The organism is Actinomadura rubrobrunea NBRC 15275 (genome assembly GCF_001552235.1).
Lineage (GTDB): Bacteria > Actinomycetota > Actinomycetes > Streptosporangiales > Streptosporangiaceae > Spirillospora > Spirillospora viridilutea.
The window spans coordinates 1-56,415 of sequence record NZ_BCQU01000040.1 but is presented as its reverse complement, the minus strand read 5'-3'; the positions used below and the strand labels follow the sequence as shown (position 1 = coordinate 56,415).

Annotated in this window: 52 protein-coding genes and 2 pseudogenes (1 of these 54 only partly in view); 23 read left to right on the top strand and 31 right to left on the bottom strand. The window is 72.3% G+C overall.

Annotated features, from left to right (window positions below; all coding sequences use genetic code 11):
* Positions 1 to 187, top strand: the 3' portion of a protein-coding gene (locus AR3_RS14640; protein WP_217998544.1) for a PGPGW domain-containing protein. Its footprint begins 173 nt before the window's first position; only the last 187 of its 360 coding nucleotides appear in the window; the start codon falls outside the window, past its left edge; its stop codon occupies positions 185 to 187.
* A 24-nt stretch (positions 188 to 211) separates the two neighbouring features.
* On the opposite strand, the gene AR3_RS14635 is transcribed toward AR3_RS14640, so the two are convergent.
* Positions 212 to 877 (bottom strand): response regulator transcription factor, encoded by a 666-nt coding sequence (locus tag AR3_RS14635; protein WP_067914514.1) that lies wholly within the window; start codon positions 875 to 877, stop codon positions 212 to 214.
* A gap of 490 nt (positions 878 to 1,367) precedes the next feature.
* Between AR3_RS14635 and AR3_RS14630 the strand changes: the two genes are divergently transcribed.
* Both AR3_RS14630 and AR3_RS14625 read left to right on the top strand, forming a co-directional pair.
* A complete protein-coding gene (locus AR3_RS14630; RefSeq protein ID WP_067914511.1) occupies positions 1,368 to 2,960 on the top strand; it encodes a sensor histidine kinase in 1,593 nt (530 codons plus the stop codon).
* Between the two features lie 106 nt (positions 2,961 to 3,066).
* Positions 3,067 to 3,741 (top strand): response regulator, encoded by a 675-nt coding sequence (locus AR3_RS14625; RefSeq protein WP_067914533.1) that lies wholly within the window; start codon positions 3,067 to 3,069, stop codon positions 3,739 to 3,741.
* A gap of 119 nt (positions 3,742 to 3,860) precedes the next feature.
* On the opposite strand, the gene AR3_RS14620 is transcribed toward AR3_RS14625, so the two are convergent.
* From AR3_RS14620 to AR3_RS14610, 3 genes are all read right to left on the bottom strand, one after another.
* Positions 3,861 to 4,583 carry a phosphatase PAP2 family protein gene (locus tag AR3_RS14620; protein ID WP_067914508.1) on the bottom strand — a complete coding sequence of 241 codons (723 nt, stop codon included), beginning with the start codon at positions 4,581 to 4,583 and terminating at the stop codon, positions 3,861 to 3,863.
* Positions 4,584 to 4,711: 128 nt separating this feature from the next.
* Entirely contained in the window at positions 4,712 to 5,422 is a 711-nt protein-coding gene (locus AR3_RS14615) for a DedA family protein (RefSeq protein WP_067914505.1), read from the bottom strand.
* A gap of 412 nt (positions 5,423 to 5,834) precedes the next feature.
* A complete protein-coding gene (locus tag AR3_RS14610; protein ID WP_067914503.1) occupies positions 5,835 to 6,911 on the bottom strand; it encodes a tyrosine-type recombinase/integrase in 1,077 nt (358 codons plus the stop codon).
* Between the two features lie 494 nt (positions 6,912 to 7,405).
* On the opposite strand from AR3_RS14610, the gene AR3_RS30580 reads away from it, so the two are divergent.
* The 8 genes and pseudogenes from AR3_RS30580 (at position 7,406) to AR3_RS32785 (ending at position 17,378) form a co-directional block, all read left to right on the top strand.
* Positions 7,406 to 7,573, top strand: a complete 168-nt coding sequence (locus AR3_RS30580; protein ID WP_157406674.1) for a hypothetical protein — start codon at positions 7,406 to 7,408, stop codon at positions 7,571 to 7,573.
* A 456-nt stretch (positions 7,574 to 8,029) separates the two neighbouring features.
* Complete coding sequence (locus AR3_RS14605; RefSeq protein WP_083951511.1) at positions 8,030 to 9,991, top strand: multicopper oxidase family protein; 1,962 nt, start codon at positions 8,030 to 8,032, stop codon at positions 9,989 to 9,991.
* Positions 9,992 to 10,141: 150 nt separating this feature from the next.
* Positions 10,142 to 10,351, top strand: a pseudogene (locus AR3_RS33045) (transposase); the annotation flags it as partial.
* 512 nt (positions 10,352 to 10,863) lie between these two features.
* Positions 10,864 to 12,111 carry a cytochrome ubiquinol oxidase subunit I gene (locus AR3_RS14600; protein WP_227023383.1) on the top strand — a complete coding sequence of 416 codons (1,248 nt, stop codon included), beginning with the start codon at positions 10,864 to 10,866 and terminating at the stop codon, positions 12,109 to 12,111.
* A gap of 139 nt (positions 12,112 to 12,250) precedes the next feature.
* Entirely contained in the window at positions 12,251 to 13,009 is a 759-nt protein-coding gene (locus AR3_RS14595; RefSeq protein WP_067914500.1) for a cytochrome d ubiquinol oxidase subunit II, read from the top strand.
* 29 nt (positions 13,010 to 13,038) lie between these two features.
* Positions 13,039 to 14,736: a thiol reductant ABC exporter subunit CydD gene (cydD, locus tag AR3_RS31520; protein ID WP_281179267.1), complete on the top strand. Its 1,698-nt coding sequence runs from the start codon at positions 13,039 to 13,041 to the stop codon at positions 14,734 to 14,736.
* Entirely contained in the window at positions 14,733 to 16,550 is a 1,818-nt protein-coding gene (gene cydC, locus AR3_RS31515; RefSeq protein ID WP_083951510.1) for a thiol reductant ABC exporter subunit CydC, read from the top strand. The genes cydD and cydC overlap by 4 nt, the downstream gene beginning before the upstream one ends.
* A 234-nt stretch (positions 16,551 to 16,784) precedes the next feature.
* Positions 16,785 to 17,378, top strand: coding sequence for a Rho termination factor N-terminal domain-containing protein (locus AR3_RS32785; protein ID WP_217998542.1), 594 nt, complete (start codon positions 16,785 to 16,787; stop codon positions 17,376 to 17,378).
* Between the two features lie 54 nt (positions 17,379 to 17,432).
* On the opposite strand, the gene AR3_RS14575 is transcribed toward AR3_RS32785, so the two are convergent.
* From AR3_RS14575 to AR3_RS30575, 9 genes are all read right to left on the bottom strand, one after another.
* Positions 17,433 to 17,897, bottom strand: a complete 465-nt coding sequence (locus AR3_RS14575) for a gas vesicle protein K (protein ID WP_227023384.1) — start codon at positions 17,895 to 17,897, stop codon at positions 17,433 to 17,435.
* Positions 17,894 to 18,124 carry a gas vesicle protein gene (locus tag AR3_RS14570; protein WP_067914491.1) on the bottom strand — a complete coding sequence of 77 codons (231 nt, stop codon included), beginning with the start codon at positions 18,122 to 18,124 and terminating at the stop codon, positions 17,894 to 17,896. Before AR3_RS14570 ends, AR3_RS14575 begins: the two co-directional genes overlap by 4 nt.
* Positions 18,121 to 19,032 (bottom strand): GvpL/GvpF family gas vesicle protein, encoded by a 912-nt coding sequence (locus tag AR3_RS14565; protein WP_217998541.1) that lies wholly within the window; start codon positions 19,030 to 19,032, stop codon positions 18,121 to 18,123. Before AR3_RS14565 ends, AR3_RS14570 begins: the two co-directional genes overlap by 4 nt.
* A complete protein-coding gene (locus tag AR3_RS14560; RefSeq protein ID WP_083951505.1) occupies positions 19,029 to 19,547 on the bottom strand; it encodes a gas vesicle protein in 519 nt (172 codons plus the stop codon). Before AR3_RS14560 ends, AR3_RS14565 begins: the two co-directional genes overlap by 4 nt.
* A 33-nt stretch (positions 19,548 to 19,580) precedes the next feature.
* Positions 19,581 to 19,865 carry a gas vesicle protein GvpO gene (gvpO, locus tag AR3_RS14555; RefSeq protein WP_067914488.1) on the bottom strand — a complete coding sequence of 95 codons (285 nt, stop codon included), beginning with the start codon at positions 19,863 to 19,865 and terminating at the stop codon, positions 19,581 to 19,583.
* A 3-nt stretch (positions 19,866 to 19,868) separates the two neighbouring features.
* A complete protein-coding gene (locus AR3_RS29645; protein WP_083951504.1) occupies positions 19,869 to 20,234 on the bottom strand; it encodes a gas vesicle protein GvpG in 366 nt (121 codons plus the stop codon).
* A 12-nt stretch (positions 20,235 to 20,246) separates the two neighbouring features.
* Positions 20,247 to 21,035, bottom strand: a complete 789-nt coding sequence (locus tag AR3_RS14545; RefSeq protein ID WP_067914485.1) for a GvpL/GvpF family gas vesicle protein — start codon at positions 21,033 to 21,035, stop codon at positions 20,247 to 20,249.
* Complete coding sequence (gene gvpJ, locus AR3_RS14540; protein WP_067914482.1) at positions 21,035 to 21,460, bottom strand: gas vesicle protein GvpJ; 426 nt, start codon at positions 21,458 to 21,460, stop codon at positions 21,035 to 21,037. The genes AR3_RS14545 and gvpJ overlap by 1 nt, the downstream gene beginning before the upstream one ends.
* Before the next feature lie 336 nt (positions 21,461 to 21,796).
* Positions 21,797 to 22,228 carry a hypothetical protein gene (locus AR3_RS30575; RefSeq protein ID WP_146150382.1) on the bottom strand — a complete coding sequence of 144 codons (432 nt, stop codon included), beginning with the start codon at positions 22,226 to 22,228 and terminating at the stop codon, positions 21,797 to 21,799.
* Positions 22,229 to 22,468: 240 nt separating this feature from the next.
* On the opposite strand from AR3_RS30575, the gene AR3_RS14530 reads away from it, so the two are divergent.
* Both AR3_RS14530 and AR3_RS14525 read left to right on the top strand, forming a co-directional pair.
* Positions 22,469 to 23,047: a GNAT family N-acetyltransferase gene (locus AR3_RS14530; RefSeq protein WP_227023385.1), complete on the top strand. Its 579-nt coding sequence runs from the start codon at positions 22,469 to 22,471 to the stop codon at positions 23,045 to 23,047.
* Between the two features lie 28 nt (positions 23,048 to 23,075).
* A complete protein-coding gene (locus tag AR3_RS14525; protein WP_067914524.1) occupies positions 23,076 to 23,714 on the top strand; it encodes an alpha-ketoglutarate-dependent dioxygenase AlkB family protein in 639 nt (212 codons plus the stop codon).
* 81 nt (positions 23,715 to 23,795) lie between these two features.
* Here AR3_RS14525 and erm read toward each other — a convergent pair whose 3' ends face one another.
* The 4 genes from erm to AR3_RS14505 form a co-directional block, all read right to left on the bottom strand.
* Entirely contained in the window at positions 23,796 to 24,683 is an 888-nt protein-coding gene (gene erm / locus AR3_RS14520; RefSeq protein WP_067914477.1) for an ErmE/ErmH/ErmO/ErmR family 23S rRNA (adenine(2058)-N(6))-methyltransferase, read from the bottom strand.
* A 614-nt stretch (positions 24,684 to 25,297) separates the two neighbouring features.
* Positions 25,298 to 26,962, bottom strand: coding sequence for a 2-succinyl-5-enolpyruvyl-6-hydroxy-3-cyclohexene-1-carboxylic-acid synthase (gene menD / locus AR3_RS14515; protein WP_067914474.1), 1,665 nt, complete (start codon positions 26,960 to 26,962; stop codon positions 25,298 to 25,300).
* On the bottom strand, positions 26,962 to 27,921 hold the full coding sequence (locus AR3_RS14510; RefSeq protein WP_067914471.1) for an o-succinylbenzoate synthase: 960 nt from the start codon (positions 27,919 to 27,921) through the stop codon (positions 26,962 to 26,964). The genes menD and AR3_RS14510 overlap by 1 nt, the downstream gene beginning before the upstream one ends.
* Before the next feature lie 34 nt (positions 27,922 to 27,955).
* A complete protein-coding gene (locus tag AR3_RS14505; RefSeq protein ID WP_067914468.1) occupies positions 27,956 to 28,870 on the bottom strand; it encodes a 1,4-dihydroxy-2-naphthoyl-CoA synthase in 915 nt (304 codons plus the stop codon).
* 99 nt (positions 28,871 to 28,969) lie between these two features.
* On the opposite strand from AR3_RS14505, the gene AR3_RS14500 reads away from it, so the two are divergent.
* Both AR3_RS14500 and AR3_RS32190 read left to right on the top strand, forming a co-directional pair.
* Positions 28,970 to 30,199, top strand: a complete 1,230-nt coding sequence (locus AR3_RS14500) for an AMP-binding protein (RefSeq protein WP_067914466.1) — start codon at positions 28,970 to 28,972, stop codon at positions 30,197 to 30,199.
* Between the two features lie 325 nt (positions 30,200 to 30,524).
* On the top strand, positions 30,525 to 32,000 hold the full coding sequence (locus tag AR3_RS32190) for an RNA polymerase sigma factor (RefSeq protein WP_067914463.1): 1,476 nt from the start codon (positions 30,525 to 30,527) through the stop codon (positions 31,998 to 32,000).
* Between the two features lie 92 nt (positions 32,001 to 32,092).
* Here AR3_RS32190 and AR3_RS14490 read toward each other — a convergent pair whose 3' ends face one another.
* Positions 32,093 to 32,962: an ABC transporter permease gene (locus AR3_RS14490; protein ID WP_083951503.1), complete on the bottom strand. Its 870-nt coding sequence runs from the start codon at positions 32,960 to 32,962 to the stop codon at positions 32,093 to 32,095.
* 2 nt (positions 32,963 to 32,964) lie between these two features.
* Positions 32,965 to 33,945: an efflux ABC transporter ATPase subunit, DrrA-related gene (locus tag AR3_RS14485; RefSeq protein ID WP_067914457.1), complete on the bottom strand. Its 981-nt coding sequence runs from the start codon at positions 33,943 to 33,945 to the stop codon at positions 32,965 to 32,967.
* Positions 33,946 to 34,042: 97 nt separating this feature from the next.
* On the opposite strand from AR3_RS14485, the gene AR3_RS14480 reads away from it, so the two are divergent.
* From AR3_RS14480 to AR3_RS14455, 6 genes are all read left to right on the top strand, one after another.
* Positions 34,043 to 34,594 carry a MarR family winged helix-turn-helix transcriptional regulator gene (locus tag AR3_RS14480; RefSeq protein WP_067914454.1) on the top strand — a complete coding sequence of 184 codons (552 nt, stop codon included), beginning with the start codon at positions 34,043 to 34,045 and terminating at the stop codon, positions 34,592 to 34,594.
* A gap of 221 nt (positions 34,595 to 34,815) precedes the next feature.
* Positions 34,816 to 35,262, top strand: a complete 447-nt coding sequence (locus AR3_RS14475) for a hypothetical protein (RefSeq protein WP_067914451.1) — start codon at positions 34,816 to 34,818, stop codon at positions 35,260 to 35,262.
* Positions 35,259 to 35,795: a hypothetical protein gene (locus AR3_RS30570; RefSeq protein WP_146150383.1), complete on the top strand. Its 537-nt coding sequence runs from the start codon at positions 35,259 to 35,261 to the stop codon at positions 35,793 to 35,795. Before AR3_RS14475 ends, AR3_RS30570 begins: the two co-directional genes overlap by 4 nt.
* A gap of 77 nt (positions 35,796 to 35,872) precedes the next feature.
* Positions 35,873 to 36,688, top strand: a complete 816-nt coding sequence (locus AR3_RS33040; protein WP_169803837.1) for an SAM-dependent methyltransferase — start codon at positions 35,873 to 35,875, stop codon at positions 36,686 to 36,688.
* Between the two features lie 113 nt (positions 36,689 to 36,801).
* The gene (locus AR3_RS14460; protein ID WP_067914442.1) at positions 36,802 to 37,572 is read left to right on the top strand and encodes a methyltransferase domain-containing protein; all 771 of its coding nucleotides are present in this window, start codon (positions 36,802 to 36,804) and stop codon (positions 37,570 to 37,572) included.
* A 154-nt stretch (positions 37,573 to 37,726) separates the two neighbouring features.
* Entirely contained in the window at positions 37,727 to 38,152 is a 426-nt protein-coding gene (locus AR3_RS14455) for a DUF3592 domain-containing protein (RefSeq protein ID WP_067914439.1), read from the top strand.
* Between the two features lie 419 nt (positions 38,153 to 38,571).
* Here the strand turns inward: AR3_RS14455 and AR3_RS14450 are convergent, their stop codons facing one another.
* From AR3_RS14450 to AR3_RS14410, 9 genes are all read right to left on the bottom strand, one after another.
* Complete coding sequence (locus AR3_RS14450; protein ID WP_169803836.1) at positions 38,572 to 39,807, bottom strand: pentapeptide repeat-containing protein; 1,236 nt, start codon at positions 39,805 to 39,807, stop codon at positions 38,572 to 38,574.
* Positions 39,808 to 40,152: 345 nt separating this feature from the next.
* Positions 40,153 to 41,355 carry a pentapeptide repeat-containing protein gene (locus AR3_RS29635; RefSeq protein ID WP_083951500.1) on the bottom strand — a complete coding sequence of 401 codons (1,203 nt, stop codon included), beginning with the start codon at positions 41,353 to 41,355 and terminating at the stop codon, positions 40,153 to 40,155.
* 353 nt (positions 41,356 to 41,708) lie between these two features.
* Complete coding sequence (locus AR3_RS14440; protein WP_083951499.1) at positions 41,709 to 42,878, bottom strand: rRNA adenine N-6-methyltransferase family protein; 1,170 nt, start codon at positions 42,876 to 42,878, stop codon at positions 41,709 to 41,711.
* An 844-nt stretch (positions 42,879 to 43,722) separates the two neighbouring features.
* Positions 43,723 to 44,433, bottom strand: a complete 711-nt coding sequence (locus AR3_RS14435) for a sirohydrochlorin chelatase (protein ID WP_067914431.1) — start codon at positions 44,431 to 44,433, stop codon at positions 43,723 to 43,725.
* A complete protein-coding gene (locus AR3_RS14430; protein WP_067914428.1) occupies positions 44,433 to 45,608 on the bottom strand; it encodes a uroporphyrinogen-III synthase in 1,176 nt (391 codons plus the stop codon). Before AR3_RS14430 ends, AR3_RS14435 begins: the two co-directional genes overlap by 1 nt.
* Entirely contained in the window at positions 45,592 to 45,987 is a 396-nt protein-coding gene (nirD, locus tag AR3_RS14425) for a nitrite reductase small subunit NirD (protein WP_067914425.1), read from the bottom strand. Before nirD ends, AR3_RS14430 begins: the two co-directional genes overlap by 17 nt.
* Positions 45,984 to 48,539 carry a nitrite reductase large subunit NirB gene (gene nirB / locus AR3_RS14420; RefSeq protein ID WP_067914422.1) on the bottom strand — a complete coding sequence of 852 codons (2,556 nt, stop codon included), beginning with the start codon at positions 48,537 to 48,539 and terminating at the stop codon, positions 45,984 to 45,986. The genes nirD and nirB overlap by 4 nt, the downstream gene beginning before the upstream one ends.
* 227 nt (positions 48,540 to 48,766) lie before the next feature.
* Positions 48,767 to 50,266 (bottom strand): FAD-dependent oxidoreductase, encoded by a 1,500-nt coding sequence (locus AR3_RS14415; RefSeq protein WP_067914419.1) that lies wholly within the window; start codon positions 50,264 to 50,266, stop codon positions 48,767 to 48,769.
* Positions 50,263 to 52,473 (bottom strand): molybdopterin oxidoreductase family protein, encoded by a 2,211-nt coding sequence (locus AR3_RS14410; RefSeq protein WP_083951498.1) that lies wholly within the window; start codon positions 52,471 to 52,473, stop codon positions 50,263 to 50,265. The genes AR3_RS14415 and AR3_RS14410 overlap by 4 nt, the downstream gene beginning before the upstream one ends.
* A gap of 297 nt (positions 52,474 to 52,770) precedes the next feature.
* Here AR3_RS14410 and AR3_RS14405 point away from each other — a divergent pair, with 297 nt between their 5' ends.
* Positions 52,771 to 53,292: an NUDIX domain-containing protein gene (locus tag AR3_RS14405; RefSeq protein WP_067914416.1), complete on the top strand. Its 522-nt coding sequence runs from the start codon at positions 52,771 to 52,773 to the stop codon at positions 53,290 to 53,292.
* A 57-nt stretch (positions 53,293 to 53,349) separates the two neighbouring features.
* Positions 53,350 to 53,592 (top strand): metallothionein, encoded by a 243-nt coding sequence (locus AR3_RS14400; RefSeq protein WP_067914414.1) that lies wholly within the window; start codon positions 53,350 to 53,352, stop codon positions 53,590 to 53,592.
* A gap of 117 nt (positions 53,593 to 53,709) precedes the next feature.
* On the opposite strand, the gene AR3_RS14395 is transcribed toward AR3_RS14400, so the two are convergent.
* The 3 genes and pseudogenes from AR3_RS14395 to AR3_RS31110 form a co-directional block, all read right to left on the bottom strand.
* Positions 53,710 to 55,101: an MFS transporter gene (locus AR3_RS14395; RefSeq protein ID WP_067914411.1), complete on the bottom strand. Its 1,392-nt coding sequence runs from the start codon at positions 55,099 to 55,101 to the stop codon at positions 53,710 to 53,712.
* Positions 55,102 to 55,292: 191 nt separating this feature from the next.
* The gene (locus AR3_RS14390) at positions 55,293 to 55,922 is read right to left on the bottom strand and encodes a maleylpyruvate isomerase N-terminal domain-containing protein (RefSeq protein WP_067914408.1); all 630 of its coding nucleotides are present in this window, start codon (positions 55,920 to 55,922) and stop codon (positions 55,293 to 55,295) included.
* A gap of 249 nt (positions 55,923 to 56,171) precedes the next feature.
* Positions 56,172 to 56,415 (bottom strand): annotated as a pseudogene (locus AR3_RS31110) (plectin); the annotation flags it as partial.

Sequence of the window (56,415 nt, the reverse complement as noted above, 5' to 3'; positions counted from 1 at the left end):
CGCCGGGGTGGCGCTGATCGTGGCCGGTGTGGCGATGCTGGTGCTGCCGGGCCCGGGGGTGGTGGCGATCCTCGCCGGACTGGGCCTGCTGGGCACCGAGTTCCCGGCGGCGCGCCGCGTCAGCCAACGCGTCCACGGCCGCCTTCGCGCCGCCTGGCACACGATCCGCCGCCGCAAGAACGCCTGACCCGCCGACCGGCGCCCGTCCGCGTCAGCTGAGCCAGCCGGGGCGGATCAGACCGCTCTCGTAGGCCAGCACGACCAGCTGCGCCCGGTCGCGGGCGCCCAGCTTGGCCAGGATGCGGCTGACATGGGTCTTGGCGGTGGCGGGGCTGAGCACCAGCCGCTCGGCGATCTCCTCGTTCGACAGCCCCGCGGCGACCAGCTCCAGCACCTCGCGCTCACGGTCGGTGAGCAGGTTCAGCTCGACGGCGGGCGGAGGCTCGGTGATCCGGGCGGCGAACTCGGCGATCAACCGGCGGGTCACCGCGGGCGCCAGCAGCGCGTCCCCCCGCGCCACCACCCGCACACCGTGGATCAGCTCGGGCGGCTCGGTGTCCTTGACCAGAAAACCGCTCGCCCCCGCCTTGATCGCGCCGTAGACGTAGTCGTCCAGGTCGAACGTCGTCAAGATCACCACTTTGACGTCCGACAGGTTCGGGTCGGACACGATCCGCTTGGTGGCCTCCAGACCGTCCAGGACGGGCATGCGGATGTCCATCAGCACCACGCGGGGACGCAGCCGGGCGGCCAGGTCGACGGCGGTCCGCCCGTCCCCGGCCTCCCCGACGATCTCGATGTCGTCCTCGCCTTCCAGGATCGAACGGAACCCGGCCCGCACCAGCGTCTGGTCGTCGGCCAGCAGCACGCGAATCACGTGAACTCCTTCACATCACCGCCCGAAGACGGAGTCGGCACGGCGGGCGCCGCCGGCCGCGCCGGGGCGATCACGGCGACGGCAGCGCACAGACACGCCCACGTTGCCGGCGCCTCCCCGCACCCAGCCGGGGGAATGCACGGCACAACCGTAGTTCAGCACCGCCCCCAGCGTGATCGTTCCGCACCGCGCACGCCCCCGGGGCGCGCGCAACGCCGGGGGAGAGGGCAAGACGGTTGACTTTCGTCAGTATCCCCGCACATCACCGGCTTGTAGCGTGAAGGGGATGAACGACCCGACGTCCCCGGCCATGCCACGGCCCGGCCCCGTCGCCCCCACCGCATCCCCGACGCCGGCGCCCAAGACCGACACGGCAGGGGAGACGCGGCACCGACCCCGCCCCGCACGACCCACACGACCGGCGTGGCGGCAGACGGCGGCCCGACTCCTGGCGCGGCCGTCGCGACGCGCGGCATGGCTGGACGCCCTCATGGGAGCGGCCCTCGCATACCCGGTGATCGTCGGCAACCTCGTCCCCCCGAGCGTCGACCACCCCCATTGGTGGTCGGAGGCCGCCGGGCTGGCCGCCCTGGCCGCCGCCGTCGCGATCAGCCGCGCCCTGCCGCTGACGGCACTGGTCACCGCGCTCGCGCTCACCGCCGTCCACGGCAACTTCGCCTTCGCCGTCCCCGTCCTGGCCTACCTGACCGGGCTGCGCCGCGCCCACGCCCGCCCGGTCCTCTGGGGATTCGCCGGCATCGCCGCCGCCGGCGCCGCCCTCAACCTGGCCCGCGGCATCGACGTCACCGTCTGGTTCCCGCTGACGATCTGGCTGGTCCTGCTGGGCGTCCTGCCGTGGCTTGTCGGCCGCTACTGGCGCCAATACCGCCAACTCGTGCACGCCGGATGGGAACGCGCCGAACAACTGGAACGCGAGCAACGCATCGTCGCCGAACGCGAACGGCTCCGCGAACGCGCCCGCATCGCCCAGGACATGCACGACTCCCTCGGCCACGAACTGGCCCTGCTGGCGCTGCGCGCCGGCGCCCTGCAGGTCGCGCCCGGCCTCGACGAACGCCACCGCGCCGCCGCCGCCGAACTGCGCGCCGGCGCGGCCGAGGCCACCGAACGCCTCCGCCAGATCATCGGCGTCCTCCGCGAGGACACCACGCCCGGCGCCGCACCGGGAGACGACCCGCCCGTCCCCGACGCACCGATCGACCGCGCCGCGGCGGAACTGGCCGACCGCGCCCGCGCCTCAGGCATGTCCGTCGATCTCGTCCACGACCCGCCCCCGACCGCCGACACGGCAGGGAAGACCGCCGAGGATCTGCCGCCGATGGTGCGCCTGGCCGCATACCGCGTGGTGCAGGAAGCCCTCACCAACGCCGCCAAACACGCCCCCGGCGCACCGGTGCGCATCCAGGTGCGCCACCACCCGGCGGGCGTCACCGTCACCGTGACCAACCAGGCACCGCCCACCGACACGCCGCACCCCCTGCCGACAGGCGGCGGGCACGGACTGACCGGCCTGACCGAACGGGTCCGCCTCGCCGGCGGCGTCCTGCACGCCGGCCCCACCCCCGACGGCGGATTCAAGGTGACCGCCGACCTGCCCGCCACCCCCACACCCCCGACGCACACCGCGACCGACCCGACGACCGCCACCGAGACCGAGTCGGCGCGCCGCCTGGCCGGCCAGCGTCGGCGCCTGCGGCAGAGCCTCGTCCACGCCATCGCCGTGCCGTCCGCGCTCCTGGCGGCCCTGTCGACCGTGATGGTCGGCTACTACGTCTACCGCACCCTCAACTCGGTCCTGCCGCCCTCCGACTTCGCCGCCCTGCGCATCGGCGACGACCAAGCCCGCACAGCGCGGAAACTGCCCGGCGAAGAACTCCTCAACGCCGGCGCCTACCTCGCCCGCTACCCCGAGCCGCCAGGCGCGGACTGCCGCTACTACCGGCCCGACGCCAACCTCCTCGGCCTGCACACCGTGTACCGCCTGTGCTTCACCGACGGACGCCTGTCGTCCAAGAACATCCTGCACACCCCCGCCCGCCCCGACCCGCCCGACCAACCCTGACCGCACCAGCACGGCAGACCGCACGATGCCACGCGACCACCGCACCACCGACGCCACGACGACCGGCGCCCCGCGACACCAGCCCACCGCCCGGGAAGGACACCAGGTGATCCGCGTACTGCTCGCCGACGACGAGGTGATGATCCGCGCCGGGGTGCGGGCCATCCTCACCGCCGACCCCGCCACCGACCCCGCCATCGAGGTCGTCGCCGAAGCCGGCGACGGACGCGAAGCGATCGAACTGACCCGCAGCCACCGCCCCGACGTCGCCCTCCTGGACATCCGCATGCCCCGCCTCGACGGCCTCGCCGCGGCCGCCGAGCTGCGCCGCGCCGCACCCGACACCGCCGTGGTGATCCTCACGACGTTCGGGGAGGACGAGTACATCGCCCGCGCCCTGGCCGACGGAGCCAACGGCTTCCTCCTCAAATCCGGCGACCCGCACGAACTGATCGCCGGGGTGCGGGCCGTCGCCGCCGGAGCCGCCTACCTGTCACCGCAGGTCGCCCACCGCGTCATCACCGAAATGCGCAGCAACCGCATCGGCCACGGCGCCCACGCCCGCCGCCGCGTCGACACCCTCACCCCCCGGGAACGGCAAGTGCTGACACTGGTCGGCGCAGGCCTGTCCAACGCCGAAATCGCCTCCCGCCTCAACGTCGTGGAAGGCACCGTCAAGGCGTACGTCAGCGCCATCCTGACCCGCCTGCAGGTCCGCAACCGCGTCCAGGCCGCCATCCTCGCCTACGAAGCCGGACTCCTCGACGGCACCACCCCCTGACCCCGCCCCAGCCCCCCGCACAGCACAAGGGCCGTCCCCGCCCGTCGCGAGAACGGCCCCGCACACCTCAAAGATCACCTGCCGTGCACCGCCCCACCCCGCGGACGGCGCGGCGGCCGTCAGCGCGGCGGCTCGACGCGGCGACCGCCCGCCGCCATCACGTCCGGCAGCGTCGGCGCCGCACCCGGATCACCGACCGGACCGCCCGGCGTCCCCGCCGCCTGCCCGGCCGCCCGCGTAGGGACCCCGGCGCCCAACAGCACCGCACCCGCCGCCACGCCCCGCAGCGCCGTCACCACCGGCGCCACCAGCCGCACCAACAGCAACGCCACCAGCGGCGCCACCACGACCCCCAGCACGAACCCCGCGGCCACGTCATGCGGGTAGTGCACCCCCACGAACACCCGCGAGAACGCCATCAGCGCCGCCAACGGCAGCACCACACCCGCCATCGACCGCCACGCCACCACGATCACCGCGGCCGACGCCGCCGCGATCGTGGCGTGATTGCTGGGGAACGACCAGTCGCCCGGCGCCGGGCACGCCACGATGTTCATCGCCCCCGCCACCGCCCGGCAGGGCCGCTCCTCCCGCAGCGCGCTCTTGGACACCTCGCTGACCAGATAGGCCGCCACCACCGCCACCGGCGCCAGCAGCGCCAGACCCATCGCCCGGGCGTCGCCGGCACGGGCCCGCCACCAGCCCACCACGAACAACACGGCGAACACCAACAGGCCCGCGTCCGTGCCGATCTCGGCGAACGTGTGCACCCACGACGGCGTCCCATGGGCGAATTCCGTGATCTCGCGGTACAGGTCGGCGCTGAACTCAGGCGCGCGCATGTTCTCCCTCACGCTTGGAAGCGGCTTGTGTGACACCCCACGTCGAATGACGATCCTGCACCACTCTGCGGAAGTTCACCCGACGTTCATGATTATGTCGAAACATCCACCCGAAGCAGCCTTGTCGATCAAGGATGTGCTTCGCGCCTCGCGGCCCCCTCCGGCACCTCCGCAGCCCGGGCCGCCACGCCGCCGGCGGCATCCTCGACCGGCCCGACGGCGGCCTCGCGGAGACCGCGACGCCTCCGCAGGCACCGCGCCGCCTCCGCCACGACGGTGACCGCCACCGCCAACCCCAGCCCCATCGCCACACCGCGCACCGGGTCGTCCTCGAACACCGCGCCGCCCACCAACCCCAGCAGCGTGCCGTACACCGCCCAGCTCACCGCCGCCACCCCCGCGAACAGCGAAAACAACCGCGCCGGAAAACGCACCGACCCCATCGTCATCGTCACCGCCGTGCGCCCGCCCGGCACGTACCGCGCCACCACGAGGATCAACCCGCCCCGCTCCGCCAACACCCCACGCGCCCACCCCAGCGCCCTGCGCCGCCGCGACCTCGCCGGCATCCGCCCCACCAACCGCCCGCCCCACACCCGCCCCACCAGGTACGACACGTGGTCACCCGCGAACGCGCCCAGCGCCGCCGCCAGCATGACCGCCGCCGGGTCCACCTCGCCCGACGCCGCGAACACCCCCGCCGTGATCACCATGCTTTCGCTCGGCACCGCCGGGAAGAACCCGTCGATCATCGCCACCGCGAGCAGCGCCGCATAGAACCACGGCGACGTCACCGCAGCGTGCAGCACCTGCTCCACCAGGTCCGTCACACCGTCCATGCGGCCCGACGCTATGAAGCGATCAGCTGCGGCGACATTGGACGAACGCCCGCCATCACCCCCACCTTCGTCAAGGGGAGTCCCCACCCCGCAGACAGTGGCCGACGGGATCTCCACCGCACAGGACGGTGGCGCCACCGCACTCACCGGCGACGCCCCGTGAGCGCCCCTCGAACGATCAGCAGGACCGACGAATGGGGCCACCGCGCCGCACCAGGGGAGTGGAAGACCCGTCCGCTCACACGACGGGCCGTCACGCTGACCGGCCACTGCCCGAGACCCCGCCTCACTGTCCCCGGGCACCCGAGCATCACGCCGTCAGGTCGTGACCGCCGCCTCGTCGTCGACTCGGATCTTCAGCCGTCCTGTCCTACGCCTGCCTTGACGCCTCAGGCAGGCGGGGGAGGGGGGATCACCGCTCCTGGTCGACGGGACGCCGATCGAGCCGGGCCAGCAGCGGATGCACCCGCATCGCCGCCTCCAGCTCCCCGGGCAGCTCGTCACGGTAACGCCCCAGCGTCGACAGGTCCGCATGGCCCAGCACACGCCGCACCGCGTCCATGTCGGTCGCGGCCGCCAGCAGATGCGTCGCCGTGGTGTGCCGCAACCCGTGCGGCGTGACGGCACGGCGCCGCTCCGGATCCACCCGCGCCGCCACCCGGTCGATCACGGCCTGCACGTCGCCCCGCGCCAGACGCCGCCCCCGCCACGACAACAGCAGCGCCTTGGGCTCGCGACCGCGGTCCAGCAGCGGACGCCCCTCGGTCAGATACGCGTCCAAGACCTCGGCCACCGGACGCGGCAACGGCACGTCCCGGGTGCGGCCGCCCTTGCCGAACACCCGCCAGTACCGCACCCCGTCGTTGACGAAGAAGTCGTCCACATCCGCGCGGACCAGCTCCGACACCCGCGGCCCCACCGCCGCCAGCAGCAGCACGATCAGCCCGTCCCGCAACTGCACCCGCTGGTCACGGCGCCGCCCCGGCTCGGCGGGCTCCTCGGCCAGCCGCCGCGCCGCCCCCAGCAGCCCTTCGGCCTGCTCGGCGGTGAGCGCGCGCCGCTCGGCGCGCAGCCCGCCCCGCTGCCGCGGACGCACCGTCGCCGCCGACATCGGGTCCAGATGCACCCACCCGGCGAGCACGGCGTGACGGAACAACGCCGCCACCGACCGGCGGAACCGCGCCTGCGACGCCGCGCTCTGCGTCGGGGCCGCACCCGCCCGGCGGCCCTCGTCGGGGGAGGGGGAGGAGCGGCGGCGCCCATCGGGCTTGCGCGCGAACGCAAGGAGCACCTGATCGATGTCCTCGCCGGTCAGGTCGTCCAGCACCCGCTCCGGCCCGGCCAGCTCGGCGAAAGTGTGCACGTCGCGCACGTACACCTCGGCGCTGCCGGGCGCCAACGCGCCGGTGACCGCCTTGGCGCGGACCATCTCGGCGTACCGGTCGACGGCCTCGGCGACGGTGACACGCTCGACATCACGGGGACGCACATCCCGGCACGGTACCGCCCGCCACGGACAGAACCCCACCACCCGCAAACACGACAAAACGCCACAAACAACACAGAAGTAGGATTCTGTTCGGTTTGATCATCCTGTCGGACCCGGATGCCATCATGGACGCCCGCGCCGCGGCCCACCGCCCGGTGGCGCCGCTCACGGACCCGGGGGAGGTGCGGCGTGATGACCGATTCGATGCTGTTCGACCAGGTCGCCGAGGTGATCAGGGGATCGGCGCCCAGGCCGGCCGGCCCTGGGGCCGGCGAGCTGCGCGTGCGCGTGCGGCCAGGCGGCGTCAAAGTCTGGTACGGCGACGCCGCGCCGCCCAGGGAGCACTACGAGGCGCAGATCATCGCCGCGGACATCGTCCCCGACGCCCGCGTGAGGGCTCTGGAGATCGGCTGGCACGCCGAGCATCCGCGCGAGGCCGACAACCAGGCGCTGCTGGACGGCCTGCGCGCCCGGGAATCGTGTGGCGGCCCGTCTTGGGCGACGAGGCCGTCGCCGGGGTGTTCCTGGGCCGCACTGCATGGCGGCGCATCTCGGAGACCTGGCTGGACCCTGACCTGGACGGGCCGGACGTGCCGTTCGACATCGGCGTGCGGCTGGTCGACTACATCCGCGCCCTGCAACCGATCCGCAGCGACGCCTGACACCCGCTCGCACGCACAGCCGCGCCCGGGGCGCTCGATCCGCCAACAGCCGACGAACCGCGCGTTCCGCCCGATGCGCACCCCTCCCCAGTCGCCTCGCCACATGGTCGATAATGGACATTATGTTAAGTAGAACCTTCTCGAGCCGCCCCTGAGGCCGCAGGCGCCCCTCCCCGACGAGCGTGAGGCACCGTCCATGCACGCCCTCGCGTCGACGCTGATGGACTACGGCGCCGCCGAAGCCGGGCCGCCGCCTTTCCGAATTTCTTCCGCCGACCGGCTTGGCTTCGGCCCCCGAGCACGGCAGGTGCCGCAACAACACTCCCCCTGACGGCTCTGGTGCCGCTGACGGCCTGGAGCCTTATGAGCTCGGGATCGGCTGTCGGCGGAGTGGTGCAGCATCCTCTGGCCACAGGCGGGTACGCGGTCTGCTCACGCAGGTTTCTTGGGGGCCGCATGAGTGAGAAGCCGATCAGCAGGCGACGCATGCTGCAGGCCGGCGCGGTGGGAGGGATCAGCGTGTTGCTGCCCTCCCGCACGGCTCCGCGGAGCGGGATGAGGGCCGGCAGCGGCGGCCGGCTTGATCCTGCTGCGATCAGGAAGTACGCGGCCAGGCTGCCGATACCGCCGGTGATGCCGCAGGACCCACGGGACGCGCACACCGACCTGGACTTCTACACGATCGGCGTCCGGCAGTTCAGACAGCAGGTGCTCCCCCCTGGCAGTCCGGCCACGACCGTGTGGGGGTACGGGTCTGCGCGCCATCCGGGCACCTTCCACTACCCCGCCTTCACCATCGAGGCGAAGGTCGATCGGCCTGTCCGGGTGAGATGGGTCAACGAACTGCTGGACGCCGAAGGCAGGTACCTTCCGCACCTGCTGCCGGTGGACCCCACGCTGCACTGGGCGAACCCGCCGGGAGGACGCTTGGGGCGGGACTCACGTCCCGAGTTCACCTCGACGCCCGGGCCGTACACGGGGCCGGTGCCGATCGTGACCCACCTGCACGGAGGGCTGAACACTGAGGAAAGCGACGGCTACCCCGAGGCGTGGTACCTGCCCGACGCCCGCGACGTCCCCGCCTCCTACGCGCGGACCGGTTCCTTCTACGACAAGTTCAGAATCAAAGCGGAAGCGCTGTCGGATGCGCGCTGGGGCCCCGGGGACGCGGTATTCCAGTACGCCAATGAAGGCCGGGCCTCCACGCTGTGGTACCACGACCACTGCCTGGGCATCACGCGCCTCAACGTGTACGCCGGTCTCGCGGGCTTCTACCTCATGCGCGGTGGGCCGTCGGACGTGGAGGGGGACGCGCTTCCCGGGCCTGCCCCCAGAATGGGAGACCCGCCCGGTGCCCGGTACTACGAGATCCCCGTGGTGATCCAGGACCGGTCGTTCCATGCCGACGGCAGCCTGTTGTATCCGGCGAGCCGGGCACGTTTCGACGGATTCAAGGGGCCATACATCCCCGCCAGCGACATACCGCCGATCTGGAACCCGGAGTTCTTCGGCGACACCATGCTGGCCAACGGCCGCACCTGGCCGGTGCTGCCGGTCGAGCCGCGCCGCTACCGGTTCCGGTTCCTCAACGGCTGCAATTCACGCACCTTGATCCTGAAGGTCGTCGCCGACCCGCTGGCGCGCAGGCCTGCGTCCCCCGCGCTGACACTGTGGCAGATCGGCAGCGATGGGGGCTTCTTGCAGGCCCCCGTCGAGCTCGGTCAACTGCTTGTCGCTCCGGCGGAACGCGTCGACGTCGTCGTCGACTTCACGGGGCTGCCGACCGGTGCCGAGCTGTATCTGATCAACGAGGGGCCCGACGATCCGTTCCAGGGCGGCAGGGTGGGCGCCGATTTCTCGCCGGCGGATCCGAAGACCACTGGTCAGGTCATGAAATTCGTGGTGAGGCCGTTGACCGCGCCAGACCGGTCCACTCCCCCGTCCCAGCTCACGCTGCCCTCGTTCAAGCCCTTGGGCGGGGCGTTCCGCGCGCGGCGGTTGTCCCTCAACGAGGCGGACTCCCTCCGCCTGCCGGGTGTCGGCCCTCGCGTCACGCTCCTGGGCACCGTGGAGTCCGTCGGCAGGCCGGATCCGTTGGGATGGGACGCGCCCGTCACGGAAAATCCCACGCTCGAATCGACCGAGATATGGGAGCTGTGGAACTTCACGGTGGACGCCCATCCGATTCACGTCCACGAGGTCCAGTTCCAGGTCGTCGACCGCAGGCGTTTCGGGGAGTTGCCTCGTCCGCCGGAGGTGTGGGAGCGCGGCTTCAAGGACACGGTGCTGGTGTATCCGAAGGCGATCACTCGTGTGAAGGTGCGATTCAGTCATGCGGGCCAGTACGTGTGGCACTGCCACATGTTGGAACACGAGGACAACGAGATGATGCGGCCGTTCACTGTCAGTCCGCGGTGAATCAGCAGGCCGATGGCCCCAGCAGCCGCAGGCGGATCCGCACACCTGTGAACGTGCCGGCTGGGGTATGACTCGCCGTTGCCGCTCGGCCGTTGACTTGCGTCTCCGTGGGCTCACCCGCAATCCGACGACGGGCCGGGACGTCCCCGAATCGCCGCGGCCCGGTCGCGGTTGGAGGAGTTCGCCGCTGAGGTGTTCGCGGGTGTGCCGCGGTCGGACGAGCACGCTACGGGCGAGCTGTAGGTGCGGGGGCTGCTGCTGGACGGGCGGCGCACGTCGATGCAGCCGATGGCCGAGCGGCTGGGCATCGATCACCGCGGGTTGCAGCGGTTCATGACGTCCTCGCCTTGGGATGTGGCGGCGGCCTCGGCTGGCGCAGATGGTCGATCAGCCGGCCGTCCGGGCGCGGCGCGTGGGAGCGCCGCTGCGGCTTCGACGGCGGCCGGCACTCCCCCGGCATTCGGCGAGTCGGTCGTTCGCACTGCTTGTTGCCCTCGAGCGGGGCCGTGGCTGTCTTGATCGGTGCTGGTCGAGGTGACCCTGAGGTGTGCTCAGGGTTCCCCTGAGGGGCTGGCGGTCTGGGCGGCGGGTGCCGTCGGCCTGCGGTGATGGCGTGTGGAGCTGGGGTGTTGCGCTTCGGGCGCGCGCCTTGGCGTCTGTTGATGCGGCGGTGGGGTCGGGGTGGAGCGCCGTCCGCGGGTCGTGCGTGGTGGGGAGGGCGGGGCGCTGGTCGTACATCTCCGGATGTATGCCGCTGTAGGCGGATGCGCGAAAGGTGCAGGCAGGGTGTCGGCTCTGGCCGGATTCGCCGGGTGGGCCAGGCCGTCGATCATCTGGGGCGTGTTGTTCGGGTGTGCGGTGGAGGGCCTGCGGTGGACGATCCGTTGATGCTGGCGCGCGTGCAGTTCGCGTTGACGGCCGGCACGCATTTCCTGTTCGTGGCGTTGACGTTGGGGCTGGCGACGCTGGTGGCGTTGACGCAGACGCGGGCGACGCTGTCGGGCAGCGCGGTGGCCGAGCGGATGACGCGGTTCTGGGGCCAGCTGTATGTGATCAACTACGCGGTGGGGATCGTCACGGGGCTGGTGATGGAGTTCCAGTTCGGGTTGAACTGGAGCGGCATGTCGCGGGTCGTCGGCGAGGTGATCGGGGCGCCGCTGGCGATGGAGACCGTGGTGGCGTTCTTCGTCGAGTCGACGTTCCTGGGTCTGTGGATCTTCGGGTGGGACCGGTTGAACCGGTGGGTCCACCTGGGGTTGATCTGGGTGGTGGCGGCCACGGCGTACTTCTCGGCGTACTTCATCTTGGTGGCCAACGGGTTCCTGCAGCGGCCGGTGGGCTTCACGATGGTGGACGGGCAGGCGCGGCTGACGGACCTGGGGGCGTTGCTGACGAATCCGACGGCGCTGCTGGCGTTCGGGCATGTGGTGTTCGGCGGGCTGCTGACGGCGGGGTTCTTCATGGCGGCGGTCAGCGGCTATCACCTGTTCCGCCGGACGGCGGAGGCGGACCTGTTCCGCCGGTCGATGCGCACCGGGCTTGTGGCGGTGGTCGTGTCGGTGATGCCGGTGGCGGCGTTCGGGGGGATGCAGTACGCCTACATTCAGCCGACCAAGCATCCGGGGGCGCAGGAGTCGGCGGCGCAGGTGGCGCAGTTCGAGGCGCGGTTCGGTCCGGGTGATTACACGCCGCCGGGGCTGGCGACGGCGGGCGAGGTCCTGATGGAGGTGGCGTGGTCGCTGATGTTCTTCCTGGCGTTCGCGATGTTGGTGAAGCTGCCGTTCGGTCGGTGGTTGGAGCGGGGCCGGGTGTTCCACGTGCTGATGATGGCGGCGTTGCCGCTCCCCTACGTGGCGATGATCTCGGGGTGGGTGTTCCGCGAGGTCGGCCGGCAGCCGTGGATGGTGTACGGGGTGCTGAAGACCGAGGACGCGTTGTCGGATGTGGGCGCGGGCGCGGTGGCGGTGTCGTTCACGGTGTTCACGGTGCTGTTCGCGGCCCTGGTGGTGGTGAACGTGTGGCTGTTGGCGCGGTTCGCGCGGCGGGGGCCGGAGGCGGTGCGGCTGGGGGCGCCGGGCGCGCCTGAGCCGGAGCGGCCGGCGCTGACGCCGACGTTTTGAGCCCGGCGTCTGCGGTGCGGCTGGGATCGGGTGGGGTGCGGCGCAGTCGGCTGCTGGAGGGGCGGCGCCGTTCGGGTGGTGGCCGGTGCCGGATGAGCGAGGTTCCCCGGTCGGTGGGCCGGTGGGGTGAGGAGTGCGAATGCAGACGTTGGCGTTGGTGGTGCTGGCGGTGTTGACCGCCGGTTATCTGGTGTTGGCGGGGGCGGACATCGGCATGGGGATGCTGCTGCCGGTGCTGGGGCGTGACGGGCGGGAGCGGCGCCTGGTGATCGCGGCGTTCGCGCCGTTCTTCCTGGCGAACGAGGTGTGGCTGGTGGCGGTCGCCGGTGTGGTGGCGGGTGCGTTTCCGGGGTTGGAGCATGCGCTGCTGAGCGGTTTGTTCCCGGTGTTCGTGGCGTTGGTGGCCGGGTGGGTCGTGCGGGACGCCGGGTTGTGGCTGCGGGGCCGTGTGGACGCGGCGGCGTGGCGTGCGGTGTGTGACGGCGCGATCGTGGCGGGCAGTTGGGCGCTGGCGTTGTCGTGGGGGGCGGTGCTCGGCACGGTGCTGGTCGGCGGGAGCCGGGTGGAGGACGGGGTGAACGCCGGGACGGTGCTGGGGCTGCCGTTGGCGTTGGTGTTCGCGGCGCATGGGGCCGGGTTCGCGCGGTGGCGGCTGGCGAGCGGCTTGGCGGAGCGGGCGCGGCGGGTGCCGGGACGGTACTGGGTGTCGGGTGCGGCGCTGGCGGCGCTGCCGGTGGCGGCGGGGGCGCGGTTGCCGTGGTCGCAGGTCGTGTCGTCGCCGGAGGCGTTGGCGGTGACGGCGGTGATGTGCGTGCTGATGGTGCCGCTGCTGGCGGCGGCGCAGGCGCTGGTGTGGTGGACGTTCCGGGGCCGGGCCGAGTCCCCCGGCTACCTGTGACGCCGGTCGGGGGTGCCGGGGTGAAGGCGGTGGAGCGGCGTCTGGTGCGGTGGTTGCCGCGGCGGGTGCTGGTGCTGCTGGTCGCGGTGGCGTTGGCGCAGGCGGTGCTGGTGGTGGTGCAGGCGGATGCGTTGGCGCGTGCGGTGGCGGGGTTGGATGCGCGGCTGCTGCCGGTGGTGGCGGCGGCCGTTGCGGGGCGTGCGGTGCTGGCGTGGGCGGGGTCGGGTGTGGCGGGGCGGGCCGCGGCAGGGGTGAAGGCGCGGCTGCGGGAGGCGGTGCTGGCTCGGGCCGGCGCTCCCGGGGCCGCTGGTGGCGGGTCGGCCGGTGGGTCCGGTGGAGGCCGCGTGACGCTGCTGACCCGGGGTTTGGACGCGGTCGATCCGTTCTTCGCCGGATATGTGCCGCAGTTGGTGGCGGCGTGCGTGGTTCCTCCGGTGGTGTTGGCGGGGCTGGTGGCGGCCGATTGGGCGTCGGCCGTGGTGGTGGCGGTGACGGTGCCGCTGGTGCCGGTGTTCGGGGCGCTGGTCGGGTTGCGCACCGCGGAGTGGACGGGCCGGCAGTGGGAGCTGTTGCGCCGGTTGGGCGGGCATTTCCGCGACGTGGTGGCGGGGCTGGCGACGTTGCGGGCGTTCGGGCGGACGGGCCACCAGTCGGCGGTGGTGCGGCGGCTGGCCGACGAGCATCGGCGGGCGACGGTGGGCGCGTTGCGGGTGGCGTTCCTGTCGTCGCTGGTGGTGGAGCTGGTGTGCGCGCTGTCGGTCGCGTTGGTGGCGGTGCCGGTGGGGTTGCGGCTGCTGGACGGCCGGATGGAGTTGGCGGCGGGGCTGCTGGTGCTGCTGCTCGCGCCGGAGGTGTACGCGCCGTTGCGGGCGTTGGGGTCGCGGTTCCACGCCAGTGCGGAGGGCGTCGCGGTGGCCGGCGAGGTGTTCGCGGTGCTGGACTCCCCCGCCGCGCCGACGGGCGGCGGCCGGGTCGTCGCCGCCGAGGGGCCTCCGGAGATCGTGCTGGAGGACGTGACGGTGCGGTATCCGGGGGCGGACCGTCCGGCGCTGGAGAAGGTGTCGTTGCGGGTGGCGCCGGGTGAGCGGGTCGCGGTGACGGGACCGTCGGGTGCGGGCAAGTCCACGCTGCTGCTGGTGCTGGCCGGGCTGGTGACGCCGGAGTCGGGTCGCGTCCTGGTGGACGGTGTGGAGCTGGGCGAGCTGGACATGGCCGCGTGGCGGGCGCGGCTGGGGTGGGTGCCGCAGCGTCCGCACCTGTTCGCCGCGTCGGTGGCCGACAACATCCGCCTGGGCGCGCCGGACGCCGGGGACGAGCGGGTCCGGCAGGCGGCGCGCGCGGCGGCGGCCGAGGAGTTCATCGAGGAGCTGCCGGACGGGTACGCAACGGTGCTGGGTGACGGCGGTGCGGGGCTGTCGGCGGGGCAGCGGCAGCGGCTGGCGATCGCGCGGGCGTATGCGACGGATGCGCCGGTGATGCTGCTGGACGAGCCGACGGCCCGGTTGGACGTGCGCAGTGAACGGCTGCTGGTGGATGCGGCGCGGCGGCTGCTGGAGGGGCGGTCGGCCGTGGTGGTGGCGCACCGTCCGGCGTTGCTGTCGGTGGCGGACCGGGTGGTGCGGCTGGTGGACGGCCGTCTGGTCCCCGGCGACGGGACGGGCGCCCGTCCGAGCGGAAGCTTTGACGAGAGCCCTGGAGGCCGGTGCGGCGGCGGGGTGGCGGCATGACCGTCCTGGCGCGGCGGGGCCCGACAGTGCTGGGCGGGTTGTGGGGCGCGGTGCGCCCCCACGCGGTCCGGCTCGTGCTGGCGGGCACGGCCGGGGTTGCGGCGGAGCTGTGCGGGCTGGGGCTGGTCGCGGCGGCGGCCTGGCTGATCGCGCGGGCGGCGCAGCAGCCGACGATGGCGGCGCTGTCCCTGGCGATCGTGGCGGTGCGGGGGTTCGCGCTGGCCAAGGGGGTGCTGCGGTATCTGGAGCGGCTGGCCGGTCATGACGTGGCGCTGCGGGCGTTGGCGGAACTGCGCGGCAGGGTGTTCGACGCGTTGGCCGCGCGCGGCCCGGCGGCCCGCGGCCGGACCGGGGGCGCGGCCGGGTTGCGCGGCGGGGACGCGTTGACGCGGCTGGTCGCCGATGTGGAGGCGGTGCAGGACCTGCTGCTGCGGTGCGTGCTGCCCGCGGTGGCCGCCGTGGTCTGCGCGGTCGCCGGCGTGGCGGTGTGCGCGGCGGCGGTGCCGTCGTCGGCGCCGGTGCTGGCGGCGGGTCTGGCCGTGGCGGGCGGGGTGTTGCCGTGGGTTGCGTGGACGGCGGGCGCGCGTGCGGCCGCGGCGGTGGCGGCGCAGCGGCGTGAGCTGGCGGTGCGGGCTTTGGACGTGCTGGACGGCGCCGGGGAGCTGGCGGTGTTCGGGGCCGCGGACCGTTTCGGTGCGCGGGCGGTGCGGGCGGCGCGGCGCCTGGAGCGGGCCGAGCGCGCCGGCACGCGCGTGGCGGGGGCGGTGGCCGCGGCGGGGCTGGCGGTGCAGGGGGCGACGGCCGTCGGGGTGGCCTGGCAGGCGACGCGTTCGGGCGCCGACCAGGTGCAGGTGGCGGTGGTGGCGCTCACGGCGCTGGTGGCGGTGGAGGCGGTGCTGCCGTTGCCCACGGCGGCACAGCGGTTGCGCGAGGTGCTGGCCGCGGCGCGTCGGGTGGCGGCGGTGCTGGCCGCTCCCCCGCCGTCCCCGCGCGCGACCGCGGCGGCGAAGGTGCCGCCGGGGCCGTTGAGCGTGGAGCTGCTGGGGGTGACGGTGGCGTTCGATCCCCTGGCCGGCGCGCCGGACACCGAGCCGGCGGGTGCCGCGGGCCTGGACGGCGCGGCCGGTGGCGGGGTGGCGCTGGACGGCGTGGACGTGCGGGTGGAGCGAGGCCGTCGCGTCGCGATCGTGGGGGCCAGCGGAGCGGGCAAGAGCACGCTGCTGGCGGCGGTGACCGGGGACGTGACACCGGTGGCCGGGACCGTGCAGCTGGCAGGCCGCGACCTCGCCGCCCACGCCGAGCAGGACGTGCGGGCGGCGGTGCGAGGCCTCACCCAGGACGCGCACGTGTTCGCCGGGACGGTGCGCGCCAACCTGCTGATGGCGCGTCCGGACGCCACGATGCGGCAGCTGGAGGCGGCCGCGCGGCGCGCCCGGTTTCTGGAGGTGGTGCGGGAGCTGCCGGACGGGTGGGACACGCGGGTCGGTGAGGGCGGCGTCGGCTTGTCGGGCGGGCAGCGGCAGCGGCTGCTGCTGGCGCGGGCGCTGCTGGCCGACCCGCCGGTGCTGGTGCTCGACGAGCCGACCGAAGGCCTCGACCCGGTGACCGCCGACGCGATCACCCGGGACCTGCTGACCTGGCCGGGCGGCGGGACCTTGCTGCTGGTGACGCACCGGCTGGCGGCGCTGGGCGACGCCGACGAGGTGCTCGTTCTGGACCGTGGGCGGGTGGTGCAGCGCGGCCGTCACGACGACCTGCTGACGCGCCCGGGCCCGTACCGGGACATGTGGGACGCCGAACGTCTCACGACCTGACTCCCAAGCCGTCCGCGCGTCCTCTCTACGCATCAGGCCGTTCCACCGGCCGCCGCGGCCGTTTCGTCGCGTCACCGCCGTTGCCCGCCACGAGAACGCCGCCCCGGCGGCGCCGACACCTGGGGGGGCTGTTGCTTGGACCGGCCCGGCCGCCGTGTCGCGCGGCCAGGCGCATGGACGGCGGTGCGCAGGGTAGAGGGGGCATCAGTCGATCTCGAGAGGGGGCGGACTGTGATGCCCGGGATTCCGGGACTGCGGGAGGTGCGTTCGGCCGTGTCGCACACGCCCGAGGCGGCCCGTGACATGTGGTCGCGGGCGCGCGCGTCGGCCCGGCGCCGTCACGGCGGCCAGGCCGGGCCGCATCAGGTGGCGTGGACGCTCGTGGTCCAGCAGGTCGGCCGGGTGGGGCGGCTGCTGCAGGGAGTCGGCGGCCGTACCGACAACGCACCCGTGCGCTCGCCTCGCCGCGCACGCGCCGCCAAGCCCGCGACCAGGCCCGCGGGCAGGACCGTCAGGTCGCGCGCGGGTTCCAGGCGCGGCGGGACGCTCGGAGCGGCCGACGTGGGGCGCCAGGAGCTGTATGCGATGGCTCGGGACCTGGGAATTCCCGGGCGGTCGAGGATGAGCAAGCGCGAGCTGGCCGAGGCGGTGCGCCGCGCGACCGGCGGCGCCGTCAGGGGAACCGCGTCCGCCCGCTCCCGCCCGTCGCGGTCCGCGGCATCTCGCAGATCGTCCTCTCGGTCCTCCCGCGGATCGTCGGGCGCCGTGTCCAAGGCCTCGTCGCGGCGGTCGTCCGGCGGTTCGGGTTCTGGACGCGGGCGGCGGTAGGGCCGCTTGGCCGCGGGGCGGCGCTGCCCCGACCCGCCCGGGCAGCAGTCCGCCTCAGTCCCAGTCGTCGGGAAGCAGGGGCCCGAGGGGGCCGAGGTCGAGGTTGAGGTCCTTGTCCTCCAGGTCGAAGTGGTCCTTGAGGCGCTCCATGGCCTCTTCCAGGCGCATGAGGGCCAGTCCGAGCCGTTCGATCTGGTCGTCGGTGAGGGTGCCGGAGTCGACGCGACGCAGCGCCTGGCGCTCCATGAGCTGGCGGATGAGTTCCACCAGGGTGAGCACGAGCTTGACCAGGTCGCGTTCCACCTGTTCGGCGTCGGTTTCCAGGCGCTGCCGCACACGGGACGACGCGGGCGTGGACCGTATCGGCGTCGCCCGCATCGGTGAGGCGTTCGCGCGGGTGTCCCGGCGGGCGGCCGTGTCGCGGCGGCCGGCGGATTTCTCGCGGGTGTCGGGGAACAGGCCGCCGGGGGCGGGGTCGTGGACGTGGACGTCCCCGGTGAACGGTTCGCGGCGGGTCACGGCTGCTCCTCCCCCGCGGCGACGCCCGCGCCGTGCGGGGCGAGCTCGTCGCGGACGGTGGTGATCAAAGCGCGCAGGGACACCTCGACCAGGTCGATCTCGGCGATGGAGATGACCAGGTCGCCGGTGAGGACGACCCCGCCGGCCAGCAGCCGGTCCAGCAGGTCGACCAAGGAGACGCGTTCCATCGGCGGCCCGGACGGCCCGGTGTCGACGGCGACGGTCATCTCCCCTCCCCCTCGCGGCGCCCGCCGCCCGTCCCGCCGGTGGTGTCGGTGGTGTCGATGAAGGAGTAGGGCGGCCAGGGACCGGTGACCTCGACGTCGACGCCCGTCAGCTCGGCGTCGGCGCGGCGCGCGGTGTCGAGGAACTCCTTGGTGTGCTCGTCGTCGAGCAGGTAGGCCATGTTCAGCACGGGCACACCGGTGTGGCCGGACAGCCGCTGGTCCTGCGGGGGGTGCCGGCGTGAGGCACGGGCGTACCGGGTGAGCCGTTCATGGACCGACTGGGCGTAGTCGCTGATGCGGCGGTCGGCCTCCTGGCGGCTGCGCCGCTGGGCCTGCCGCCGGCGCAGGTAGGAGGCGCCCGGCCCGCCGCTGCCGCGCGCGGCCGCGGGCTGCGGCTCGGGCAAGGCCGCGCCGGCGTCGAACGCCTCGGGGTGCACGTAGATCTTCACGCCCCATTCGGTGCGGCCGCTGATCAGGTCGAGGACGCGGGTGAACTCGCCATGCTGGTCCGCCAGCACCTGCCGGACCCGGTCGTCGTCGCGGTAGAGGGTGGCGATGCGGACCGGGGCGGTGGGGGCGGCCTGCGCGGCGCGGTCGACGACCTCGTGGTGGGCGCGCGCGGCGGCCTCCAGCCACGCCAGGTCTTCCAGGTGGTCGCGCAGGGCGTCCTCACCGAAGTCGGCCAGGTCCACGGTGCTGACCAGGGCGATCAGATCCCCTTCCGGGACGGCGCGCACGGGCGCCGAGGTCACGCCGGTGACGCCGCCGAGCACGGCGGTGTCCAGGCCGCGCGCCACGCCGTACAGGTAGACGGCGGTGCCCGCCTGCGATCCGGGTGTCTGCTCGCCGCGTACGGGCGGCTGCCGGGTCTGCGGCTGACGGTCGCGGTCGCTCATGGGATGGTTCATCGCCCCTCCTCCCCGTCGTGGTCTGCGGCGCCGGCGGCGTCGTCGGAGTGTCGGGTGTCGGGGTTGGACCCCGTGGAGGCGTCCATGCGTGCGGCGGGGCGTCCGGCGGCCTCGGGGTGGGCTTGGGAGGCGATCTGGTGGGCGGGCGGCGAGACCGCGGCTTCCAGCGCCGCCAGACGTTCGCGCAGCATGCGGTTCTCTTCGGCGAGCCGGTCCTGTTCCTCGCGGTCGGACTGCTCGGCGGCGGCGACCTCGGCGCGGGCGCGCGAGGACAGCGACGGGTCGTGCTCCCACCAGTCGATGCCCATCTCCTTGGCGCGGTCCACGGACGCGACCAGCAGCCGCAGCTTGATGGTGAGCAGCTCGATGTCCAGCAGGTTGACCTGGATGTCCCCGACGATCACGATGCCCTTGTCGAGGATCCGCTCCAGCAGGTCGGCCAGGCTGGTGCCGGACCGCTCCCCCGTCGCGCGGGCGGGCGCGCGGGCCGTGCCGGTGTAGGGAATCTCAGTCAACGGATCGTCCTTCGTGGCGGTCGAGTTCGCGGGTCATGGCCGGTCGACGTGGCCGCGGGTGTAGCGGCGGGTGCGGTGGAACGCCACCAACTGCCCGTCGGCGTCCAGATCGGCCTGGTAGGCGGCGAGGATGTCGGCCGAATCGGGGATGCGGTGGATCTCCACGACCTCCACGGTGACGCTCCAGCCCCCGTCCTCGCGGCGCTGCACGCCGACCACGCCTTCGGCGTCGCGGCCGGTCATGTCGGCGACATGGCCGACCGCGCTGCGTGCGGCCCGGCGCGCGGCCGTGCAGTCGGCGGGCGACCGGCGCGTCATCGCTCACCCCCGCGACGCCTCATCCGGCGGCCCGCCGGACGCCGCCCCACCGCTCGCTCCGTCGTCGTACGGGCCGACCGGATCGTCGACCACGGGCCCCGCCGCGGCATCGGCGGACGGGCCGGCCTGGGGCTCCGCCGACGGGCCGGTGCGCGGCAGCCGGTCCAGCAGCTCCTCCTCGCGGGCGGCGGCCTCGTCCTCGTCGATCTCCCCGGCGGCCAGCCGGTCGGCGATCTCCTGCATCTCGGCGGCGATGCGCGCCGGATCGTACAGCTGCGCCTCGGCGTGTTCGGTGAGGACCTCGGCGACCCAGATGACGCCGCGCACCGGCGCCAGCGGCAGCGTCACCAGTCCGCTGAACAAACCCATCACGTCCCCCTGTCAGCTGTCCGGAACGAAGTCGTAGGGCGGCAGCGGTCCGACCAGCCGCAGGCGGATGCGGTCGGCGTATTCGGCGCCGAGGCGTTCCACCGCCTCCTCGAAGTCGCCGCGCCGGTCGCGGCCGACCAGGAACGCCGCGTCGACGACGTCCTCGTCACGTGCGGGCGTCTTCGGCACGACGCGTTCGGCGGCCGGCGCCACGCGCTCCAGCAGGACGCGGGCGTCGTGCTCGCGGCGGCGCTGCAACGCCTGCGAGATCAGCTCGCCGAGGCGGACGCGGTCGTAGTACAGGGCGTCGGCGGCGTCGGCGGGAGCCTGGCGCAACCGTTGCGCCAGGGCGGCCACCTCAGGGTCGTCCGACATGACCTCGCGCAGCACCGTGTCCTCCACGTAGGTGCCCTTCAGCCGCAGCTCCAGGCGCCCGTCCACGCCGTCCAGCGCCCGGGCGAACCGATCGGCGTTGGCGGCCAGCAGTTCCTTGGCCACCGCCTCCTGCCCGGTCATGGCGGCGCCGAACCGGAACGGCAGCACGGCCAGATCCGCTTCGACCAGCGCGGTCAGCACCCGCTGGTGCCTCATCAAGTCGGCGCGTCGCCCCAGCGGCCGGTCCTGCGGCAGCGGGCTGACGGCCGCGGCGCAGCCGCCGTCGGTGACCAGGGTCACCGGATGGTCGTCCAACCCGAGCAGCCCCTGCGGCAGGGTCGCGTCGCGGCGCGTGACACCGTAGATGTACAGCGGGGTGCCGGTCGCGGCGGTGCCGGTGTCGGCGGCGAGGTCGGGTCGGGTCATCACTCCTCCTTCCCGGAGGCGCGGCCGCGGACGGGTTCGGGTTCGGCGGCCTCGTCCTGCGACGCGGTGTCGCCGGCCCCCAAGCTCTCGCGGAGCCGTTCCTGGGCGCCCTGCAGGGCGCCCTTGGTCTTCTTCTTGGCGCCGGACTGCTGCATGTCGCCGACCATCTGCGGGATGCCCTTGGCGGTGCCGTCGTGGGCGATGTCCAGACGGTTGACGGCCTCGGCGAACCGCAGATAGGTGTCGACGCTGGCGACGACGATCCGCACGTCCACGGTGAGGATCTCGATGCCGACCAGCGACACGCGCGCGTAGACGTCGATGACCAGTCCCTTTTCCAGAATCAGGTCGACGACGTCGGCGAGGCCGCTGGAGCCGCCGCGCTGGACGGTGCCCGCAGTCTGCTGGGCGATCGGCCCAGTCATATCATCCACTCCTCGCGGGGATGTCAGAAGGTGCAAAACACGTACCTACCCGCGCTTATCGGGCTAAACGGGCGTTTTTGATTGCGTTGCGCCACGGTTTCGCGCCCACCCCGACCGCAAGGTCAAACCCACGACCGCACCGCAAAATCATTTCTCTTCCAGCCGCGCTTCACCGCGTCCACGAGAACCCCCGCGCCCGATCACTCGACGATCAGGCCGCCACCACACCCGGATGACCACGTGTCGTCCGCACCGTGCCCACTGCGGGCGACCGCACGGAGAGACAGCACAAGAAGCGGTCCCCCGACGAAGGGGCCGCGCAGCAGCGCCGCAGAGTCAGCGTTTACGGATCAGACGGCGTCCGATCACGATCGCGACACCGGCCGCGATCACGACGGGCGCGGCGCGCAGCAAGCGCTGCAGCGACACCAGCTTGGCCAGCCTGCCCGGCAGCGCCGCCACATCGTGGGCGGCGCGTTCGGTGGCGCGCGCGACCTGCCTGCCCGCCCGACGTGCGGTGCCCGCCGCGGTGCCGGCCGCACCGGCCGCGACCCTGGCGGTGGTCCGCGCGCTGTCCCGCACCGTCCCATGTGCGGACTCTTGGACGGTCGTTTGCGTCGCCGTGGTGGTTTCGCGTGCGGTGCCGGCCGCCTGCCCTGTAGGGGCCGCAGTGTCCCGGGCGGTGCCCTTGATCTTGTCCGCCGCCTTCCCGGCCGTGCCTCCGACAGGGGCGCCAGGGCCGCCGCCGGGAGTCGAGGGGGTGTTCATGAAAGCGCTCCTCATCGAGTCGCCGGACGACGATCGTGTCGACCCAGTTGTCGACCGAGTTCGCCGACCGGATTCTTGTCCGGAGATTGGTGACCGGATGGCATCGGCACTACCCGCCAGCGGACATGCCATGCCTCTCATCTGCCGCGATCCACCGTGCTGGGCGCCGGCAGCCCGTTCAGGCCACGCTCCGGCGGCAACGCCCTCCCCTCCCCCGCCGCGCAGGTAGGCTCCACCCGCGTGAGCAGCGCACCGGAACTGACCACCCCACGGCTGCGGCTGCGACGCTGGCGCGACAGCGACCGCCCCGCCTTCGCGGACCTCAACGCCGATCCGCAGGTCATGCGGTACTTCCCCGCCGCTCTGACCCGAGCCGAGAGCGACGCCCTCATCGACCGCATCGAAACCCACTTCGACCGGCACGGCTTCGGCCTGTGGGCGATCGAGCACACCGCCACCGGCGCGTTCCTCGGCTTCACCGGCCTGTCGACGGCCGACTTCCACGCCCACTTCACCCCAGCCGTCGAGATCGGCTGGCGGCTGGCCCGCCACGCCTGGGGCCGCGGCTACGCCACCGAGGCCGCCCGGAGCGCCCTCGCCCACGGCTTCACCGCCGCCGGCCTGAGCGAGATCGTGTCGTTCACCGCCGTCCCCAACCAGCGCTCCCAAGCCGTCATGCGCCGCCTCGGCATGACCCGCGACCCCCGCGACGACTTCGACCACCCCGCCCTGCCCGCCGGGCACCCGCTGCGCCGCCACGTCCTGTACCGCCTCACCGCCCGCCAATGGGCGACCTGCGCAGGCACCCAAGGCATATGACCTGCCCCAGCCGCGTACGGTGAAGGCCATGGACGCGTTGATCCCGCGCCCTCGGACCGAACCCGCCCCCGGCGTGGTGCACCTGCCCGGCTGGCTCGACACCGCGCAGCAGCGGGAACTGGTCGAGGCCTGCCGCCAGTGGGCGCGTCCCCCGGCCGGGATGCGGCGCATCCGCATGCCCGGCGGCGGCGTCATGTCGGTGCGGACGGTGTGCCTGGGATGGCACTGGGAGCCGTACCGCTACGTGCGCCATGTCGACGGCGAACGGGTCAAGCCGTTCCCCGACTGGCTGGCCGACCTCGGCCGCCGCGCCGTCGCCGACGCCTACGGCGACCACGGCGGGTACCGGCCCGACGTGGCGCTGGTCAACTTCTACGACGCGGCGGCCTCGATGGGGCTGCACCAGGACCGCGACGAACGCAGCCCCGCCCCCGTGGTCTCGCTGAGCCTGGGCGACACCGGAATCTTCCGCCTCGGCAACACCCGCGGCCGCGGCCGCCCCTGGCAGGACCTGCCGTTGGAATCCGGTGACCTGCTGGTGTTCGGCGGACCCTCCCGCATGGTCTACCACGGCATCACCAAGATCCTCCCCGGGACGGGGCCGAGCGACATAGGTCTCACCCACGGTCGCCTCAACATCACACTCCGCGAAAGCGGCCTGCCCTAGCGGCTGTGTTGTTGGTGTAGTGGTCGGTAGGAGGTGTTTGAGTGTGGGTGCCTCTTACCCCGCACCTTGACAATGTAAGGTTCAGGTGGAGCGGGTAGCGGCGGAAGCGCCGTCCCCGTCGCGGACGGGCGGCAGCCCGTGCAGCACGCGGAACAGGCGGACCCACTGGTCCGGGTGCACGAACGCCACCACCGTGTGCCGCTCCACCCCTGCAGCGCGCAACGCCGCGTCCACCCTCCCCCGCGGATGCTCGCGCTGCAGCGAGGCCCGCAGCGTGCCGCCCACCCCCGAGAAGCCGAGTGCCACGCACCGCCGGTAGTCGGCTAGCGCCGACGCCGGCAGCAGCGGCCGCGCGCGGCGCTCCAACCGCAGGATCGCCGAGTCGACCCGCGGCACCGGGCGGAACAGCTCGCGGCCGAACCGCTCCCCCAGCCGCCACTCGAACAGCGGCCACGACTGCACGGTCACCAGGCTCCAGCGGCCGTAGTCACCCGTGCGCTTGCGCGCGTACTCCAGCTGGGTCAGCAGCGTCGCCGATGTCAGGCCCGGTGCGCGCAGACACCACCGGACGATCGGAGATGTCACCGAATACGGGATGTTGCCCGCCACGGCGAACGGGCCGCGCGGTGGACGCGCCCGCAGGAAGTCGCCGCGCACGCACCGCACGTTGGGCAGGTCGGCGCACCGTTCACGCAGCCGTCCGGCCAGCACCGGGTCGATCTCGTAGGCGATGACATGGGTCCCGCACGCGGCCAGCGCGGCGGTCAGCCGCCCGTCCCCCGCGCCGACCTCGACCACCAGGTCACGGGGACGGGCGCCCACGGCTCGCACAAGCCGGTCGATGGCGTGCGGGTGGGCCAGGAAGTTCTGGCCCAGAATGCGGCGGGCGCGGTCGCGTGCGGTCCGCGGTCCCTGGCGGCGCGGACCCGCCGAGTCGGCAGAGGCGCGTGGCGTGGAGTCTCGGTTCATCGTGGATGTCCTCCGCGGCCGGACACGCCGCAGCCAGGCCGCGCAGGACGCCGTCACCGACGGCGCGAACGCGAGGGCGGGGCGCGACCGGCCAGACGGGACGGGCGCACAGGCCCGTCCGGATGGGTCGACAACAGGCCGGTCCCGGCCCTGGACATCCGGACACCACGAAGAAACGCGCAGGCGCGGAGACACCACGGTGCGGCACCGCACGTAGAGCCAGTCGCGCGGCACGCGACGGCATCAGAACACACGGTGCGGCGCGCCGCCGAGAACGCGGATCGGCGCGCGGAAGAGAATCAGGTGTCAGATCAAGCGGCGGCGCGACGGCCCGGCAGGTCCAGAGCCGGACGCCCCTCACGCGGCCGCCAGTACATGACGGCGCCGCGGACAAGGGCGCCGTCGAAGCAGGTCATAGCTGCCATGCCGGCGATCCTAGGGGACACGGCGCCACCCGCCCAACAGAATTTCCGCCCGGGTACTTCTCTCCCGAAGCAAAGAAAGCTGCAGGTCACACGCTGATCCCCGCGGCGCACGGAGGATTCGAGACACGGTGAGAGAGCTCCACGTCATCTGGAGAAGGAGCGCCTTGTTGGTGGCGCGCCGGCCGGGCCTTACAGCAGGTCGAGGACCGCCTTGTGCGCGGCCTTGCGCATCGCGGCGTGCAACGCGGCGTTGGCGTCCCGGTCGGTGCGGGCCTCCACGATCCGCAGCCCGTCGCCCGCGATCGCCTTCGGCAGGTCGGCCGCCGCCTCCAGCAGCCGGTACGGAACCCCGTGCGCCGCCGCAACATGCTCCAGGTCCACGCCGTGCGGGGTGCCGAACACCCGCTCGAACGGCCCGTCCAGCGACGCCTGCGGAAGCAGCGAGAAGATGCCCCCGCCGCGGTTGTTCACCACCACGATCGCCAGGTCGGGACGACGCTCGTCCGGCCCCAGGATCAGCCCGTTCTGGTCGTGCAGGAACGCCAGATCCCCCAGCAGCGCGTACGAGCGGCCGCTGTGCGCCAACGCCGCGCCCATCGCCGTCGACACCAGTCCGTCGATGCCGCTGGCGCCCCGGTTGGACAGCACGCGGACGCCGCGGCGCGGCCGCATCACCTGGTCCAGATCCCGGATCGGCATGCTCGCCGAGCTGAACAGCAGCGACCCGCTCGGCAGCGCCGCCACCAGGTCCCGCGCCAGCCGCGGCTCGGTCACCTGCGGCGAGTCGTCCAGCACCGCGTCCACGGCCGCCGCGGCCGCCCGGTCGGCCCGCCGCCACGACCGCAGCCACCCGTCGTCCCCCGACAGCACCGGGATCTCCACGTCCTGCGCCACCTGCGTGGCCGACCGCACCGGGTCCGGCCACCGCGACAGGTCCGGCGCCAGCACGATGTGCTCCTCGGCGCGGCGCAGCAGCGACAGCAGCGGACGCGACAGGCTCGGCTTGCCCAGCGTCACCACCACGTCCGGGCGGTGCCGCTCCACGAACTCCGGCACCCCGAGCAGGAAGTGGTGCGCCGACATCGCGTTGTCACCGTAGCGGGCGTTGCCGCTGGGCTCCGACAGCACCGGCCACCCCGCCATGGACGCGGCCGCCACGTACCGTTTGACGTTCACCGCGCCGTCGCCGACCACCAGCACGCCGCGCCGCGTCGGCGGCACGTGCAGCACCGAGCCCGGCGTGGACGCGCGCACCTTCGTCCACGCCCCGGTGGCGTCGCCGTCCAGCGGCTCGCACCACGAGTCGTCGCCGTCGGGGATCAGCGGCTCGCGGAACGCCACGTTCACGTGCACCGGGCCCGGGTGCGGCGCCTGCGCCAGGCCCCACGCCCGGCTGGTCACCGACCGCCAGTACGCCACCATCCCGGGGCGGTTCTCCGGCACGCCCAGCTCGAAGCTCCACCGGGCGGCCGTCCCGTACAGCTTGATCTGGTCGATGGTCTGGTTGGCGCCGGTGTCGCGCAGCTCCGGCGGACGGTCGGCGGTCAGCACGATCATCGGCACGCCCGCCTGGTGCGCCTCGATGACCGCCGGGTGGAAGTTGGCCGCGGCCGTCCCGGACGTGCACACCACGGCCGCCGGACGCCCCGATCTTTTGGCCAGTCCCAGCGCCAGGAACGACGCCGACCGCTCGTCGATCCGCACGTGCAGCCGCAGGCGGCCCGCCACCGCCGCCTCGTGCAACGCCAGCGCCAGCGGCGCCGACCGCGACCCCGGCGCCAGCACCGCGTCGGTCATGCCGCACCGCACCAGCTCGTCGACCAGCACCGTGGCCAGCGCGGTCGCCGGATTCATCAGCGCACCACCCCGATCGCCGGGTCCCCGCCCAGCACCTCCTGCGCCTCGGCGGCCCGCGCACGCCAGCGGTCCGCCGTCGCGGCGTCGGCCTCGTAGCGTGCCAGCGCCGCCTCCCGCACGCGCGGACGCCGCACGTCGATCGCGCCGTCCACCGGCGTCAACGGCTCGTCCACCACATCGCCTTCCAGCAGCGACAGCGTCGCCAGCCCGCACGCGTACGGAAGCTCCGGCAGCGCCGCCGCCAACGCCACGCCCGCGGCCAGGCCGACCGACGTCTCCACCGCGCTGGACACCACCACCGGCAGGCCGCACGCCTCCGCCACCCGCAGCGCCGCGCGGACCCCGCCCAGCGGCTGCACCTTCAGCACCGCCACGTCCGCCGCCTCGGCGGCGCGGACCTTGAGCGGGTCCTCGGCCCGGCGGATCGACTCGTCGGCCGCCACCGGCACGTCCACCAATCGCCGTACTCGCGCCAGCTCCTCCAGCGTCGCGCACGGCTGCTCGACGTACTCCAGGTCGAACCGGTCCAGCCGCCGGATCATCCGCGCCGCGGTGTCGACGTCCCACGCGCCGTTGACGTCCACCCGCACCCGTCCGGACGGGCCCAGCGCGTCGCGCACCGCCTCCACACGGGCCAGGTCGTCGTCTTCGCTCTGGCCCGGCTCGGCCACCTTCACCTTCGCCGTCCGGCACCCGGACGCGCGGACGATCTCATGCGCCCGCCCCGGCTCCACCGCGGGAACCGTCACGTTCACCGGGATCCGGTCGCGCACCGGCGCCGGCCATCCTTCGAACGCCGCCTCCCGCGCCGCCGCGAGCCAACGGGCGCACTCGGTCGGACCGTACTCGGCGAACGGTGAGAACTCGCCCCACCCGGCCGGACCCTCGACGAGCACGCCCTCCCGCCGCGTAATGCCGCGAAACCGCGTGCGCATCGGGATGGCATACACTCGCACCGAAATCCGACCCCCTGCCCTACAGCTGGAGCCTTTAGTAGTACCACGGGAAACGCGACCAATCGGGGGTGCGCTTCTCAAGGAACGCGTCGCGGCCCTCGACCGCCTCCTCGGTACCGTAGGCCAGGCGCGTCGCCTCCCCGGCGAACAGCTGCTGCCCCACCAGCCCGTCGTCGATCAGGTTGAAGGCGTACTTGAGCATCCGCTGAGCCGTCGGGCTCTTGCCGTTGACCTTCCGCGCCCACTCCAGCGCCGTCTTCTCCAGCTCGGCGTGCGGCACCACCGCGTTCACCATGCCCATCCGGTGCGCGGTCTCGGCGTCGTAGGTCTCGCCCAGGAAGAAGATCTCGCGGGCGAACTTCTGCCCCACCTGCCGCGCCAGGTACGCCGATCCGAAGCCGCCGTCGAAGCTGGCGACATCGGCGTCGGTCTGCTTGAACCGGGCGTGCTCGCGGCTGGCCAGGGTCAGGTCGCACACCACGTGCAGGCTGTGCCCGCCGCCGGCCGCCCAGCCCGGCACCACGCAGATCACCACCTTGGGCATGAACCGGATCAGCCGCTGGCATTCGAGGATGTGCAGCCGCCCGGCGCGGGCCGGGTCGATCGTGTCGGCGGTCTCCCCCGACGCGTACCGGTAGCCGTCGCGGCCGCGGATGCGCTGGTCGCCGCCGGAGCAGAACGCCCAGCCGCCGTCGCGCGGCGACGGGCCGTTGCCGGTCAGCAGCACGCACCCCACGTCGCTGGACATGCGGGCGTGGTCCAGCGCCCGGTACAGCTCGTCGACGGTGTGCGGGCGGAACGCGTTGCGCACCTCGGGACGGTTGAACGCGATCCGCACCGTCCCCTGGTCGACGGCCCGGTGGTAGGTGATGTCGGTGAAATCGAAGCCCTCCACCGGCTTCCAGGCGTCCGGGTCGAACAGCTCGGATACCTTGCCAGCCTCTGGCATGTGCCCTCTTCCTCATCGGCGTGCGGATGCGTTGCGCCCCCATTCAACCGCCCCGCCGATTCGAACGTGTTCAGCGGGGTGCTCTAGGCTGGCCGCGTCATGGACAGCACACCGCCCGCCCCGCCCGTCCCCGCAGGTGACCGCGCCGGTGAGCGGCCGGTGCACGCGGTGCTGCTCCCGCCGGGCGAGCGGCTGTTCCAGGCGTTGGCCGCGGCGCTGGACGGCACCGGCCCGGCGATCTGCCCGCTGTCGCCCGACCTTCCGGCCCCCGCGCTGCGCACACTGCTGGACGCGCTGGCCCCGCACGCCGTCGAGACCGCCGACGGGCTGCGTCCGCGCCGCGGCGAGCACCCGGCGCCGGTCCCGGTCGCCGACGGCACCGCCGTGCTGATCGCCACGTCGGGGTCCACGGGCACCCCCAAGATCGTCGAATTGTCCGCGGCGGCGCTGCGGCACTCGGCCGCCGCCTCCCTGGCCCGCATCGGCGCCCGCCCCGGCGACCGCTGGCTGTGCTGCCTGCCCACCAGCCACATCGCCGGCGTCCAAGTGCTGGTGCGGTCCCTGGTCGCCGGAACCGAACCGGTCATCCTGCCGGGCTTCGACACGGCCGCGTTCGACGCCGCCCTGGCCGGCGGACGGGCGCGACACACCGCGCTGGTCCCCACCCAGCTGCGGCGCCTGCTGGACGCCGGGGTCGACCTGGCGCGGCTCGGCGTGATCGTGCTGGGCGGCGCGGCCGCCTCCCCCGCCCTGCTCGACGAGGCCCGCGCGCACGGCGCGCGGATCGTCACCACCTACGGGATGAGCGAGACCTGCGGCGGGTGCGTCTACGACGGCGTTCCCCTCGACGGCGTCCGCGTCGCGGTCGGCGACGACGGGCGCATCCGCCTGGCCGGGCCGGTGCTGTTCACCGGTTACCGGCTGCGCCCCGACCTGACCGCGGCGGCCCGCGACGGCGAGTGGTTCGTCGCGCCCGACCTGGGCGTCGTGGAGCCGGACGGGCGGCTGCGCGTGCGCGGCCGCGCCGACGACGTGATCAACACCGGCGGGGAGAAGGTCGTGGCCGGCGAGGTCGCCGCCGTGCTGGCCCGCCACCCGGCCGTGCGCGACGTGGTCGTGGTGGGCCGTCCCGACCCGGAGTGGGGCGAGCGCGTCACCGCGGTCGTGGTGCCCGCCGGGCCGCCGCCCACCCTGGACGACCTGCGCGCCTGGGTCCGCGCCGCGATGCCCGCCCCCGCCGCGCCGCGCGAGCTGGAGCTGGTGGAGGCGATCCCGCTGCTGCCGTCCGGCAAGCCCGACCGCCAGGCCCTCCGCGGCGCCGTCTCCTGACCCGCGAGGCGGCCGCGGGGGCGATGCCCGTCGGTGCGTCTCGGTGGTCGGTGGTGGGTGAACTGGCTGGTGAGAGGAGTGTCACAACCCGGCGCCTTTACGTTGTAAGGTTCGGCTTGGCGGCGAGGGGCGGTCCGGGGCCGGACCCGCCTGCGACGTGGGCGTCCGCGGCCGCGCCGCACCGGTGCCCGCGGCCGCGGCGGGACGCCTGATCTCGGCCGACGGGAACAGACGGCGCCCCCGCGGCGTTCCGTCTATTGCGCGCGTGCAGCCGCAAGTGCATCTGAGCGTCGCACCACACCACGGAAGGGAGGGGGGTGTCCCCATGCCACGAACCGCCGCAGAGACCCCGCTCGTGGAGTCGGCGAGCCCAGCGCTCGACGACCTGATCGAGCGCGGCCGCGCTCACGGGCGCCTCTCGCTGGACGAGGTGCGCCGTGCCTTCGCGGCGGCGGGCATCAGCCCCGCACAGGGCCGTTCCATCCTGCGCGAGCTGTCCGAGGAGGGCATCGGCCTGGCCACCGACGACGATGCCGCCCCGGCCAAGGCCCGCGCCCGCGCGCCGCGCGCGCGCCGCGCCGACACCCCGCCGTCCCGGGCCGCGGGCACCGCGCACGCCGCCCCCGGCGACGCCGACACCGCGGCCTCCGACGCCGGCAGCGCCGAGACCGCAAAGGCCAAGGCCGCCAAGCCCGCGAAGAAGGCGCGCAAGCGCGCCTCGACCGCGGCGGCCGACCCCGTCGACCCGGCCGCCCCCGTCGATCCGGTCGACGCCCTGGCGGTCGCGGCCGACGCCGCCGACAACGACGACGCCGACGACGAGGCGTTCGAGGTCACCGAGGTCGAGGTGGACGGCGAGGACACCGCCGCCGACCTGGACGACCAGTCCACCTCCATGGGCGACTCGGTGCACACCTACCTCAAGGCGATCGGACGGCGCCAGCTGCTGACCGCCGAGCAGGAGGTGGAGCTGGCCAAGCGCATCGAGGCCGGGCTGTACGCCGAGCACAAGCTGGCCACCGAGACCATCGACGACCCGCAGCTGCGCGCCGACCTGGAGTGGATCGCCGAGGACGGACGGCGCGCCAAGGCCCACATGCTCGAGGCCAACCTGCGGCTGGTGGTGTCGGTCGCCAAGAAGTACACCGACCGCGGCCTGTCGCTGCTGGACGTGGTGCAGGAGGGCAACCTCGGCCTGATCCGCGCCGTGGAGAAGTTCGACTACACCAAGGGCTACAAGTTCTCCACCTACGCCATGTGGTGGATCCGGCAGGCCATCCAGCGCGGCTTCGCCGACTCGGCCCGCACCATCCGCCTGCCGGTGCACGTGCTGGAGATGCTCAGCAAGCTCAGCCGCGTGGAACGCGACATGCACCAGCGGCTCGGCCGCGAGCCCACCCCCGAGGAACTGGCGGTGGAGCTGGACAAGAGCCCCGAGCAGGTGCTGGAGCTGCTGCGCACCAGCCGCCAGCCGATCAGCCTGGACTCCACCATCGGCGAGGACGGCGAGACCCGCATCGGCGACCTGATCGAGGACGCCGACACGCCCGAGGCGTCCGAGCTGGTCGACCGGCAGCTCATGGCCGACCAGCTGCGCCGCACCCTGGACGTGCTGTCCCCCCGCGAAGCCAAGATCATGGCGATGCGGTTCGGGCTGTACGACGGCACGCCCCGCACCCTCGACGAGATCGGCAAGGCGCTCGGGCTGACCCGCGAGCGGATCCGGCAGCTGGAGAAGGAGTCGCTGTCGAAACTGCGGCACCCCAGCAACGCCTACCCGCTGCTGGACTTCGCCAGCTGACCCGCGCCGCTCCCTTCGGACGCGCCTTCCCGGCACGACGGGGCCCGCCGGACCGCTCACGAGTCCGGCGGGCCCCGCTTCGCGTCCGCAGGTCAGTCGCCCCGGCGGAACTGGACGATCGCCCCGGTCATCAGGACCACGCCGATCAGCACGATCAGCACGACCTCCAACCACACCGGCACCAGCCACCCGTTCCAGGTGACCCCGGGATCGAACACCCGCCGCAGCTCCGGCGACACGTCCAGGTGGGAGAACACCGCGTGGCGCAGCGGGTCCACCGCATAGGTCAGCGGGTTGAACCGGGTCAGCACGCTCAGCCACGCCGGCAGGCCGTTCAGCGGGTACAGCGCGCCCGACAGGAACATCAGCGGCATGATGCCCACCTGCATGATCCCGAAGAAGGAGTGCACGCTGGTGATCCGCGCCGCCAGCAGCAGTCCGAACGCCGTCAAGGAGAACGCCGTCAGGAACATCAGCCCCAGCAGCTCGGCCAGCAGGACCGGGTCGTAGGGCACCCCCACCAACCCGGCCAGCGCCAGGATCAGCACGCTCTGCACGGTGGCGACCACGGAGCCGCCCAGGCACTTGCCGACCACGATGGCGGTCCGGCTGACCGGTGCGACCAGCATCTCCCGCAGGAACCCGAACTCGCGGTCCCACACGATCGACCCGGCCGAGAACATCGCGGTGAACATCACCGAGGTGGCGCACACGCCGGGGAAGATGAACGTCTTCAGGTCCACCTCGCCCGCCGGGCCCGGCCCGGACGTCATCAGCGTGGACAGGCCCGTGCCCATGACCAGCAGCCACAGCAGCGGCTGCAGCAGATTGGCCACCAACCGCATCCGGTCCCGCCAGAACCAGATGAGCTCCCGGTGCAGGACGATCTTCACCGCCCGCAGGTCGTGCCGGACGCTGCGTTCGGGCACCCGCACCGCCTGAGGCGCCAGCGCGACGTCCATCGTCATCTCCTCCCCCGCGCGACCAAGCGCATCCAGTCGGCCCCGGACGCCTCGGCGTCGCGGATCGTCTTCCCGGTGAACGACATGAACACATCGTCCAGCGACGGCCGCGACACGCTCACCGAGCGGATCGGCACGCCCAGCTCGGCGAACAGCCGCGGCACGAACTCCTCCCCCGCCGCCACCGCGAACGTCACCGCGCCTTCGGCGACCACCGCCTCCACGTCGAACCGCTCCTTCAGCGCCGTGATCGCCGCCCCGTCGTCGTCGGTGTGGATCTGCACCCGGTCCTTGCCCACGCCCGCTTTGAGCGCTTCGGGCGTGTCCAGCGCCACGATCCGCCCCGCATCCATGATCGCGATGCGGTCGCAGTACTCCGCCTCGTCCATGTAGTGGGTCGTCAAGAAGATCGTGATCTGCTCGGCGTCGCGCAGCCGGCGGATGTAGTCCCAGATCGACGAGCGGGTCTGCGGATCCAGTCCGACCGTCGGCTCGTCGAGGAACAGCACCCGCGGCGAGTGCAGCAGTCCGCGGGCGATCTCCAGGCGGCGTTTCATGCCGCCCGAGTACGTCTGCGCCAGGTCGCCGCGCCGGTCCCACAGCCCGACCATCTCCAGCACCTGCCGCATCCGCTCGCGCGCCGCCGCGCGCGGCACCCCGTACAGCTCGGCGTGGAAGCGCAGGTTCTGCTCGCCGCTCAGATATCCGTCCAGGGTCGGGTCCTGGAAGACCAGCCCGATGTTGCGGCGCACCTGGTCGCGCTCGGCCACCACGTCGAACCCGGCGACCCGCGCCGTGCCCGCGGTGGGACGCAGGAGGGTGCACAGCATGTTGATCGTCGTGGACTTGCCGGCGCCGTTCGGGCCGAGGAACCCGAAGATCTCGCCGGGCCGGACGGCGAACTCGATCCCCCGTACGGCCTCGACGTCACCGAACCGCTTGACCAAGCCGTCGACCTCGACGGCCGACTCCCCGCTCGGCATGCGGGCCTCCCTTGACTCAATCGATGGGACTGCCCAACCATAGGGATGTCCCATTTTTCCGTCAAGAGATTATCGGACACGCCGAAGGAGCCTTGCCGTGGCGCATCCACGACCAGCGGAGCGACGGAACTGCGCGTACGTCGGCCCCGCGCCCACGCCGCCCGAGCCCCTGCTGCGCAACCCCGCCTATCTGGTCACCGAGCTGATGAAGCTGATCCGCCGCGAATCGGCCAACGCTCCGTCCGCCGGGGAGCCCGCCGAGCGCCTGCCCGTCCCGGCCGCCCTGGTGCTGGCGTGCGTGGCCTCCGACGGTCCCCTGTCGCAGCGGCAGGTCAGCGAGCGCCTGCGCATGGACCCCGCCGACGTGGTCGGCCTCGTCGACACGCTGGAAGAACGCGGATACGTCGAACGCCGCCGCGACCCCGAGGACCGCCGCCGCTACGCCTTGGACGTCACCGAGGACGGACGGCTGTTCCTGGGCCGCTGCTGCGAGGCCGGGCTGCGCCTCAACCAGCGGCTGTTCGCCCCGCTCTCGGCGGAGGAACTGCACCAGTTCACCGACATGATCGTGCGGGTCCTCGCCCACCACGACCCCCGATTCGCCGATCTCGGCGGCGCGGCCCGCTCTCCCCGCCCTGACCCCGTCTGAGCACGAGAAGCCGGCTACGTCCCCGAGCACCCGCCGACGACGACCGCCCCAGGTTGCCGACCGCCGGAGTCCAGGAAGCCGATGAGCACCTTCAGGTGGGCGCAGGCCCCCGATAACTTCGGAGTGCCTGCTCCTGCCAGAGGTGACGCCCTCGTGCCTGACACCCTCGTCTCGGCAACGCCCCGGCACCCCTTCATGCGGATCTTCATGCGGACATCGCCATGGTCGGCGCGGTCGTCGACGCCCCGGACTCCTGGATCGACCGGACCGCCGACCCCGACCGCTGGTGGCAGGCCGTCAACGACGACCGGGCGATCGTCGCCCGGCTCCATGACGGTGCGGTCGATCTGGCCGACGAGACCGGCGCCGACCCGGCTGCCCTGCCCGCGTGCTCCTGCTCAGCCCCCGGCCTCGTCCACCACATGCTGGAACCGCTGCAGGCACACAGCAAGCACAAGGTGCTGGAGTTCGACGCCGGATGGACCGACGAGCCGCTGACCGCCCTCGGAACCAACGTCGTCACTATCGAGATCGACGCCGCCTGGCCGCCCAGGCACGCGCCGACCTCGCCTCCGCCGAACTGTCGCCGACAGTGCGCGTTGGAGACCGCGCCGACGACTGGAAGCCCACCGCCCCCTACGACCGGGGGCGCATCACCTGCGGCGTGACCGCCTTCCCCGACACCTGGGCGGAGCAGACCCGCGCCAGCGGCGTCATCGCCGCCGGGACCGCGTCCGGCCCGACCGGCGACCGGCGCGCCTTGATGCCGATGCGCGACCAGGCCCCGGCAGCAGCGCAGCCCACCGCACAGCCACGCGAAACGCGGACCTCCCTCGAGCCGCGCAAGCTCGCGGCGGGGCAGGACGGCCTGGCCGTGGCGATCGCTGAGCTGCTGCGGCGCGTCTCAGGCGGCTCCACCAACACAGACGGCATCTACCGGCTGGAGGCGCACAAGGACGCCTCATATGCCCCCAGCGTCGCCCGGCCGCCCCCCGGAGGGGCGAAGGTCAGCCGGAGCGGACCACACAACCTGCGGCACGAAAACACAACGGCCCACCACCGATGGATGGGCGTGAAGAGACCCGAACAAAGCCCACTTCGGCCTGTCGGTGACCCGCGCGGCACGCATGTGCGGTCCGACCGTCCCATCCATCGCTGGTCTCTGCGGCGTCACACCTCCCGGTGCATCACCCGAGCTTGAGAGAAGGGACCAAGATGAGCAGCCCCACCTCTGCCGACAGTTTCGTCAGCGTCCCTGAACCCGCGAGCGTCGCCCGCATGTACGACTACTACCTGGGCGGCAAGGACAACTACGAGGTCGACCGCGAAGCCGCTGAACGGATCCTGGCCAAAGCTTCCTGGCTCCGGCCGATCGCCCGGCACAACCGTTGGTTTCTGGCACGGGCCGTCCGCCACTGTCTGAAGTCGGGGATCCGGCAGGTCGTCGATATCGGCACCGGATTCCCCACCTCCCCCAGCCCGTGGGAGGTCGCACGGGACATCGCCCCGGAGACCCGCGTCATCGGCGTCGACAACGACGAGACGGTCCTCGCCCACGCCCGCACCCGCCAGGTCGAGATCATCAAAGGGGACCTGCGCGACCCGAACGCCATCCTTGACCGCCTCGACGGACTGGTCGACTGGTCCCGGCCCGTCGCGCTCACCTTGGCCGCCGTCCTGCACTTTCTCACCGAGGACGACGACCCCGCCGGGTGCGTGCGCGCGTTCCGCAACACGATGGCCCCGGGAAGCCGATTGGTGATCTCCCATATCAGCCGGGACGGCACCCCCGGCCGACGTCATCGAAGCGATCGAACAGGAGTACAGCGCCAACGCCGCCGCCCCGCTCGTGTTCCGCACCAACCAGGAAATCCTGAACTTGTTCGACGGGTTCACCCTGGAGGAACCCGGCCTGGTACCAGTCGAGGACTGGCGTCCCGATCCCCGGTTCGCCCCGGACTTGTCCACCATCGGCGGCGACACTGCGACGCTGGTGCAGGGCGTGGGAGCAGTAGGCGTACTGCAGGCGGCATCGGAGACGGGGTGATCTCCGACCTGCTCACCGAGAACGGGGCCATCATCGATTCGACGTAGCGACAGTTGGTCGAGGCCGTCCCGAGGCACGATTGCGCGCCTCGGGACGCCGCCCCGCTTGGAGCTCACCGCTCATCACCCCCGCCGACTGGAACTGGCCTGTCCACGACGGCATGAACGTGCTGGAGATCGGCACCGGCACCGGGTACACCGCCGCGCCGCTGTGCGAACGGCTCGGCTCGCAGCACGTCAGCACCGTCGACATCGACCCGGAGCTGACCGAGGCCGCCCGGCGCCGCCTCGCCGACGCCGGCTACCGGCCCGCCGTCATCACCGGCGACGGGCTGCTCGGGGACCCCGCCCACGCCCCGTTCGACCGGGTTCTGGCGACCGTGGCGACCGAACGCGTGCCGTATGCGTGGGTGGAGCAGACCCGCGTGGGCGGGGTGATCCTGGCCGACGTCCGGCCCCGCGGCATGACCTGGGCCGGGGCGCTCGCCCGCCTCACCGTCACCGGGGACGGGACCGCCGGCGGGCCGTTGATCCCGGCGACGTGGGGGTTCATGTCGACGCGCCGGGAGGTGGACCGGCCCGGCATTCCCGAGGCCGCGCCCATCGACACGTCGGTCGTGCGCACCCGCACCAGCCCGGTCGGCGGCGCCGCCCTGCGCACCCCCGGCCTGTCCCTGCTGATCTGGCAGCGCCTGCCCGGCATCACCGTGTTCCCCCGCCCGGACGGCGCCCAGATCGTCACCCCGGACGCCTCCTGGGCCACCGTCACCACCACAGCCCCCGCCACGGTCGAGCACGGCGGCCCGACCGACCTCTGGCAGCAGGTCGAAGAAGCCCACGCATGGTGGACTGCACACAACGCCCCAGGCGGAGAGGCCTTGCCTGCGCTGACCCAGCGACTTCACCACCAGACACCAGACGGGAAGCCCTGAGCTGGATGCCGCGGCCCAACACACGAAGCGAAAGGGAGAACCCGAAAGAATCCCGTGAAGGCCATGCATGATCGTGGGGACGCTCGCGCGTCTGCTGCTGGTCTGAGCCTGCGTCAGTGGGAAGGGGCGATCGACCGTCGGGCATTCTGGTGGCGTGTCTGTGTCGCTGGTCCCCTGGGTCGTCTCGCTCGGGCTGCTGCTGGTGGGTGTGTTGACGGCCACATGGGCCGTGCGAGAGCTGGGACAGATCCTCCGCGATCTGCGCCGTTTCCATCGCGCGGAGGGCGAGGTCGTGGACGTGCGCCAGGACTGGTACGGCGACGGGAGCAGCTACCACCCCGTCGTCCGGTTCCGCACGTCGAACGGCACGAGCGTGCAGGCACCCAGCCGTCATGGCGACAGATCTCCCGGTGCGCACCCCGGACAACGCGTCACCGTCTGCTACAACCCCGCGAACCCGCAGGATGTCTTCCTGGCGGGCTGGTGGCGCAGCGGCATGGGAGCGTGGACGCTGTGCTTCGTGGCCGGCACAGCATTCGCCGCCTTCGCAACATACGGGCTGACCGTACTACTCAGATGAGGCATCTCACTATAGACGCATTCGCGCCGCCATGCTGGACATGCAAGCTGGACGGAGCCAATCGACACAGACAGTACACCAATGACCGGAACCTTACGGAACCTCACCACGATCGCGGAGTGGCACGGCGAAGTGTAGGGGGAACAGACCGACACTGCGCTACGAGCACGAAAGTTCTCTGGAGGATTTTTCTGCGGTGAAATAATTTCACCATACCGCAACCGAGAAGTTGGCACAATCGATGAAGCCAGAGAAACCGATTGTCACCTTGTCGCGTCATCTCGACCGGTCACGGATACCCATTCTTGCGGAGACTGCAGCTCAGGTCTCGGACTAGTACAAGCCAGCACTGCGGAACCCAAACTTCCGCTGACCTGCTCCACGTTGAGCATTCGTCCATACCGCTATGGACATTGCGATTATTGTTCACCCTCTACCTGTTTGATACGTTCGACTACCCGAGGGTCAGACGCAACTTCTGATGGCAACTTGGTTGTCACACCTGGCCGCGCCGCTACTACTTGCTTTACCGTAAGCCAACGCACTCGACTCAGGTCCGCATCCTTGAGGTTTGCGCCTGTCAGGTCCGTATCTTCCAGCGAGGAACTGCGCAAGTTCGCACCTTTCAGGTTGGCGTGGCGCAGACATGCGCTCTCCAGCCAGGATTCACGCAAGTCTACGTTTTGGAGATTGGCATTACTCAAGTCCGCAAATTCCATAAAGGCGTTACTCAGGTCCGCACCACGCAGATTAGCGCCACACAGCTTGGCACGTGCCAGCATGGCGCCACCCAGGATTGCGTTCATTAGTTTGGCGTTACGCAGGTCTGCACTTATCAGCCTGGCCTCAATCAGGATCGCTTCCACCAGTACGGCGTTACTCAGATTCACCCCTAGCAGAACAGCGTCAATCAGGTTCGCGCCTTCCAAATCGGCACCACTCAGGTCCGCGTCGTCCAGAGTGGCGTCACGGAGGTCTGCATACCACAGACTTGCGCCACTCAGCTTGGCGCCTTCCAAAACGGCGTCACGCATGTCAGCGTTGTCAAGTCTGGCGCCGGCCAGATACCTATAGCTCAGGTCTAGGGGCGCCGCAATGCGGTCGACGTGTCGACGCGAGGCGGTTCGGGTGAGTGCGGTGAGCGCAGCCTGCACGTCGGCTTCCGGCTCGTCTGACAGAGACTGGCGACGTTCACGGGAGGCCTCGTCAGAACTGCGGCAATCCGGGGCGCGATCCCGGACGAACGCGACGAGAACTTGGGTGGCGTGGGTGGCCTGGTCGGGCGCATCCTGCACAATCTGCTCAAGGGCTAGGACCCCACCATAGCGAACATACATCTCCGACGATCCCAAGCGCTCCAGGGCTTTGATAAACCGGTCCGTAACCTGACCTCGACGGGAGAGCCGATAGTTGCGCCAGGTGAACCAGAGCGCGACCACGCCACCCAACCCGAGCAGGAGCTGGGTGACGGCATGGCGAAAACTGGCGATCAGCGGCCCAACCGTCGACTGGTTGTCGACCCCCTTGAGATACTTGCCGTCAAACCACCAGGGGCCCCGCCATAGCAGCAGAACCACCCCGGTGCCAACGAGTAGCACGAGAACCACAAACGTCATGTTCGACAGCCATCCCCGCAGGGAACGGCCAGACTTCATGTTCGGCATATTCGCTTCACAACGCAGTCCGCGACATTACACGCAGCCTGCTGCGCGACCGGGGCCGGCATATCGGACCAACCACCGTGAGCGTGTGGGGTTGTCGAATGCAGGCCATGCGACAGGTGGACAGGCTGGTACGCGCCCCCGACCAAATCCCTCTAGGCGATACACAATTGGAAAGACATACAAGTACAATAAAGCGATACGGGACAGTCCTTACGTCCCACAGCTTGGTTGGCAGTCGACAGAAGCTGGACCAATACGGGAAGGCTCTGCGGAGCCCAAACTTCCGCTTGACTACTCCACGTTGAGTATTCGTCAATGCCGTCATCGCTATTGCGCTTATTTTTCACCTTCTACCTGTTTTATACGTTCGACCACCCGAGGGTCAGACGCAACTTCTGATGGCAACTTGGTCGTCACCCCTGGCCGTGCCGCTACTACTTGTTCTACCGTGAGCCAACGCACCCGACTCAAGTCCGCATCCTTGATTTTCGCGCCAGCCAGATTCGCATCTTTCAGATTGGCGTCACGCAAATCTGCGCACATCAGATTGGCGTCACGCAAATCTGCGCACATCAGGTCAGCGCCATACAAGTCCGCGTGTATCAAATTGGCACCCGACAGCCTTGCACCACGCAGCTTGGCACCACCCACTGCAGCCATGACCATAATCGCGTCTACTAGGACGGCTTTACGCAGATCTGCGCCTATCAGACTGGCCTCAATCAGGACCGCTTCTGGGAGTGCAGCGTTACTCAGGTTTGCACATCGCAAATTTCCCTTATACAAGAGCGCACCATTTAGACGAGCGTAACTCAGGTCCGCGTCTTTCAGAATAGCCTCACGCAAGTCTGCGTACCATAGAGTGGCGCCACTGAGGTTTGCGCCTTCCAAAATGGCGTCACGCACGTCGGCGCCACGCAGACTAGCGCCCGCCAGATGCCTATAGCTGAGATCTAGGGGCGCCGCAGTGCGGTCGACGTGTCGACGCGAGGCGGTTCGGGTGAGTGCGGTGAGCGCAGCCTGCACGTCGGCTTCCGGCTCGTACGGCAGGGGCGGGCGGCGCTCAAGAGAGGGCTCCTGGTCGGGGCGGCGGCAATTGGGGGCGCGGTCCCGGACGAACACGACGAGGACCTGGGTGGCGTGGGTGGCCTGGTCGGGCGCATCCTGCACAATCTGCTCAAGGGCTAGGACCCCACCATAGCGAACATACATCTCCGACGATCCCAAGCGCTCCAGGGCTTTGATAAACCGGTCCGTAACCTGACCTCGACGGGAGAGCCGATAGTTGCGCCAGGTGAACCAGAGCGCGACCACGCCACCCAACCCGAGCAGGAGCTGAGTTACAGAGGCGCGGAAGCTGCTGATCATATGCCCGGCCGCAGACTTGTAGTCAGCTCCTTCGAGGTATTTGCCGTCAAACCACCATGGCCCCCGCCATAGCAGCAGAACCACCCCGCTGCCAACCAGCAGCATGAGAACCGCGAACACCATGTTCGGCAGCCACCGCCGGGAGGGCTGGTTCGACTTCGGTTTCCGCATGTTTGCATCACAGCGCAATCCGCTACGTTGCGGTACTGATGGGCGCAGTGTGCATGTCCGGAACTGGCATATCGGATCGACCGCGTGGGGGCAGCTCGGTAGGTGCGGACAGGTCTCTACAATTCCCGCCCACAATCCGGTTGGCGGTCAACGGTGTATCTCTGCAGGCCAGAGGCGAGTTGCCTGGCTGCAGAACTGGACGGCCAACTGCACGATCGGGCGGATCAGCCTTGCTTACGTTGTTGGCGGTGCGAGGCGGACACACACCCGGTGGGCAACTGTTGGACAAACGTGTAAGGTGACGGTACCGATCGTGACAACAAATGGCTCGGTTGCGGGCGGTAGAAGAAGGGTCAGGCGGGCAGCGGTCGGCACGGTCCTGAGGGCGTGTCCAGCCACACGGTGTGCCGCCCGTCCGCATGGACGGTGACCCCGTGACGGGTGAAGGCGGGGCGGCCCAGACGTGTCCACTCCTCGTACGCGGCTGCGACCTCGTCGAACAGGCGCCGCGGCCCGAACTGTTCGACATGGTGGACGGTGCCGCCCTCATAGTCGACCGACGCCCACGATCGTTCCGCGGCGTCGGCGTCGACGTGCACGAGCCAGACGGTGAACTCCTCTGACCCGTCGGGTGCGTCGAAACGGTGCCAGGACACTCCCGGCACCCGTATGGCGACCGCGAAGTCGACGTCCGGCTGCCCGAACATGTCGCGCGGGTCGACGCGGGTGGTGGACGTGTCGGGGATGTCGCCGGTATGGACGTAGTCGCGCAGCGTGCCGAGCAGCACCCGGTCGTGACGGAGCCACATGAACGGGGCGCGGCCAGTGAACGGTCCTGTGGCGGTTCCGTCGCCGTTCACCGTGAGGCGCAGCAGGGCGTCGTTGTGGTAGGCGTTGCCCCAAGGCGTGAGGATGACGCCGCCCGGCCGGGTCTGCTCGATCCAGGCGCGGGGGATCCGTCGCGTGGCCGCGGTGGCGATGATCCGGTCGTAGGGGGCGTGCGGCGGGTACCCGGCGGTGCCGTCGCCGGTGATGACCGGCACCGGACGTCCCACGCGAACCAGCGCCTCACGAGCGCGGCCCGCGAGCTGCGGGTCGACCTCTACGGTGGTGACGTTGTCGACACCGAGCCGCGCCGCGAGGAGCGCGGCGTTGTAGCCGGTTCCGGTGCCGATCTCCAGCACGCGCATGCCGGGTTCGACCTGCAGTTGGTCGAGCATGGCCAGCACGAGGCTGGGTTGGCTGGCGCTGCTGGTGGAGTATTCGCCGTGGTCCGGGTCAGCGGGGTGACCGTCATCGACCTGCGTCACGACGTATCCGTCGGCGTTGACGAGCCGTGACCAGGTGTCGGGGTCGGCGGTCCGGGACAGGCGCCGCCAGCCGCCGGCGGTCTCCACCCAGATGTCGTCGGGGATGAACGCGTGCCGCGGCGTGTCGTGGAACGCGTCCCGCCACGCCGGAGGCAGCGCACCGGCCGCGTCGAGTCGGGCGAACAGGTCGCCGAGGGCCGGTTGGACGGTCACGCTTCACTTCTCCTTGCCGGATCCGTGTTGGGAGCCGGACGTGCCGTCCGACTGCTGCTTGGTCAACTTCCCGTCCTTCGGGTTGGCCGAGTCGCCGTGCTTCCCCATATCTCACCTCCGTGCACGGAAAGCTACCCACGGTTGAAGATCGTTGGTGTGCGGTGCGGTGAATGAGGGGGTTGCGGGCAGGGCAGCCCGACCTCACAGTTGCGTCGCCGTCTCTCCTGCCCGAGACGACTTTCGAACGCCGATGTGCATCGGCGTACCGGCCCCGCGGTTCCACATGGCTTCCGTGCCGACAACCGTGACGATGACGGCCCTTCAAGGTCTCTCTCGGACTTCAGTCCGTCGTCAGCTGCAGGCGTCGGGCAGCCAAGTCGATGACCTGCAGCAGTCGGCAAGGCGGGTGAGCGCGACGTCGGCCAGCACCCGGAGCACGGCCAGGCAGGCGGCGCATGTCGATGGTTTCCCTGGGAAAGGAGTTCGACCAGTTCGCCGTTCTCTGTGCGTCCGAATGGACGCCTGTGTTCTACGTGCTCCTTCAAGCCACTGGACCGCCCGCATGCTTTGAACGCCATCGAGGCGGACGGCTGTTGCACGTCGATGCCGCGAGGCCGACGGGCGGCCTCTAATCAACCGGTATCGGCTCCACTACCGCTCGACTGCGTAGGTACACCGCGGCTTCGGCGCCGGACCCTCTTGGGGCGCCGGTCCGGCGTCGCGCTGCGGCCCCGCGTCGGCACGGTCCCCGATCGCGTGCCGCGAAGATGGGCCTTGAGAACGGGACGACGGCACGCTTGGGGGAGCGTAGCCCGGTGGGCGGGCGTGGACGTTGGTGGGCGGGTCAGGCTACGGGGACGGCTCCGGAGAGGCGTAGGCGGGCCTCGTCGTAGCGGCGGAGGACCAGGCGTGCCACGGCGTCGTGGGCGCCGAGTGGCGGGGACACCTGGTCGGCGCCTGAGGCCGTCATGCGGTCGTAGAAGAACCCTGGTGCCAGGAGGTATGACGCCACCGTTACGCGAGCGGCGCCCTGGGCGCGTTGCTCGGCCACCACGTCGGCTAGGACGGGGCCGCCTGCGGCGACGAAGCCGTAGGGCACCGGTCTGCGCAATCGCCGCGACAGCAGGCGGGCGGCCGCGCGTACGTCGCTCACGCCCGCCGGGTCGGACGAGCCCGCGGCGCCCAGCACTACGGCGTGATCCCGGCCCGGCATCGTATCGGTGCCCAGGCGGGCCGCCAGCGCGGACGCGAGCATGCCGTGCGGGCCCAAGGGGGCGGCCATGATCGCGTCCCCGAGGACGCGCTCCACCCGGCCGGGGACGTCGATCAGGGCGTGGTAGCCGCGGGCCAGCATCAGCGGCACCACCACGGCCGGCCCTTCCAAGGTGCGGGCGGTGTCCTCCAGCACCGGGTCGGCGATCTCGGCGTAGGCCTCGGCGAGCGGCAGCCACGGGCGCAGTGCTCGCACTCGCTGCAGCAGCGCCCGAATCGTTCGCGGGCCGGCCGGGTCGCGCGTGCCGTGCGCCACCGCCAGCAGTGTCGGCACATCGCGCATCAGCCGCTCATCTCCACGCGGACCGGGTCGCACGCCAGCCGATAGCCGCGCTTGACCACGGTCTCCACGATGCCCGAGCGGCCCAGACCCCGCCGCAGGCGAGCGACGGCCATCTCCACCGCGTGCTCGTCGGCCTGGGGACGCGCCTCCCGTCCGTTGCCCGACACCCCCATGACCAGGCGGCCCGGCAGCACGCCGCTCAGTTCTGCCCGGGAGACCACGTGGCCGGGGCGTCGCGCCAGCGCCCGCAGGATCGCCATCGGCGCCGGCGCGATCGGACGCAGCTGGCCGTCCAGCACCACCGCGTGTCCCCGCAGTTCCAGCGTGCAGCCGCGCACGTGGATGAGGCGCGCGCGTCGCCGCGGCAGGTCCGTCACCAGCGCCCGCACCAGGGCGCCGATGCGGGCGCGTTCCGGCTGCACGGTCGGCACCCCGCGCTCGGTGAGCTGCTGCGCGGTCACCGGTCCCACGCACGCGGCCACCACGTCGGCGCGCAGCGCCTCCAGGAGCGGTTCCTCCAGGCCGTCCTCGGCAGCCACGGCCAGGGTCGCCGAGACCGCCGGGGCGCTGGTGAAGGTGATCGCGTCGACGGTGCCGGCCACCGCCTGGCCCACCAGCCGGCGCAGCGGCGTCGGGTCGTCGATGCGCGACCAGCGGTACACCGGGATCTCGATCACCTCGGCCCCGGCGGCGCGCAGCGCGGCGGAGAACTCCGGCAGCTCCTCCCCGTACAGCTGCACCGCCACCCGCTTGCCGACGAGGTCTTCGCGCAGCAGGTACTTCAGCACCTCCGCGCAGCTCTCCGACTCCGGGGACCACGATTCTTGCAGGCCTGCCGAACGGATCGCGCCGCGCGCCTTGGGGCCGCGCGCCAGGATGGCCGCCGGGGCGAGCCGCTCGATGAGGGCGTCGCGCATCCCCCACCCGTCGGCCGCCTCCAGCCAGGCGCGGAAGCCGATCCCGGTGGTGACCACGGCGTAGTCGACGGGCGCCTTGACGCAGTCGCCGGTGGCCTCCAGCAGCCGCGCGTCGTCCGACAGCGGGATCAGGCGGATCGCCGGGGCGTGCACCACGCGCGCGCCGCGCCGCTCCAGCAGCGTGGCCAGCTCCTCGTGGCGCCGGGCGGCCGTCACCCCGACGGCGAAACCCGCCAGCGGCTCACTGTCGGTGCTCATGAGTCAGGGCCACCTCCACGAGGCCGGTCGCCGGATCCCGGCGGATCGGGAAGGTGGGCAGCGCCACCTGGGGGTCGTCCAAGCACGTGCCGGTGCGCAGGTCGAAGACCTCCTTGTACATGGGGGACGCCACGGTCGGCACGCCGCCGCGGGTGCCGAGGATGCCGCGGGAGATGACGTGCGCGCCGGAGAAGGGGTCCAGGTTGGACAGCGCGTACAGCTCTCCGTCGAACGTGCGGAAGATCGCCACCTGGACGCCGTCGATGAGCGCGCACGCGCCGCGTTCGGGGATCAGGTCGTCGTAGGGGCACACCGGGTGCCAGCGGGCGCCGCCGTCGCGGGGGGCGGGTCCGGTGGGGCGGAGGGTCGTCGTGGTCATCGTCTCGCCACCTCCAGTCGCGGGCCGGCCACGAGGACCGGTTTGATCTGGTCGCGTTCGGACTCGAAGACGATGCTGGGGTCGGGGACGTCGGGCGCGTTGACGAAGGACACGAACCGGCGGAGCTTGTCGGGGTCCTCCAGGGTCGCCCGCCACTCGTCGGTGTAGGAGCCGACGTGGCGCTCCATCGCCGCCTCCAGCTCGGCGCAGATGCCGAGCCGGTCGTCGACGATGACTTCGCGCAGGTAGTCCAGGCCGCCGTCCAGGGCCTCGAGCCAGCTCGCGGTGCGCTGCAGCCGGTCGGCGGTGCGGATGTAGAACATCAGGAACCGGTCGATGAGCCGGACCAGTCGTTCGTCGTCCAGGTCGGACGCGAGCAGGTCGGCGTGCCGGGGCCGCATCCCGCCGTTGCCGCACACGTACAGGTTCCAGCCTTTGTCGGTGGCGATGACGCCGAAGTCCTTGCTCTGCGCTTCGGCGCACTCGCGCGCGCAGCCCGAGACCGCCGCCTTGAGCTTGTGCGGGGCGCGCAGGCCGCGGTAGCGCAGTTCCAGCCGGATCGCCATGCCGACCGAGTCGCGCACGCCGTAGCGGCACCAGGTCGATCCGACGCACGATTTGACGGTGCGCAGCGCCTTGCCGTAGGCGTGCCCGGATTCGAAGCCGGCGTCGACCAGCCGCTTCCAGATGCGCGGGAGCTGCTCCACCCGGGCGCCGAACAGGTCGATCCGCTGCCCTCCGGTGATCTTGGTGTAGAGGCCGAAGTCGCGGGCGACCTCGCCGATGACGATGAGCTTCTCGGGGGTGATCTCCCCGCCGGGGATCCGCGGGACCACCGAGTAGGTGCCGTTCTTCTGCAGGTTGGCCAGGAAGTGGTCGTTGGTGTCCTGCAGCGCGGCCTGCTCGCCGTCCAGGATGTGCCCGCGGCCGAGGCTGGCCAGGATGGACGCCACCGCCGGCTTGCAGATGTCGCAGCCGCGGCCCCGCCCGTGCTCGGTGATCAGTTCGGTGAACGTGGTGATGCCGCGGACCCGCACGATGTCGAACAGCTCGGCGCGGCTGTGGTCGAAGTGCTCGCACAGCGCCTTGCCGACCTCGATGCCGGCGGCGGCGAGCTCGGCGTCCAGGATCTTCTTGACCAGGGGGACGCAGCTGCCGCAGGTCGCGCCGGCCTTGGTGCGGCGCTTGACCTCCGCCAGGTCGGTCAGTCCGTCGTCGCGGATCGCGCAGCGGAGCGCGTCGGCGGTGACGTTGTTGCAGTTGCAGATCCGGGTGGCGCCGGGCAGGTCGCCGTCCGGCGCCGCGGTGCCGCCGAACAGCGCCTGCTCGGGCGTGCCGGGCAGTTCGGCGCCGACGCGGGCGCGCAGCGCGGGATAGGCGGACGCGTCGCCGACCAGCACCCCGCCGAGCAGGGTCCGCGCGTCGTCGCTGACGACGAGCCTCTTGTAGATCCCGGCGACCGGGTCGGTGTAGGTGACGTCCAGGGCGCCCTGATCGGGGCCGGCGAACGGGTCGCCGAAGCTGGCCACGTCGACGCCCATGAGCTTGAGCTGGGTGGACAGGTCGGCGCCGGTGAACCGGGCCGGGCTGTCGTGTCCCGCGGCGGCGGCCAGCAGGTGGTCGGCGGCCACCTCGGCCATGCTGAAGCACGGTGCGACCAGACCGTAGACCTGGCCGTTCACCAGGGCGCACTCGCCGATCGCCCAGATCGCGGGGTCCTCGGTGCGGCAGGTGTCGTCCACGACGATGCCGCCGCGCTCGCCGACCGGCAGACCGCAGCCGCGGGCGAGCTCGTCGCGCGGGCGGATCCCGGCGGAGAACACCACCACTCCGGCGTCGATGCCGGTCCCGTCCGCCAGGACGACGCGTGCGACGCCGCCGTCCTCCCCCGCCTCCAGGCGCGTCAGGGGCGTCCCGGCGTGCACCGTGATGCCGAGCGCCTCGATGTGGCGGCGCAGCATCGCCCCGCCGCCTTCGTCGAGCTGGCGCGGCATCAGCCAGGGGGCGACCTCGACCACGTGCGTGTCGACGCCGAGGCCCTGCAGCGCGCGGGCCGCTTCCAGGCCGAGCAGGCCACCGCCGACGACGATGCCTCCGACCTGCGGCCTTGACGTTGTAAGGTCAGTACAGTGGGCGCGGAGCGCGTCCAGGTCGTCGATGGTGCGGTAGACGAAGACGCCCGGCAGGTCGCGGCCGTCCACCGGCGGCACGAACGGCGCCGACCCGGTGGCCAGCACCAGCGCGTCGTAGGGGACGTCGCGCCCGGCGGCGGTGCGCACCGTGCGCGCGCGCCGGTCGATCGCGACGACCGGGTCTCCGGTCAGCAGCGTCACGCCGTCGTCGTGGGCGGGGTAGGCGAGGTCGGCGTCCTCCGTCAGGTAGGAGGTCAGCGCGACCCGGTCGTACGCGGGCCGCCTCTCCTCGCCGATCACCGTGATCCGCCAGGCGCCCGCGCGGTCGCGTTCGCGGAGCGCCTCGACCAGCCGGTGCCCGCTGGGCCCGTGCCCGACGACGACCAACCTCTTGTGCCCGTCTTCTCCTGCGCCGGTCATGCTGCTGATCCTCAGCAGGGGTCGTTTCGCGGTTGCGTCCCGTCTGTCACCGGCGTGTTAAAAGACGCTCACGCCGAAATCGAATGGAGGTCATCTCGCAATGGTCGGCGGAGGAATTTCCGTGGAGGTCGCGAAAACGCGAAATCCCGCCGTCGCCGCGGCGGGATTTCGCTCCGTTCGCCCTCGGCGGCGTCCGTCCCGGCCCCCTGGGGACGGACGCGGCGGGGTCATCCGACGGTCACCGAGTCCTGCTCGTCCAGCCAGGCCACAAGGCCCTCCAGGGCGTCGCGGCAGCCGCCGCATCCGGTGCTCGCGCGGGTCCGCCGCGCGACCTCGTCGGCGGTGCGCGCGCCATTCTCCCAGCACACGCGGATTTGCCGTTTGGAGACGTTGTTGCAGTGGCATACCGTCGCCGCGTCCGGCATGCGCACCGGCGAGTCCGCGGCCTGCGCCCCGCCCATACCGGGGAACAACAGGCTCAGCCGGTCCGACGGCAGCGGGCCCGACCGGTCGTACAGCTGGGTGAGCGTGCCCGCGGTGCCGGTCTCCCCCAGCAGGATCGCGCCGACGAGGCGGCCGTCGCGGATCGCGACCTTCTTGTAGGTTCCGCGGCTGGCGTCGGCGAACCGCATCACCTCCACCTGGGGGTCGTCGTCGCCGTGGTGCGTCTCCCCCATCGCCACCAGGTCCACGCCGGCGGCCTTGAGCCGGGTGATCTGCCGCGCGCCGGTGAACCGCGCGGCGGCGTCGGCGCCGGTGAGCAGGTCGGCCAGCACCGTCGCCTGCTCCCACGCCGGCGCCACCAGCCCGTACACGGTGTCGCCGTACTGCGAGCACTCCCCGATCGCGCGGACGTCCGGGTCGGTCACCGACCGCAGCGTCTCGTCCACGACGACGCCCCGGTCCACCTTCAGGCCCGCCGCGCGCGCCAGCCGTACTTCAGGTCGGACCCCGCACGCCAGCACCACCACGTCGGCCGGCAGCCGTTCGCCCGTCTCCAGCTCGACCGCCGTCACGCGCCTGGCGTCCCCGGCGCCGGTGCCGGTGCGCAGTGCCTTGGCGCTCGTGCCCAGGAGGGTGCGGATGCCGAGGCGGCCGAGGGTGCGCGCCAGGACGGCGCCGGCTCCCTGGTCCAGTTGGCGTTCCATCAGGTGCCCGGCCAGATGCACCACCGTGACGTGCAGGCCGCGCCCGGCCAGCCCGCGCGCGGCCTCGATGCCCAGCAGCCCGCCGCCGACGACCACCGCGTGGCGGGCGCCGTCGGCCGCGGCGAGGATCGCCCGGCAGTCCTCCAGGGTGCGGAACGCCACCACCCCGCCGGGCAGCCCGTGCTCGGTGCCCGGGATCGGCGGGACGAACGCCGTGCTCCCCGTCGCGAGCACCAGCGTGTCGTAGGGGGTGACGGTTCCGTCGGAGGCGTGCACCCGCTTGGCGTCCCGGTCGACGCGTACCACCTCCACGCCCAGCCGGGCGTCGACGTCGTTGGCGTCGTACCAGGCCGGGTCTACCAGCCCGATCTGGTCGGGCCCGGTCGCCCCGGCCAGCACGTCGGACAGCAGCACCCGGTTGTAGGGCTGCTGCGGCTCGGCGCCGAACACCGTCAGCGCCACCCGCCGGTCCCGCGCCCGGATCTCGCTGACCAGCCGCGCCCCGGCCATCCCGTTGCCGACGACCACGATGCCCGCGGCCGCCGCGCGCTCCCCGCCGTCGGTGGAGGATCGGCTCATCTGCTCGCTCCGCTCGGTTCCCGGGCCGCGCCCGGCTCGTCGATCACGCTCGCGCGGTCCGCGTCCGGCCCGGCCGCCGCGCCGTCCCCGGGCGGCCGTCCGGACGCGGCCACCGGTTCCAGCCGCACCGCGCACACCTTGAACTCCGGCATCCGGGACACGGGGTCCAGGGCCGGATTGGTCAGCAGGTTCGCCCGCCCCTCCCCCGCCCAGTGGAACGGCATGAACACCGTGTCGTGCCGGATCTCGTCGGTCAGCCGCGCCCGCACGGTCGCGGCGCCGCGCCGGCTGGTGACCCGCACGTCCGCGCCGTCGTCGATGCCCAGCCGGCCCGCCAGGTCGGGGTGGATCTCCACGAACGGTTCGGGCGCCGCCTCGGCCAGCGGCCGCACCCGCCGCGTCTGCGCGCCGCTCTGGTACTGGGCCAGCACCCGGCCCGTCGTCAGGCGGACGGGGTACTCGGCGTCGACGTCCTCCGCCGCGCCCGTGTGCTCGACTGGGATGAAGCGGGCACGGCCGTCCGGGGTGGCGAAGCGGTCCAGGAACGGACGCGGCGTTCCCGGGTGGTCCGGCGACGGGCACGGCCAGAACACCCCGCCCTCCCGCTCGATGCGCTCGTAGGTGATGCCCGAGTAGTCGGCGGGGCCGCCCGCGCTGGCGGCGCGCAGCTCGTCGAACACCTCGGCGGGATCGGCGCTCCACGCGCCCGGGGCGTCCAGCCGCCGGGCCAGCGCCGCGATGATCTCCAGGTCGGTGCGCACGCCGGGAGGCGGCGGCACGGCCCGGCGGCGCCGCAGCACCCGGCCCTCCAGGTTGGTCATCGTGCCCGACTCCTCGGCCCACTGCGCCGTCGGCAGCACCACGTCGGCGCGGGCCGCGGTCTCCGACAGCACGAAGTCGGCCGCGACCAGGAAGTCCAGGGCGTCCAGCCGCTCCTCCACCGCTGCCGACCGCGGCGCCGACACCACCGGATTGGACCCGAACAGCAGCAGCATCTTCGGCCCGTCCGCGGCGCCCAGCGCCGACAGCAGCTCGTAGGCCGACCGTCCCGGCCCCGGCAGCACGGCGGGGTCGACGCCCCACACCCCGGCGACGTGCGCGCGGGCGGCGGGGTCGTCGATTCCGCGGTAGCCGGGCAGCTGGTCGGCCTTCTGCCCGTGCTCGCGTCCGCCCTGCCCGTTGCCCTGCCCGGTCAGGCAGCCGTAGCCGGCCCCTTCGCGTCCGGGCAGGCCGAGGGCCAGCGCGAGGTTGATGAACGCGGTGACCGTGTCCACGCCGCGGGCGTGCTGCTCGGCGCCGCGCGCCGTCAGCACGTAGGACCTGCGGCCGCGGGCCAGCAGCCGCACCGCCTCGCGCATGTGCGGCACCGGGACGCCGGTGATGCGCTCGACCCGGGCGGGCCAGTAGGCGTTGACGACGGTGCGCACCGCGGCGAACCCGCTGGTGCGGGCGGCGATGTACTCCTCGTCGACCAGGCCCTCGGTGAGCGCCAGGTGGAGCATGCCGTTGGCCAGGGCCAGGTCGGTGCCGGGCGCGGGCTGCAGGTGCAGGTCGGCCTGCCGGGCGGTCGCGGTGCGGCGCGGGTCGACCACGACGAACGCGCCGCCCGCGCTGCGCATCGCGGAGACGTGCCGCATGAACGGCGGCATCGTCTCGGCCACGTTGCCGCCCGCCAGCAGGATCGCGTCGGCCCGCGCCAGGTCGGTGATCGGGCCCGGCAGGCCGCGGTCCAGGCCGAACGCCCGGCCGACGGCGGCCGCCGCCGACGACATGCAGAACCGGCCGTTGTAGTCGATCTGGGAGGTGCGCAGCGCGATCCTGGCGAACTTCCCCACCTGGTAGGCCTTCTCGTTGGTCAGGCCGCCGCCCCCGAAGACCGCGACGGCGTCGTGGCCGTGCGCGTCCCGCAGCCGCCGCACCTCGGCGGCGATCCGGTCCAGGGCCCGGTCCCAGGCGCACGGCTCCAGCGGCGCGCCGCGACGGGCGCGCATCAGCGGGGTGGTCAGCCGGTCCGGCACCGTCAGCAGTTCGGCTGACGTCCAGCCCTTCTGGCACAGGCCGCCCTGGTTGGCCGGGACGTCCTCGCGCGGCGTCACCCGCAGCGCCGGCCTGCGGCGGCGGCCCGGGCCCGGGGCGGCCGAGGCGCCGCCCAGGGTCATGCCGCACTGCAGCGCGCAGTAAGGGCAGTGGGTGGGGGTGTCGGTCATGTGTCCGAGGCTGTTCGGGCCCGGTTTCGCGGCGGCGTCCCGCGTGTGACCCCGCTGTTAAAAGGGGCTCACCCACCGTGGATCATCGACGTCAGAACGCGTACGGCCGGGCCGCCGCACGGACGGTCTCCGACGCACACATGTCAAGCGTTGTCAGAGGCGAGTTGAGGCTCTTTCGTCGCCGACGGCGCGGCCGTCGCACGGATCGGCGGCGCCGCGCCGCCTCCGCGGCAGGAACCGTCCCCGCCCGCCGGGCCGACCCGATCACGTCGCGGCGGACGCGCCTAACCTCGGAGCATGCCCGACCTTGCGTATTACGCCTCCCTGCCGCGCACCCGCGGCGCCGCCGCCGCATTGCTGCTCGACGACCTCGGGCGGGTGCTGCTGGTCAAGCCCACCTACAAGGAGGGTTGGTTCCTGCCCGGCGGAGTGATCGAGGCGGGCGAGTCGCCCCTGGCCGCGTGCGTGCGCGAGTGCGAGGAGGAGCTGGGCCTGGTCCCGCGGCTGGACGGCCTGGTCTGCGTGGACTGGGGGCCGCCCCGCGACGGCGTGGACGCGGTCAACGTCTTCGTGTTCGCCGGGTCGCTGACCGCCGCCGAGATCGCCGCGATCCGGCTGCCCCCCGACGAGCTGTCCGACCACGTGCTGGTGGCGCCGGAGAAGGTGCCCGAACTCGCCCCGCCGCACGTCTCCCGCCGCATGGAGCCCAGCCTGCGCGGTCTCGTCGAGCACCGCGCCGTCTACCTGGAGGACGGCCGCGAGCCCGGCTACGGCTCCGCTCCCCTGGCCTCCGCCCCCCGCCCCGGCGGGCCGGGATAGAAGCGCCCGCGACCGGGTAGGTGGCAGGCGACCGACCAGAGATCGGGGGGAGCGCCGATGGCAGCCTGCGAAGTGTGCGGGAACGACTACGCGCTGAGTTTCGAGGTGCACGCCCAGGGCGCCGTGCACGTCTTCGACTCGTTCGAATGCGCGATCACCAAGATGGCGCCGATCTGCGAGCACTGCCAGTGCCGCATCCTCGGCCACGGCGTCGAGGTCGGCCGACGCTGGTACTGCTGCGCGCACTGCGCCCGCTCCGCCGACCCGAGCAGCGCCGAACTGGTCGCCGACCACGCCTGACCCGCCCGGTCCCGACGCGGAAGGCGACGCGCCGCAGTGCGTGCGTCACACGCACTGCGGCCGCCGCGCGTGCAGGCCGGCCGCCGCCCCCGCACGGACGGCGACCGACCCGCCCCCTCACACGCCGGCCTCCGCCAGGCTCATCCGGACCTGCCCCACCCGCACCTTCCGCAGGTAGCAGAACCAGGTCAGCGCGACGCACACCCCGTAGAACGCGGCCAGGCTCACCAGCGCCGGCGCGATCCCCCGGGTCTGCTCGATGGAGATCCGGAAGGTCTGCTGGATCAGCACGCCGCCGACGGCGCCCACCGCCGAGATGAGGCCGATGGCGGCCGCCGAGGCGCGCCGGGCGCGGGCGAGCGCCCGCTCGGCGGCCGCGGAGTCGCCGCGGTCCGCCTCGGCCAGCTCCCGCACCCGGAAGATCGCCGGGATCATCCGGTAGGTGGAGCCGTTGCCGACGCCGGTGGCGACGAACACGAACAGGAACGCCGCCAGGAACGTCGGCCAGCTCCCCGCCCGCACCGCCGCGGCCACCGCCGCGACGCCCAGCCCCATCAGCAGGAAGTCGACCATGGTGACCCGGGCCCCGCCGAACCGGTCCGCCAGCCAGCCGCCGAGGGGGCGCGCCAGCGACCCGGCGAAGGCGCCCAGCCAGACGAAGCGGGACGCGGCGACGTCGGGGAACGAGTTCTCGATCAGCACCCCGAAGCTGAACGAGTAGCCGATGAACGACCCGAAGGTGCCGATGTACAGCACCGACATGACGATCGTCTGCCCGTCCCTGGCGCCGGCGGCCATCTCGCGCGGCGTGTACGGCGAGGACGCCCGGGTCAGGTTGTCCATGAAGAAGTAGGCGCACGCGGCGGCCAGCAGGATGAACGGCATCCACACCCAGCCCACCGCGGCCAGCCCGAACGCGACGATCAGCGGGGGCATGGCGAGCTGGGTCACGCTGGTGCCCAGGTTGCCGCCGGCGGCGTTCAGGCCGAGCGGCAGGCCCTGCCGCCGGGCCGGGTAGAAGTGGGTGATGTTGGCCATGGAGGAGGCGAAGTTGCCGCCTCCCAGGCCGGTGGTCGCCGCGATCAGCAGCAGCGCCCAGAACGGCAGGTCGGGGTTCTCGATCGCGTAGACGAACAGCCCGCACGGGACGAGCAGCAGCAGCGCGCTGACCACCGTCCAGTTGCGGCCGCCGAAACGCGCCGGGGCGAAGGTGTAGGGGATGCGCATCGCGGCCCCCACCAGGTTGGGCAGCGTCGTCAGCCACAGGGCCTGGCCCACCGACAGGCGCACCCCGTTGTCGGCGAGGTGGAGCACGGCGATGCTCCACAGCAGCCACACGCAGAAGCCCAGATGCTCGGTGAAGATCGAGAACACCAGGTTGCGGGCCGCCACCCGGCGCCCGGTCGCGGCCCAGAACCGGTCGTCGTCGGGGTCCCAGTGGTCGATCCAGCGACCGCCCCGGGGCCTGGCCCCCGCCCGCGGGGCTGCGTCGTCGGTCAGCGCCGTCATGGCGTCTCCTTCGGTGTCATGGCGGCCGGCGGCGATGCCGGGCGTTCCTGCGGACACCGCGACGTTAGGGACGGCGGGTTACGCGGGACGGCGCGTCATGTGCCCGTGGTGCTACATCCGGCGCACACGCACGGCGCCGCCGTGTGAGAGAAGGGGCGCGCCCCTCGCCGGTGAAACGCCTGCTCAGCGGCTCACGCGTCGGTGTCGGGCCACGACGGCGAACGCCCCGACGAGCGCAGCACCGACTCCCACGCGTCGCCGGAGGACAGCGGCAGGTGCGGCACGCCCCAGTGCCAGGCCGACACCAGCAGCTCGGGGTCGCGCGGCCGGTAGTCGACCCCGATCGCGCGGGCCAGGTCCCAGGCGTGCAGGTGCCATTCCACGCACGCGACGCCCGCGTGGTCGCCCACGGTGTACTTGGTGCCCCGGTAGACCAGGTGGGTGCGGTCCCACATGTCGGGCATCAGGTCGGCGTACGCCCCGGCCGACACGGTGAACGCCATGATCCGGTCCGGGCCGGGCTCGGGCGGCAGCGCGGCCAGCTCCGCGGCGTTCTGGCGGGCCAGCTGGCGGATCAGCACCGGGGCCGCCGCGTCCCGGGCGAACAGCTTGGCCAGCCGGCTGTCCGGGGAATCCTGCAGGTACTCCAGATAGTTCTCGGCCACGCAGCGCAGATGGCCGGCCAGGTCGATGATCTGCCACTCGGTGCACGGGGTGGGGGCGGTCCAGTCCTCCACCCGCTCGGCCAGCGCGCGGATCGCCTGGACCCCGTCCCGGTAGGACTCCAGGACGCGCTGACGGTCAGGCGGCGTGCGCTCCACGTGACTTCCCCCCGTGGTCGAAGCACCTTCGCTGGTCGGCCGATGCGCCGAACCGGTGTGCTGCCCGTGCGTGCGAACCCCTCGCCGGGACGCGTCGCCGGCGCCCCCGCGGCGCGGGGGCGCGGAGCGTCCCGGAACTCTTCGAGGGGCTACGTTCTCAGAACTCGGGCGGCCGGTGCCAACTCGGCGGCGCCGTGTCGTCCGCCCCGTCAGCCCTCCGCCCCGGTGCCCGGCCTCCCCGGGCCCGCGTCAGGCCGCCACGCCGGGCCGGGTGCGAAACCCGAGCCGGTGCGCCTCGCGCGCCGTGCGCAGCCGGTCGACCTCGTCGGTCCAGGGCCGCACGGCCGGCTTGGCCTTGGCCTCGCGGCGCGCGATCTCGGCGGCGCGGCGGGCCTTGGCGTCCGCGCCGTCGGACACGTACACCCGGGGGCCCATGGCGACCCGCTCGGCGGCCTCGGCGGCCAGCAGCACCTCGGTGAGCGCCTTGTCGAAC

Excerpts from the sequence above, each read along its gene's own strand:
- AR3_RS14485 (WP_067914457.1), bottom strand. The coding sequence starts at position 33,945 with ATGCCGAGCGGGGAGTCGGCCGTCGAGGTCGACGGCTTGGTCAAGCGG.
- AR3_RS14430 (WP_067914428.1), bottom strand. The coding sequence starts at position 45,608 with ATGAGCACCGACAGTGAGCCGCTGGCGGGTTTCGCCGTCGGGGTGACG.
- AR3_RS14450 (WP_169803836.1), bottom strand. The coding sequence starts at position 39,807 with ATGAAGTCTGGCCGTTCCCTGCGGGGATGGCTGTCGAACATGACGTTT.
- AR3_RS14475 (WP_067914451.1), top strand. The coding sequence starts at position 34,816 with ATGGTCGGCGCGGTCGTCGACGCCCCGGACTCCTGGATCGACCGGACC.
- AR3_RS32190 (WP_067914463.1), top strand. The coding sequence starts at position 30,525 with ATGCCACGAACCGCCGCAGAGACCCCGCTCGTGGAGTCGGCGAGCCCA.
- AR3_RS14620 (WP_067914508.1), bottom strand. The coding sequence starts at position 4,583 with ATGCGCGCGCCTGAGTTCAGCGCCGACCTGTACCGCGAGATCACGGAA.
- AR3_RS14405 (WP_067914416.1), top strand. The coding sequence starts at position 52,771 with ATGCCCGACCTTGCGTATTACGCCTCCCTGCCGCGCACCCGCGGCGCC.
- AR3_RS14595 (WP_067914500.1), top strand. The coding sequence starts at position 12,251 with ATGCAGACGTTGGCGTTGGTGGTGCTGGCGGTGTTGACCGCCGGTTAT.
- AR3_RS14505 (WP_067914468.1), bottom strand. The coding sequence starts at position 28,870 with ATGCCAGAGGCTGGCAAGGTATCCGAGCTGTTCGACCCGGACGCCTGG.
- AR3_RS14565 (WP_217998541.1), bottom strand. The coding sequence starts at position 19,032 with ATGAACCATCCCATGAGCGACCGCGACCGTCAGCCGCAGACCCGGCAG.
- menD (WP_067914474.1), bottom strand. The coding sequence starts at position 26,962 with ATGAATCCGGCGACCGCGCTGGCCACGGTGCTGGTCGACGAGCTGGTG.
- cydC (WP_083951510.1), top strand. The coding sequence starts at position 14,733 with ATGACCGTCCTGGCGCGGCGGGGCCCGACAGTGCTGGGCGGGTTGTGG.
- AR3_RS14500 (WP_067914466.1), top strand. The coding sequence starts at position 28,970 with ATGGACAGCACACCGCCCGCCCCGCCCGTCCCCGCAGGTGACCGCGCC.
- gvpO (WP_067914488.1), bottom strand. The coding sequence starts at position 19,865 with ATGACGCGCCGGTCGCCCGCCGACTGCACGGCCGCGCGCCGGGCCGCA.
- nirD (WP_067914425.1), bottom strand. The coding sequence starts at position 45,987 with ATGACCACGACGACCCTCCGCCCCACCGGACCCGCCCCCCGCGACGGC.
- AR3_RS14415 (WP_067914419.1), bottom strand. The coding sequence starts at position 50,266 with ATGAGCCGATCCTCCACCGACGGCGGGGAGCGCGCGGCGGCCGCGGGC.
- AR3_RS14545 (WP_067914485.1), bottom strand. The coding sequence starts at position 21,035 with ATGACCCGACCCGACCTCGCCGCCGACACCGGCACCGCCGCGACCGGC.
- AR3_RS14605 (WP_083951511.1), top strand. The coding sequence starts at position 8,030 with ATGAGTGAGAAGCCGATCAGCAGGCGACGCATGCTGCAGGCCGGCGCG.
- AR3_RS14395 (WP_067914411.1), bottom strand. The coding sequence starts at position 55,101 with ATGACGGCGCTGACCGACGACGCAGCCCCGCGGGCGGGGGCCAGGCCC.
- erm (WP_067914477.1), bottom strand. The coding sequence starts at position 24,683 with ATGAACCGAGACTCCACGCCACGCGCCTCTGCCGACTCGGCGGGTCCG.
- AR3_RS14570 (WP_067914491.1), bottom strand. The coding sequence starts at position 18,124 with ATGACCGTCGCCGTCGACACCGGGCCGTCCGGGCCGCCGATGGAACGC.
- nirB (WP_067914422.1), bottom strand. The coding sequence starts at position 48,539 with ATGACCGGCGCAGGAGAAGACGGGCACAAGAGGTTGGTCGTCGTCGGG.
- AR3_RS30575 (WP_146150382.1), bottom strand. The coding sequence starts at position 22,228 with ATGAACACCCCCTCGACTCCCGGCGGCGGCCCTGGCGCCCCTGTCGGA.
- AR3_RS29645 (WP_083951504.1), bottom strand. The coding sequence starts at position 20,234 with ATGGGTTTGTTCAGCGGACTGGTGACGCTGCCGCTGGCGCCGGTGCGC.
- AR3_RS32785 (WP_217998542.1), top strand. The coding sequence starts at position 16,785 with ATGCCCGGGATTCCGGGACTGCGGGAGGTGCGTTCGGCCGTGTCGCAC.
- AR3_RS14400 (WP_067914414.1), top strand. The coding sequence starts at position 53,350 with ATGGCAGCCTGCGAAGTGTGCGGGAACGACTACGCGCTGAGTTTCGAG.
- AR3_RS33040 (WP_169803837.1), top strand. The coding sequence starts at position 35,873 with ATGTACGACTACTACCTGGGCGGCAAGGACAACTACGAGGTCGACCGC.
- AR3_RS14410 (WP_083951498.1), bottom strand. The coding sequence starts at position 52,473 with ATGACCGACACCCCCACCCACTGCCCTTACTGCGCGCTGCAGTGCGGC.
- gvpJ (WP_067914482.1), bottom strand. The coding sequence starts at position 21,460 with ATGACTGGGCCGATCGCCCAGCAGACTGCGGGCACCGTCCAGCGCGGC.
- AR3_RS14435 (WP_067914431.1), bottom strand. The coding sequence starts at position 44,433 with ATGCGCGATGTGCCGACACTGCTGGCGGTGGCGCACGGCACGCGCGAC.
- AR3_RS14630 (WP_067914511.1), top strand. The coding sequence starts at position 1,368 with ATGGGAGCGGCCCTCGCATACCCGGTGATCGTCGGCAACCTCGTCCCC.
- AR3_RS14525 (WP_067914524.1), top strand. The coding sequence starts at position 23,076 with ATGGACGCGTTGATCCCGCGCCCTCGGACCGAACCCGCCCCCGGCGTG.
- AR3_RS29635 (WP_083951500.1), bottom strand. The coding sequence starts at position 41,355 with ATGCGGAAACCGAAGTCGAACCAGCCCTCCCGGCGGTGGCTGCCGAAC.
- AR3_RS14460 (WP_067914442.1), top strand. The coding sequence starts at position 36,802 with ATGAACGTGCTGGAGATCGGCACCGGCACCGGGTACACCGCCGCGCCG.
- AR3_RS14490 (WP_083951503.1), bottom strand. The coding sequence starts at position 32,962 with ATGGACGTCGCGCTGGCGCCTCAGGCGGTGCGGGTGCCCGAACGCAGC.
- AR3_RS14615 (WP_067914505.1), bottom strand. The coding sequence starts at position 5,422 with ATGGACGGTGTGACGGACCTGGTGGAGCAGGTGCTGCACGCTGCGGTG.